At 55.4% G+C, this 57,671-nt stretch carries 48 protein-coding genes, 2 tRNA genes and 1 pseudogene (1 of these 51 cut by a window edge); 22 read left to right on the plus strand and 29 right to left on the minus strand.

Features of this window, described 5'->3' with window-relative positions:
- Positions 1 to 227: 227 nt before the first annotated feature.
- Positions 228 to 2,936: a glucosidase gene (locus GSQ82_RS07950; RefSeq protein ID WP_158791762.1), complete on the minus strand. Its 2,709-nt coding sequence runs from the start codon at positions 2,934 to 2,936 to the stop codon at positions 228 to 230.
- Positions 2,937 to 3,269: 333 nt separating this feature from the next.
- Here GSQ82_RS07950 and GSQ82_RS07955 point away from each other — a divergent pair, with 333 nt between their 5' ends.
- The 8 genes from GSQ82_RS07955 to GSQ82_RS25010 all read left to right on the plus strand — a co-directional run bounded on the left by GSQ82_RS07955 (position 3,270) and on the right by GSQ82_RS25010 (position 13,286).
- Positions 3,270 to 3,908, plus strand: a complete 639-nt coding sequence (locus GSQ82_RS07955) for a response regulator transcription factor (RefSeq protein WP_158791763.1) — start codon at positions 3,270 to 3,272, stop codon at positions 3,906 to 3,908.
- 223 nt (positions 3,909 to 4,131) lie between these two features.
- Positions 4,132 to 5,316, plus strand: a complete 1,185-nt coding sequence (locus GSQ82_RS07960) for a hypothetical protein (RefSeq protein WP_158791764.1) — start codon at positions 4,132 to 4,134, stop codon at positions 5,314 to 5,316.
- A gap of 134 nt (positions 5,317 to 5,450) precedes the next feature.
- Positions 5,451 to 6,761 carry a DUF2252 domain-containing protein gene (locus GSQ82_RS07965; protein WP_256370073.1) on the plus strand — a complete coding sequence of 437 codons (1,311 nt, stop codon included), beginning with the start codon at positions 5,451 to 5,453 and terminating at the stop codon, positions 6,759 to 6,761.
- Between the two features lie 115 nt (positions 6,762 to 6,876).
- Positions 6,877 to 8,577 carry a mechanosensitive ion channel family protein gene (locus tag GSQ82_RS07970; protein ID WP_254061500.1) on the plus strand — a complete coding sequence of 567 codons (1,701 nt, stop codon included), beginning with the start codon at positions 6,877 to 6,879 and terminating at the stop codon, positions 8,575 to 8,577.
- A gap of 254 nt (positions 8,578 to 8,831) precedes the next feature.
- On the plus strand, positions 8,832 to 10,250 hold the full coding sequence (locus GSQ82_RS07975; protein WP_158791766.1) for an FAD/NAD(P)-binding protein: 1,419 nt from the start codon (positions 8,832 to 8,834) through the stop codon (positions 10,248 to 10,250).
- A gap of 116 nt (positions 10,251 to 10,366) precedes the next feature.
- The gene (locus GSQ82_RS07980; protein WP_158791767.1) at positions 10,367 to 11,530 is read left to right on the plus strand and encodes a chloride channel protein; all 1,164 of its coding nucleotides are present in this window, start codon (positions 10,367 to 10,369) and stop codon (positions 11,528 to 11,530) included.
- A gap of 236 nt (positions 11,531 to 11,766) precedes the next feature.
- A complete protein-coding gene (locus tag GSQ82_RS07985; protein WP_158791768.1) occupies positions 11,767 to 12,720 on the plus strand; it encodes a LysR substrate-binding domain-containing protein in 954 nt (317 codons plus the stop codon).
- Positions 12,721 to 13,079: 359 nt separating this feature from the next.
- Positions 13,080 to 13,286: a methylated-DNA--[protein]-cysteine S-methyltransferase gene (locus tag GSQ82_RS25010; RefSeq protein WP_305794666.1), complete on the plus strand. Its 207-nt coding sequence runs from the start codon at positions 13,080 to 13,082 to the stop codon at positions 13,284 to 13,286.
- Positions 13,287 to 13,429: 143 nt separating this feature from the next.
- Here GSQ82_RS25010 and GSQ82_RS07995 read toward each other — a convergent pair whose 3' ends face one another.
- From GSQ82_RS07995 to GSQ82_RS25655, 14 genes and pseudogenes are all read right to left on the minus strand, one after another.
- Positions 13,430 to 13,807 carry an MGMT family protein gene (locus GSQ82_RS07995; protein WP_158791769.1) on the minus strand — a complete coding sequence of 126 codons (378 nt, stop codon included), beginning with the start codon at positions 13,805 to 13,807 and terminating at the stop codon, positions 13,430 to 13,432.
- Positions 13,808 to 14,025: 218 nt separating this feature from the next.
- Positions 14,026 to 14,682 carry a response regulator transcription factor gene (locus GSQ82_RS08000; protein WP_158791770.1) on the minus strand — a complete coding sequence of 219 codons (657 nt, stop codon included), beginning with the start codon at positions 14,680 to 14,682 and terminating at the stop codon, positions 14,026 to 14,028.
- A complete protein-coding gene (locus GSQ82_RS08005; RefSeq protein WP_158791771.1) occupies positions 14,675 to 15,772 on the minus strand; it encodes a PAS domain-containing sensor histidine kinase in 1,098 nt (365 codons plus the stop codon). The genes GSQ82_RS08000 and GSQ82_RS08005 overlap by 8 nt, the downstream gene beginning before the upstream one ends.
- 245 nt (positions 15,773 to 16,017) lie before the next feature.
- Positions 16,018 to 17,040 (minus strand): acetamidase/formamidase family protein, encoded by a 1,023-nt coding sequence (locus tag GSQ82_RS08010; RefSeq protein ID WP_158791772.1) that lies wholly within the window; start codon positions 17,038 to 17,040, stop codon positions 16,018 to 16,020.
- A 96-nt stretch (positions 17,041 to 17,136) separates the two neighbouring features.
- Entirely contained in the window at positions 17,137 to 20,706 is a 3,570-nt protein-coding gene (locus tag GSQ82_RS08015) for a carboxypeptidase-like regulatory domain-containing protein (RefSeq protein WP_158791773.1), read from the minus strand.
- Between the two features lie 350 nt (positions 20,707 to 21,056).
- A complete protein-coding gene (locus GSQ82_RS08020; RefSeq protein ID WP_158791774.1) occupies positions 21,057 to 22,523 on the minus strand; it encodes an amidohydrolase family protein in 1,467 nt (488 codons plus the stop codon).
- A gap of 226 nt (positions 22,524 to 22,749) precedes the next feature.
- Positions 22,750 to 23,631 (minus strand): DNA-binding domain-containing protein, encoded by an 882-nt coding sequence (locus GSQ82_RS08025; RefSeq protein WP_158791775.1) that lies wholly within the window; start codon positions 23,629 to 23,631, stop codon positions 22,750 to 22,752.
- On the minus strand, positions 23,628 to 24,521 hold the full coding sequence (locus GSQ82_RS08030; RefSeq protein WP_158791776.1) for a DUF692 domain-containing protein: 894 nt from the start codon (positions 24,519 to 24,521) through the stop codon (positions 23,628 to 23,630). The genes GSQ82_RS08025 and GSQ82_RS08030 overlap by 4 nt, the downstream gene beginning before the upstream one ends.
- 79 nt (positions 24,522 to 24,600) lie before the next feature.
- On the minus strand, positions 24,601 to 24,894 hold the full coding sequence (locus tag GSQ82_RS08035) for a hypothetical protein (protein WP_158791777.1): 294 nt from the start codon (positions 24,892 to 24,894) through the stop codon (positions 24,601 to 24,603).
- A 228-nt stretch (positions 24,895 to 25,122) separates the two neighbouring features.
- Positions 25,123 to 25,377: an anti-sigma factor gene (locus GSQ82_RS08040; RefSeq protein WP_158791778.1), complete on the minus strand. Its 255-nt coding sequence runs from the start codon at positions 25,375 to 25,377 to the stop codon at positions 25,123 to 25,125.
- Entirely contained in the window at positions 25,368 to 26,006 is a 639-nt protein-coding gene (locus GSQ82_RS08045; RefSeq protein ID WP_371417182.1) for a sigma-70 family RNA polymerase sigma factor, read from the minus strand. Before GSQ82_RS08045 ends, GSQ82_RS08040 begins: the two co-directional genes overlap by 10 nt.
- Entirely contained in the window at positions 25,988 to 26,461 is a 474-nt protein-coding gene (locus GSQ82_RS08050) for a DoxX family protein (protein WP_158791780.1), read from the minus strand. The genes GSQ82_RS08045 and GSQ82_RS08050 overlap by 19 nt, the downstream gene beginning before the upstream one ends.
- A gap of 212 nt (positions 26,462 to 26,673) precedes the next feature.
- On the minus strand, positions 26,674 to 27,117 hold the full coding sequence (locus tag GSQ82_RS08055) for a hypothetical protein (RefSeq protein WP_158791781.1): 444 nt from the start codon (positions 27,115 to 27,117) through the stop codon (positions 26,674 to 26,676).
- Between the two features lie 316 nt (positions 27,118 to 27,433).
- Positions 27,434 to 27,574: pseudogene (locus tag GSQ82_RS25655) on the minus strand (hypothetical protein); the annotation flags it as partial.
- A gap of 389 nt (positions 27,575 to 27,963) precedes the next feature.
- Between GSQ82_RS25655 and GSQ82_RS08065 the strand changes: the two are divergent.
- From GSQ82_RS08065 to GSQ82_RS08080, 4 genes are all read left to right on the plus strand, one after another.
- Positions 27,964 to 29,181 (plus strand): OmpA family protein, encoded by a 1,218-nt coding sequence (locus tag GSQ82_RS08065; RefSeq protein ID WP_216847042.1) that lies wholly within the window; start codon positions 27,964 to 27,966, stop codon positions 29,179 to 29,181.
- Between the two features lie 43 nt (positions 29,182 to 29,224).
- Positions 29,225 to 29,710, plus strand: a complete 486-nt coding sequence (locus GSQ82_RS08070; RefSeq protein ID WP_158791782.1) for a YsnF/AvaK domain-containing protein — start codon at positions 29,225 to 29,227, stop codon at positions 29,708 to 29,710.
- A complete protein-coding gene (locus GSQ82_RS08075; RefSeq protein ID WP_158791783.1) occupies positions 29,707 to 30,522 on the plus strand; it encodes a YsnF/AvaK domain-containing protein in 816 nt (271 codons plus the stop codon). The genes GSQ82_RS08070 and GSQ82_RS08075 overlap by 4 nt, the downstream gene beginning before the upstream one ends.
- A 141-nt stretch (positions 30,523 to 30,663) precedes the next feature.
- Complete coding sequence (locus tag GSQ82_RS08080; protein ID WP_158791784.1) at positions 30,664 to 31,440, plus strand: DUF4239 domain-containing protein; 777 nt, start codon at positions 30,664 to 30,666, stop codon at positions 31,438 to 31,440.
- A 29-nt stretch (positions 31,441 to 31,469) separates the two neighbouring features.
- Here GSQ82_RS08080 and GSQ82_RS08085 read toward each other — a convergent pair whose 3' ends face one another.
- The 3 genes from GSQ82_RS08085 to GSQ82_RS08095 form a co-directional block, all read right to left on the minus strand.
- Positions 31,470 to 31,808, minus strand: coding sequence for a hypothetical protein (locus GSQ82_RS08085; protein WP_158791785.1), 339 nt, complete (start codon positions 31,806 to 31,808; stop codon positions 31,470 to 31,472).
- Between the two features lie 241 nt (positions 31,809 to 32,049).
- Positions 32,050 to 35,079, minus strand: a complete 3,030-nt coding sequence (locus tag GSQ82_RS08090; RefSeq protein WP_158791786.1) for a glycosyl hydrolase family 28-related protein — start codon at positions 35,077 to 35,079, stop codon at positions 32,050 to 32,052.
- A 204-nt stretch (positions 35,080 to 35,283) separates the two neighbouring features.
- Positions 35,284 to 35,360 (minus strand) — tRNA-Arg (locus tag GSQ82_RS08095).
- A gap of 188 nt (positions 35,361 to 35,548) precedes the next feature.
- Between GSQ82_RS08095 and ispG the strand changes: the two genes are divergently transcribed.
- Entirely contained in the window at positions 35,549 to 36,781 is a 1,233-nt protein-coding gene (ispG, locus tag GSQ82_RS08100) for a flavodoxin-dependent (E)-4-hydroxy-3-methylbut-2-enyl-diphosphate synthase (RefSeq protein ID WP_158791787.1), read from the plus strand.
- A 30-nt stretch (positions 36,782 to 36,811) separates the two neighbouring features.
- Here ispG and GSQ82_RS08105 read toward each other — a convergent pair whose 3' ends face one another.
- Both GSQ82_RS08105 and GSQ82_RS08110 read right to left on the minus strand, forming a co-directional pair.
- A complete protein-coding gene (locus tag GSQ82_RS08105; RefSeq protein WP_158791788.1) occupies positions 36,812 to 37,393 on the minus strand; it encodes a TetR/AcrR family transcriptional regulator in 582 nt (193 codons plus the stop codon).
- Positions 37,394 to 37,506: 113 nt separating this feature from the next.
- Positions 37,507 to 37,998 (minus strand): Lrp/AsnC family transcriptional regulator, encoded by a 492-nt coding sequence (locus GSQ82_RS08110; RefSeq protein WP_158791789.1) that lies wholly within the window; start codon positions 37,996 to 37,998, stop codon positions 37,507 to 37,509.
- A 204-nt stretch (positions 37,999 to 38,202) separates the two neighbouring features.
- Here GSQ82_RS08110 and hutH point away from each other — a divergent pair, with 204 nt between their 5' ends.
- The 7 genes from hutH (at position 38,203) to GSQ82_RS08145 (ending at position 45,892) form a co-directional block, all read left to right on the plus strand.
- Complete coding sequence (gene hutH, locus GSQ82_RS08115; protein WP_254061501.1) at positions 38,203 to 39,726, plus strand: histidine ammonia-lyase; 1,524 nt, start codon at positions 38,203 to 38,205, stop codon at positions 39,724 to 39,726.
- Complete coding sequence (gene hutU / locus GSQ82_RS08120; RefSeq protein ID WP_158791790.1) at positions 39,723 to 41,402, plus strand: urocanate hydratase; 1,680 nt, start codon at positions 39,723 to 39,725, stop codon at positions 41,400 to 41,402. The genes hutH and hutU overlap by 4 nt, the downstream gene beginning before the upstream one ends.
- Complete coding sequence (gene hutI / locus GSQ82_RS08125) at positions 41,399 to 42,619, plus strand: imidazolonepropionase (RefSeq protein WP_158791791.1); 1,221 nt, start codon at positions 41,399 to 41,401, stop codon at positions 42,617 to 42,619. Before hutU ends, hutI begins: the two co-directional genes overlap by 4 nt.
- A complete protein-coding gene (locus GSQ82_RS08130) occupies positions 42,616 to 44,007 on the plus strand; it encodes a formimidoylglutamate deiminase (RefSeq protein ID WP_158791792.1) in 1,392 nt (463 codons plus the stop codon). The genes hutI and GSQ82_RS08130 overlap by 4 nt, the downstream gene beginning before the upstream one ends.
- Positions 44,004 to 45,164: an acetylornithine deacetylase gene (gene argE, locus GSQ82_RS08135; protein WP_158791793.1), complete on the plus strand. Its 1,161-nt coding sequence runs from the start codon at positions 44,004 to 44,006 to the stop codon at positions 45,162 to 45,164. Before GSQ82_RS08130 ends, argE begins: the two co-directional genes overlap by 4 nt.
- A 136-nt stretch (positions 45,165 to 45,300) precedes the next feature.
- A tRNA-Val gene (locus GSQ82_RS08140) sits at positions 45,301 to 45,377 on the plus strand.
- Between the two features lie 185 nt (positions 45,378 to 45,562).
- Positions 45,563 to 45,892 carry an energy transducer TonB gene (locus GSQ82_RS08145; protein ID WP_158791794.1) on the plus strand — a complete coding sequence of 110 codons (330 nt, stop codon included), beginning with the start codon at positions 45,563 to 45,565 and terminating at the stop codon, positions 45,890 to 45,892.
- A gap of 8 nt (positions 45,893 to 45,900) precedes the next feature.
- Here the strand turns inward: GSQ82_RS08145 and GSQ82_RS08150 are convergent, their stop codons facing one another.
- The gene (locus GSQ82_RS08150) at positions 45,901 to 46,383 is read right to left on the minus strand and encodes a hypothetical protein (RefSeq protein WP_158791795.1); all 483 of its coding nucleotides are present in this window, start codon (positions 46,381 to 46,383) and stop codon (positions 45,901 to 45,903) included.
- Between the two features lie 269 nt (positions 46,384 to 46,652).
- Here GSQ82_RS08150 and GSQ82_RS08155 point away from each other — a divergent pair, with 269 nt between their 5' ends.
- Positions 46,653 to 47,627, plus strand: coding sequence for a glycosyltransferase family 2 protein (locus tag GSQ82_RS08155; RefSeq protein WP_158791796.1), 975 nt, complete (start codon positions 46,653 to 46,655; stop codon positions 47,625 to 47,627).
- 38 nt (positions 47,628 to 47,665) lie between these two features.
- Here the strand turns inward: GSQ82_RS08155 and GSQ82_RS08160 are convergent, their stop codons facing one another.
- The 3 genes from GSQ82_RS08160 to GSQ82_RS08170 all read right to left on the minus strand — a co-directional run bounded on the left by GSQ82_RS08160 (position 47,666) and on the right by GSQ82_RS08170 (position 50,483).
- A complete protein-coding gene (locus GSQ82_RS08160; protein ID WP_158791797.1) occupies positions 47,666 to 48,247 on the minus strand; it encodes a hypothetical protein in 582 nt (193 codons plus the stop codon).
- 182 nt (positions 48,248 to 48,429) lie between these two features.
- Entirely contained in the window at positions 48,430 to 49,464 is a 1,035-nt protein-coding gene (locus tag GSQ82_RS08165) for an LLM class flavin-dependent oxidoreductase (protein ID WP_158791798.1), read from the minus strand.
- A complete protein-coding gene (locus GSQ82_RS08170) occupies positions 49,464 to 50,483 on the minus strand; it encodes a RimK family alpha-L-glutamate ligase (RefSeq protein WP_158791799.1) in 1,020 nt (339 codons plus the stop codon). Before GSQ82_RS08170 ends, GSQ82_RS08165 begins: the two co-directional genes overlap by 1 nt.
- A gap of 189 nt (positions 50,484 to 50,672) precedes the next feature.
- Between GSQ82_RS08170 and GSQ82_RS08175 the strand changes: the two genes are divergently transcribed.
- Positions 50,673 to 51,641, plus strand: a complete 969-nt coding sequence (locus GSQ82_RS08175) for a quinone oxidoreductase (RefSeq protein ID WP_158791800.1) — start codon at positions 50,673 to 50,675, stop codon at positions 51,639 to 51,641.
- Between the two features lie 434 nt (positions 51,642 to 52,075).
- On the opposite strand, the gene GSQ82_RS08180 is transcribed toward GSQ82_RS08175, so the two are convergent.
- The 5 genes in view from GSQ82_RS08180 to GSQ82_RS08200 are tightly spaced (each overlapping or abutting the next) and all read right to left on the minus strand, a layout consistent with a single transcriptional unit that may run on beyond the window.
- Positions 52,076 to 52,915, minus strand: coding sequence for a WecB/TagA/CpsF family glycosyltransferase (locus GSQ82_RS08180; protein WP_158791801.1), 840 nt, complete (start codon positions 52,913 to 52,915; stop codon positions 52,076 to 52,078).
- Positions 52,912 to 54,105 carry a glycosyltransferase family 1 protein gene (locus tag GSQ82_RS08185; protein WP_158791802.1) on the minus strand — a complete coding sequence of 398 codons (1,194 nt, stop codon included), beginning with the start codon at positions 54,103 to 54,105 and terminating at the stop codon, positions 52,912 to 52,914. The genes GSQ82_RS08180 and GSQ82_RS08185 overlap by 4 nt, the downstream gene beginning before the upstream one ends.
- Complete coding sequence (locus GSQ82_RS08190; protein WP_158791803.1) at positions 54,102 to 55,319, minus strand: O-antigen ligase; 1,218 nt, start codon at positions 55,317 to 55,319, stop codon at positions 54,102 to 54,104. The genes GSQ82_RS08185 and GSQ82_RS08190 overlap by 4 nt, the downstream gene beginning before the upstream one ends.
- Entirely contained in the window at positions 55,316 to 56,626 is a 1,311-nt protein-coding gene (locus tag GSQ82_RS08195) for an oligosaccharide flippase family protein (RefSeq protein WP_158791804.1), read from the minus strand. The genes GSQ82_RS08190 and GSQ82_RS08195 overlap by 4 nt, the downstream gene beginning before the upstream one ends.
- Positions 56,623 to 57,671: the 3' portion of a Wzz/FepE/Etk N-terminal domain-containing protein gene (locus GSQ82_RS08200; protein WP_158791805.1), read on the minus strand. 250 nt of this gene lie beyond the right edge of the window; 1,049 of the gene's 1,299 nt are visible here — the last part of the coding sequence; its start codon lies beyond the right edge, outside the window; its stop codon occupies positions 56,623 to 56,625. Before GSQ82_RS08200 ends, GSQ82_RS08195 begins: the two co-directional genes overlap by 4 nt.

The raw sequence follows: 57,671 nt of genomic DNA on the forward strand, positions 1-57,671 counted from the left end.
CGAGGCGTGCCACCCATTACCTCCCGTAGAACTGCCCACTAACCAATCACCCCGTGAGCACGAGCAAGACATGGCGGATCATATGTGGCGCGCCTACTCGATCAAGTTCTATCTCACTCGAAGATCGCGGCGCGCGGTACTGGCACTACTTACAGGTTCTCTATACTGTGGCGAATGCGGTGCCGAGCAACCTGTTTCGAATCCCACTTCGACTGCTTCGTAATTCCTCATTTGCCGGCGTATATAGATGGACCGCTGAAGACTGGCTTCGTTGCTTCATTCAGAATGATCTCTGAGTCCGCATCCGAGAAGAGTTGTAGCAATCGAGCGACCAGTCCGGTCCATCCTGTCTGGTGCGAGGCTCCTATTCCCGCACCGTTATCTCCGTGGAAGTATTCGTAGAAGAGCAGATGGTCGCGCCAATGAGGATCATCTTGAAACTTCGCAGTGTTGCCATATATCGGGCGTCGCTCAGATTCGCCGCGTAAGAAGATTGAACATATTCGTCGCGCGATCTCTTCAGTCACCTCGAAGAGGTTCATCATATTGTTGGAACCGGTTGGACAAGCGACCTTGAATTGATCTCCGTAGTAGAGATAGTGAGATCCAAGGGCTCTCAGCAAAAGAAAGTTCACCGGCATCCATATCGGCCCACGCCAGTTGGAGTTTCCGCCGAACATGCCGCTATCTGATTCCGCTGGACTATAGGCCACTTGCAACTGCTGGCCTTCCATATTGAAGGTATAGGGACGTTCTAGATAGATCCGCGACAAGGAGCGAATGCCGTAGGTGCTCAGAAACTCACTTTCATCGAGGAGATATGACAGTACCCGACGCAATTTTGTTTCGTTCAGGATGGAAAGCTGGAAGCGGTCTTTGTAGCCCGGCGCATCAAGAGGGGCAATCTTCGCTGTAAGTTCAGGGTGCCGGTGGATAAAGGCCTTCATCTCTGTTATGAACCGTGAGTTCGCTCGCTCTGTATCAGGATAAAACACTGTAGCGGCGCAGAGGGGGAGGATGCCCACCATCGTACGCACTTTCAACCGCTGCGCGGTCCCATCTGCCTGCCGAAGAAGATCGTAGAAGAAGCCGTCTTGTTCGTCCCACATGCGATCGTCACATTCTCCGATACGGTCCATTGCTGCCGCAATCCAGACGAAGTGTTGGCAAAATTTGATGGCGAGGTCCTGATAGTTATCGTCGGTCTTGCCGAGTTCCAATGATAGCTCCACCATGTTTTCGCAGAAGAACGCCATCCATGCTGTTCCGTCAGCTTGTTCGAGTGACCCGCCAGTGGGAAGTTTGGCGCTCCGATCGAAGACGCCGATGTTGTCCAGACCGAGGAATCCGCCTTCGAACACGTTGTTGCCCCCGGGGTCCTTCCTATTCACCCACCATGAGAAGTTGAAGATCAGCTTGTCAAAGCAACGTTTGAGAAAGCCGCGATCTTCCACGCCGGTTCGCTGCTTCTCCAGTTTGTAGAGTTGAGAGACTGCCCACGCGTGAACAGGAGGATTTACATCTCCGAAGTTCCATTCATATGCTGGGACCTGGCCGCTGGGGTTCAGGTATAGAGAGTCCAGCATGAGCTCAAGCTGATGTTTCGCGAAGTCGATATCGACTATTGAGAGAGAGAGGCAATGGAAGGCCAGATCCCAAGCAGCATACCATGGGTACTCCCACTTGTCCGGCATTGAGATCACATCGTCATTCACCATATGGGGCCACGCTTTGTTTCGCGTTGCAGTGGTTTTGGAAGAGTCAGAGATGTGTTCGCTTAGCCAGAACCCCAGATCGTAAAAGTAATGCTGTTTACTCCACAACATCCCAGCCAAGGCTTGTCGCATGACGTTCGCTTCGTCCGCACTCATCTTGGTTGGCGTTAGAGCGGCATAGAATTCATCCGCCTCCAATTTCCTGGTTTCCATAGTGAGATAGATTGCAGATGCTGTCATTGGAGCGACACTATCTAATGTTCGCGGACATAGACGAAGCAGAATAGTCGTGGTCTCACCCGCACCAATCGTCAACGAGTATTCTGCGGCGCTCTTCGTTCCTACCTCTAGCCGGTTTATTGCATCTTTCTCTCCTGAAACGAGGTAACGGTGAAATGCGTCTTTGACGAATGGGCTTGTATTGGTCCCTCCAAAGAGGCGAGCGTTATTCGTATCATTCTCTGTAAACAAGAGAGAACACTCGCCGTACGGTCGCAAGACAAACTCGCCGAGCTCGTCATGCTGAGCCAAGATGGCATGTCCGGAAAGTGACGTTACTTTGCTGAGCGAGGGCTTGGCCGGTGTCTCCCACCATTGCCAAGTATTACGAAACCAGAGTGTAGGGAGCACACGAAGAGGTGCCGGGTCGGGTCCTCGATTCGATATCGAGAGACGGATAAGTGTATCGTCTACTGTATTCTTCGCGTACTCTACGAAGACATCGAAGTATCGATCCTGATCAAAAATACCGGTATCCAGAAGTTCATACTCTTGTTCACTCTTCGATCGGAAACTATTGACTTTGAGAAGCTCTTCATACGGGTAAGCCGCATGAGGATATTTATACAGGTACTTCATGTAGGAATGCGTGGGGGTCGAGTCGAGATAGAAGTAATACTCCTTAACATCTTCTCCGTGATTTCCCTCACTGTTCGTCAATCCAAAGATACGTTCTTTGAGAATTGGATCGTGACCGTTCCATAAGGCTAGGCAGAAGCAAAGTCTTTGTTTGTCGTCGGAGTATCCAGCGATACCGTCCTCACCCCAGTGGTAGGCGCGCGATCTCGCCTGATCGTGTGTGAAGTAATTCCATGCGTCCCCATCTTTACTGTAGTCTTCACGGACGGTACCCCACTGGCGTTCACTCAGATAAGGTCCCCAGCGCTTCCACGCCTTGCCATTCTTACAGTCCTCTAGCCTACGCTGTTCTTCGGAACTCATGAACTATCTCCGGGATGGTGATTGCAGCCTCGACGACGGAGGAGTTAACCAGCCAGTAATGCCTTATCGTGTTGCCACTTGACTGCAGATGTAAGGTTTCGGGTGGAGCGACCGGCCATCACTAGTGCTACCGGTTGTGCGAAGATATCGTGCAAGAAACTTTCTGCACACTGTCAGATTTAGCAGATGAGAAAATTGAAGATCGGCCGCATTCTAGATGTAGCTTTGTCAATCTCATTTGAATTTATCTCTCGGTAGGCTAGCAATGGGCATCAGGCGAAGAGTTTGTATGGACCAGCTTCAGCAATGCAGATAAGACAGTTTGGGGGTCGAATGGACCGGCCACGAATATTGATTGCGGACGACCACACACTTGTTGCTGAGGCGTTCAGGACTTTGCTTGAGCCCGAGTATCAGGTCATTAAGTTGGTGGCAGATGGAAGAAGTTTACTCACGGCTGCTGCGGAGCTGAAACCCGATGCCGTTCTACTTGACCTGGGGATGCCTTTGCTCAATGGACTTGATGCTGGCCAGGAGCTCAAGAAACTGCTCCCTAAAACGAAGCTCATCATTCTCACGATGAATGAAGATCCGGATGTCGCCTCCAAAGCGCTTCGGCATTGGGCGTCAGGTTACCTGTTGAAGAAGTCCGCGGGCATCGAGTTGAAGAAGGCAATCTCCGAGGTGCTACGCGGACATTCCTATGTCACTCCAAGCATCGCGCAGAAGCTAATGGACGAGTTCATTCGTGATCCCCGTCCTGACCGAGGCAAAGAGCTTACACAACGCCAGAGACAGGTTCTTCAACTGCTCGCAGAGGGCCGATCAATGAAAGAGGCAGCTGCGGTTCTGGACATCGCCGTCCGCACTATTGCCTTTCATAAATATCGCATTATGGAGGATTTTGGACTGAAGACTAACGCGGACCTTGTGCGTTTTGCCCTGCGGGAGCATATTATTTCGGAAAACTGATCCATCGTTACTAGGAATTGAAGCACTAAGGAGACTTCGACCCGAAGTTCATGTGCGGTCCGCCGCGTCTGGGTAGCTCTGCATATCGCTCATCGTCGGTACCTGTCAATTTCTACAGTTCAGAAGGTATCAAGGCAGGGGTAGCTTCTCTGATAGAAGCTGAAAACGTGATGTTAGAGGTGTCCTATGTCTGGCTTCTCCAGTCGCATCGCGGGGAGTAGCGATGACTGATCTTGCTTCCATGAACCACCGCAGGTTTATGCTGACCGAGGGCGGTCCTACATACCGACTCGAGACACGTGTGGGGTTGATTCGTGCGAATTCAACACGCATTCTGAGAAGGGCACTCCTTTCGATCCTGCTCACCTGGATTCCTCTGTCGATTTTTTCAGCAGTACAAGGCTACGCAACAGGGCATATGGTTCCCGTACCTTTCCTTCACGACTTTGCGGTTCATGCAAGATTCCTCTTAGCTGTTCCTCTATTGTTGCTTGCTGAAACGCTCCTGGGACCGCGTCTGGCACATGCTGCGAGCCATTTCGTAGACTCCGGCCTGATTTTGGAAAAAGATTTTGCACGGTTTGATGTTGCGATCGAAAGTGGACTCCGATGGCGTGACTCAACCGCCGTCGAAGTCATCCTGATATGTATGGCATATGTCTTCACCACCATAAGTCTGGTATCGACGGCAATTCATGTTTCTACATGGTACGCGGTAAGGGGTGACTCGGGTGTTTCGCTTACCTTGTCTGGATGGTGGTTTGTATTGTTCTGCGTTCCTCTGTTTCAGTTCCTGACCTTACGTTGGCTCTGGCGCTTGTTTCTATGGGCTCAATTTTTGTGGCGCATGAGTCATCTGGATCTACAACTTGTGCCAACGCATCCTGATGAAGCCGGGGGATTGGCCTTCTTAGGTGAATCCCAGCGGTTCTTTGGGGTTGTTCTTCTCGCCTATTCGATCGCCGTGGCCGGCGTACTGGCGAACGGAGTTCTATACGACAGATATCCGCTACCGCACTTTGCACCCGCTATAGCCGCGTATGTTTTTGTCGCAGTCACGATCGTCCTTATCCCGCTGCTAGTGTTCTCGGGAACGTTATTGAAGACGAAAAGATTAGGTTTGTATCAGTATGGAACACTAGGTACGGAGTACACATCGTCTTTTCATAAAAAATGGATCACCGATCCTTGTCCTACTGGAGAAGTGCTACTAGGCACGGGAGATATCCAGTCGCTTGCCGACTTGGGAAACAGCTTTGCCTTCGTAGAGAAGATGAACGCTGTGCCCATGGGGCCTCGGACGCCGATTCATCTGGCTCTTGCATGTCTTATCCCGATGGCGCCTTTACTACTGACGATGATGCCTCTTGCAGAGCTTTTGAAAGTGTTATTCAAAGTGATTCTTTGAAGGCCTGATTTGTAGAGGGAGACAAGGGTATGCCACAGTCTAAAACTAAGAAAAATTCAGCAGCAGCCAGTGAGCGTGTCAACCTTCGCACAGTACTACCAACTCTCGAGACATTGCGCGAGTGGGGAAGTACGATGCGAGAGCGCGTACCGCGTGAAGCGCATGGACAGTGGAAGCCCGACGAAAATCGCGAAGATATTCTTTCGATCATCAAAAAAAGCAACGTGGGTCGTCAACAACATCTGGTTCCACTCAGAATGCAGCGTATGGCAGCTTCGCCATTCGCTTTTCTCCGAGGAGCGGCTGTCGTCATGGCATATGACCTATCTAAGACCCCGACGATGGGATGTAATGTGGTGCTCGCAGGAGATGCGCATGTAAGCAACTTCGGGTTGTATGGATCAGCGCAGAGGGAGCTTGTCTTCGATATTAACGATTTTGATGAGACGGTAGTTGGTCCTTGGGAGTGGGATCTCAAACGGCTGACGGCGAGCGTGAATGTGGCTGGTCGAGAAAATGGCTTGAGCGGCAGGGAGCGGCGAACCGCGGTGATGCAGGCCGTTGAAGGATACCAGGACAATATGAACCGTCTGCAATCCATGGGCACACTGGATATCTGGTACCTCCATGCCTATCCAGGACAAGCGAATGTCCTGCGCAAAGTGCCCGCAAAGGCGCTGGCAATCACGAAAAAGGTCATGGACAAAGCACTTCAGTCGGACAACCACATGCTCTTGAAAAAGATCGCAGACAAAGACACGAATGGAAGGTGGCAGTTCCGTGAGGACCCTCCTATCTTGACTCGTGTGAGTTCGATCATGAAAAACAAGTTGATTACAGCGTTGGAAGATTACTCGCTCACCCTGTCCCGTGAACGTCGCCACATGCTGTCTCGTTACCGTGTGGCGGATGTCGCTCACCGCGTCGTAGGGGTGGGGTCGGTTGGTACCAGAGCCTACCTCGCATTGTTGATGGGTAAAAATGACGATGATCCGCTCTTCCTTCAGATTAAGGAGGCCTCATCTCCAGCACATGCTCCCTATCTTCCGTCGAGACGGGCTGAGTTCAACCACGAAGGTCAGCGGGTCGTCATTGGCCAGCGTGCACTTCAGGCCTCCAGCGATGTCATGTTGGGATGGACAGATATGGATGGCCGCCCTTATTACGTCAGGCAGATGAAGAATCTGAAGGCTTCAGTCCCGATCGAATGGATGAGCGGAGATGCCTTTGACTTTTACTGTTGGGCCTGCGGAGCGCTGCTGGCACGGGCTCACGCGCGAACCAGTGAGGCGGCACAGATTGCAGGCTATTGCGGCAGATCAACTGTCTTGCGAGAATCGTTTGCCGAATGGGCTGAAGCCTATGGCGATCAAAATGAGATCGATCATGCCAGACTAGCGGCCGCCACCAAGCCAGGAGGTGGGAATAGTGTCGAGGCAGAGTAGAGCGAACTGCAAACAACTGTGAAATACGTCCAGGATCTACTGAGATTCACTCGGAGAAGAGTTGGACAATGGATGGGATCAACTTGTGCGGATCATTGATCCATCGGGGAGGCTCATGATGAGACGTTACCCGCATTGGAATTCGAATGACATCTATCGTTGCGTGCTCATCATCACACTTTTTTTTCAGTGGGGCGGCTCATCGGAATTGGGAGCACAGAACTTACCGACCACGGTGAAGTTGGCTACCGGACAGAACTCCACGACACAGTCGAACTCTTCTGACTCCACCAAGGCGCTTGTTGAACCATTCCTGCCTGTTGATCTCCTTGGACGCACCTCTCCGCATGGATGTGTATTGGGGTTTTTGCGATCTGCTGAGGCTAAAGACTATGAGAAAGCTGAGCAGTATCTCGATGGGAAACGATCTCCGCAGGAAGGTGAGGAGTTAGCAGGCCAGTTGAAATATCTTTTAGACCAAGGACTATCGACGAGCATCGATGATCTTTCCCGGTCGCCCAAGGGAGATATAGAAGATCAACTGCGACTCTCGCGGGAGAATATCGGAACCGTAAAGTTGCCGAACGGCGAGCTAAAAGTGATGCTCGATCTTGTGAGACATCCTGACGAACCACCGGTGTGGCTCTTCTCTCAGGAGACGCTCAATCTCGTTCCGGGCGCTTACGCAAATGTTCATCACATCGATTTAGAGCATTTCTTTCCAGCCTGGACGGCGAAGATTCGGATACTGTCGGTACCATTGTGGCGTTGGGGCATCATCTTATTCTCACTCTTGTCTATCTTTGGAGTCGCATCGCTTCTCACTAGAGTGACACTTTGGCTGCTGCACAGAGTCTTCAAAGAGAGGCTGGCGGTTGGCGTAGAGGCATCCGTCCTAGGTTTGAAGACACCCTTCTTTTGTTTGATCGTAGCGATTATGGACCGTTTGGCTGGCGGGTATGCCATCACGGCTCTCGGACGGCATTACTGGCGATCGGCAGGATTCGTTCTCGCCTGGATAAGTGCTGCTTGGCTACTAGTGCGGCTCACAGACATCATGATTGGGTTCGTGCGTCACAGGCTTTTACTGCGAATGCAAGCGGAACGAGTAACGTTCGTCACGCTGTTGGGACGGCTCTTCAAAGTCCTAGTCGGACTTGTTCTCGTTATTGCGCTGCTAACCCATGCCGGTGTGAATGTCTCCGCTCTAGTTGCTGGCTTAGGCATTGGTGGAATCGCACTCGCTCTCGCAGCTCAGAAGACTCTGGCCGATTTATTCGGTGGACTTTCGATCGTAATGCGTGGAGCTGTGCGGGTAGGTGACTTTTGCCAAATCGACGGAATCAATGGGACGGTTGAAGATATAGGAATTAGTGCGCTGAATCTGCGGACATTAGATCGCTCCGTCGTGTCCATTCCAAACGCGAAAGTAGCAGAAGCTGCGCTGGAGAACTTTTCACTGCGCGAACAGTTGTGGTTGCATCAGATATTCACACTAAGATTCGATACTCCTCATGACGTCGTGAAGGTAGTGTTGGATCAGATCGACCAGATTCTAGGATCTCATCCGGAGATAGATAAAGACTCGGCAAGAGTGAGGCTCATTAGCCTGACTGCGAATGGGCCACAGATCGAGGTCTTCGCTTACTTTCAAAGGCCAGGCGCAGAGTGGGCGGTATTTCTAGAGCAACAGGAGAAGCTAATCCTCAAGATGATGAGGGCGATGGAATCGGCTGGGACCAGCCTCGCTGCCCCAATCGGTGTCTTATGGATCGACGGAGATAAACAGCCAAGCTCTTCCTTGGAAAAAGCATGAGATTTACAGAGGTGGAGAAGGGGAGAAGATAGTGGATGCGGCATGTACGCACGTCGGACGAAGTTCAACTCATCTGATCTTATTGCTATTTACATTTTCTCTTATCGAATTTAATGCCGGCGAGCGTTGGCTTCAGTCCAGGCGGCGGATGTAACGCTGCCTAGCGGATCCGCGCTCATGGCTTATACCCCATAAGAATTTATGAATTCCCATGGCTATAGCTTCGGCCTAGTGTGAATAGCAGAGGGAAGGAAATGAATACAGGGGATACAGAGAGCAAGATAGGAAAAACAATAGCAATTATTGGCGGAGGCGTCAGTGGAAGCCTGACAGCATATCATCTGATTGAGCAGCATGCCCAGGCTCGCATCGTGGTGATTGATCCTCGCCCCGAGTTGGGACTCGGTCTTGCATATTCGACCCCGAGCTTTCGTCATTTGCTTAACGTTCCTGCCGGCAAGATTAGTGCGCTGCCAACGCAGCCGGAGCACTTCCTTAGTTGGCTTCGAGCTAATTACGATGCCGAAGCTACTACGGATACGTTTGCATCTCGCGCCGTCTTCGGTCGATACATCAGAGCACTTCTGGAGGAATCTTCGGAGATTGAGCAGATTCGGGCCACAGTCGTGGACTACCGTCCTGTTCCTGCCGGAGGTGTTCTGCTTCTGAGCGACGGGAGCGAGCTGCGCGCAGAACTTGTAGTCCTGGCAACTGGGAACTTTGTCCCTTCGACTCTTCATGGGGTCAGCAAGGAAGCGACTCTATCGGGCACTTACCGACACAACGCCTGGTTGCCCGACACCTTCGATGGACTGGAGAGCGATGCGCCGGTCACATTGATTGGTACCGGTCTGACCGGAGTGGACGTACTACTCAGGTTGCGTGAGCTAGGCCACCGTGGAATCATTACGGCTGTTTCAAGGCATGGTGTCTTCCCGAACCGCCACGCGCCGTATACATTGGTACGTCATTCGGCTATACCCATCGGGACGCCGGCTACATGCCTCGCGTATTTACGTGTTCTGCGTGCCGCCATTCGTGACGGAGCGGAGTGGCGTGCTGCCATCGATAGCCTGCGTTCTACGACTAATGAACTCTGGATCGCACTTCCTCACAGGGAGCAGGCACGCTTTCGCCGTCATCTCATGCGGCGTTGGGACATTGTGCGCCATCGCATGGCTCCGCCAATTGCCGATCTCATCGAGGCGGAACTCGCAGTCGGTTCACTCGTGGTTCGCAAGGGAAACCTTGTAAGTGTTGAAGCTTCGACGGGGGGAGCCACCGTGAAGATCCGCACTTCCAGGGGGTTGGAAGAGCTTGCAACTGGCCGGGTAATCAACTGCACCGGTCCCGGCATGGACTATCGTCGCGTCGATTCGCCGTTGCTCAGAAGCCTTTTCTCTCAACGTCTCGTGACGACTGGTCCCCTGGGCGGAGGCTTCGACTCCTCAGAGTGCGGGGCGATGATCGGTGTGAATGGTCTTGCCTCTCCTGTCTTGTTCAATCTCGGGCCAGGACGGCTCGGTACTCTACTCGAATCGATTGCTATTCCGGAGATACGACAGCAGGCAGTTCAATTAGCAATGATGTTAGTCCAACGCATTGGAAATCTCGAGCAGCCAAAATCTATTTCTAGGTCTCAGGCTTCGAATGGAATTCATACGCGATGGTGACTGCAGTCTTGAATCGAGAGCCTGCCTCACAGGTCAGGGCGTTCAATAAAATAAAAGCCGCTATCTGGGCGCTGATGTTGGGAGCAATTAGCGGGCTTGCCTGCGTAGTAGTTCGCATGACATTCCGTTTGCTCCAGTGGGTGTTTGTGCAGAATTCAGGGCTCCTCCCGGAAGCTGCAAGTCTCCTCGTTCCGGGTCGCCGCGCATTGACTCCAGTCATTGGTGCGCTCTGTGCGACGGGCGTAATTTGGGCAGTGCAGCGATGGTCCAGCGCAGGACCTTCAGTCGAGTATGTGGAAGCCGTTCGCTTTGATGACGGTCGGATTCCGTTCGCCTCTACCTTGTGGCGAACTATCTCTTCGGCGTTTTCCGTCGCTACAGGTGCAGCTATCGGACGAGAAGGATCGATGATTCAATTTGCGGCTGCAGTCACCTCCTGGATAGGTGCGCGTTCGCCTTTGAAATCTGTCCCGCTGTTACGACAGGTTGCTTACGGAACGGCGGCGGCGGTAGCTGCGGCCTATCAGGCCCCCGTGGCCGGGGTGTTTTTCGTATTGGAGATCGTTCTGGGTGAATGGATCTGGAGAGAACTGCCGCAACTCGCTCTCGCCTCTGTTGCAGGTTGGCTCGTAAGCCGACTGATCCTAAGCGCGGGACCTCTCTTCGTCGTACATAGCGCCTTTTCTCCTTCTACCAATGCACTTTGGACTTTGCCGCTGGCTATTCTGCTGGGTGTCTGTGGACCCATGTACCAGAAACTTCTCCGTAGTGCCCGCTTTGCCAGCCGCTGGCCGCTCGCGCTTGTATGGGGCGGCCTTGCGGTTGGGTTGTTGAGCCTATCCCGAACGACTGTCTGGGGTAATGGTGAGCTGGCGCTTATGAACATTCTGAAAGGGAACCAAGCATTGTCGAGCGTTGCCCTCGTACTTGGGCTGCGATTGATCGCAACGACTTTATGTGTTGGAACTGGAACGGTCGGAGGCGTGTTCACTCCGACCCTCTTTGTTGGCGCCGCTATCGGGCTCACATCAGCTCAGCTTCTCCATTCGACCGCTCCTTTGCTGCTTGCGGTGGTTGGCTTGAGCACGCTGCTTGCGGCAGTAACCCATGCTCCGTTTATGGCAGCGTCTATGGCTGTCGAGCTCACCGGACAATATCATCTTGCACCCTGGCTCCTGTTGTTGAACCTTCTCGCATCGCTGATCGCACGAAAGATTTCGCCTCACTCGCTCTATGCGATTGCCACACCAACGCCGATGGACACAGCATCTATTGCGTAGGACTGAATATCTTCATCCGCGAACACGAGCCGATGAATCTTAAGTGGCCGTTCGATCAGCCGAATCAGTTCCTCGCGATTAACCACTTGATTGGAGGTGCTTGAAGAGACGGGAACCTGTATCCTGAAGTCTAGGGTAAACGATGCGAAAGGAATCATTCAACCGGATCATCACGATAAACGCTTTGCTACATATGTCATCCATAACACCTTTGGCATTTGAAGAGACATTCGCTGATGATTGAGAACTTCCGTATTCGAGTCTTCAGGGCAGTAGCGGCTCACCTCAGCTTTAGCCGAGCTGCCGAGGAGCTTCTTCTCACGCAGCCAGCAGTGACTCAGCAAATCAAGGCTCTTGAAGACGAGCTCGGAGTATCGCTGTTCGATCGTGGCGGGGGGCGTATCGCACTCACTCCAGGTGGTGCGGCCTTACTACCCTTCGCAGACGAGATGAAGACATTAGGGGACGAAGCCGTTGCGGCGGTCGCCCGAGCATACGGCGAATATGCCGGAGAGCTCACCATCGGGGCCTCGCAGACAATTGGACAATATCTTCTTCCTACTTTCGTGGCAGCATTCCTTCGTACACATCCAAAGATCCGCATCACGGCTCGAAGTGGCAACACCGATCAGATGCTGGAAGCTCTCGTCGCCGGTGAAGTCCATATCGCATTGATCGAAGGGCCGGAGCAACGCAAGGATGTGCATATCGAAGCATTCATGGAAGACCATCTGGTTCTTGTAGTTCCCGCTTCTCATGGGTGGGCAGGCCAAGAGATCACACCGCAGGATCTCAAGTCTCAGCCTCTTCTGATACGCGAATATGGTTCAGGATCTCGCCGCATCGTTGAACAGGCGTTGACCAACGCCGGACTAAAGATGAAGGACTTGATCATCAGCATGGAGCTGGATTCAACCGAAGGGCTGCTCAATGCGGTTGAGGCTGGCCTGGGCGTTACCTTTGTCTCTCGCTGGGCGGTGCGTAATCAACTTGCACTGGGCACGCTTAAGCTCTCCAGAGTGGCAGGGCTGAGGCTCTCTCGCAGCTTTTCAATGGTCTACGCTGCAGGTCCTGTGCCGACAGGAGGTGTGGGTGCATTTCGAGGCTTTTTGCTTGCTCAGGCCTTTAATATGGCTCCAAAGCCGCGAAAGATCAAAAGTAATTACTCCAATGGCGGAGCCGAAACCTGATGATAAGTGGACTTATCAGTTTCTAAATTCTTGTGACAGCAAGTTCTGCTATCCCATTCGAAGGAGACTCAAGTGATCGAAAGACAACAATTGCTAATCGATCAAATTGACACCGCAATCGGCAAAATGATCTTAGTCGCAGACTTGGATGGGAACCTTCGCGCGCTCGATTGGGAGGACCACGAAACGCGCATGCAGCGGCTTTTGCAACGCCATTATGGGAAAAAAACGGATTCGTCCTCGAGCCCGCCGAGAACCCGAGCGGATTGTCGGATACGCTGCGTCGTTATTTTGCGGGTGATATCACGGCAATCGACAACGTCCCCGTCGCAACTGCAGGCACTGCATTTCAGCGCGAGGTGTGGCAAGCCTTGCGGGATATACCAGCCGGATCAACTTGGTCATATGCAGAGCTTGCCAGGAAAATCGGCCGTCCAAAAGCAGTTCGAGCAGTCGGCTTGGCTAACGGTTCAAACCCGGTTGGGATAGTTGTCCCGTGTCATCGCGTTATAGGATCCAATGGCTCTTTGACTGGCTACGGGGGAGGGATGAAGCGCAAGCGCTGACTGCTGGATCATGAGAGCGAACGCATCGAGAAATGCTGAAAGGCACCGACTTTATGCAAGTTGCGTGTTGCCTCTGCGATAGATTTGAAGAGTAAGCTGCTTTACGGCGAGCCTTAGAATGGTAACCGCCCAAAGATCATGATTTAGTCGAAAACTTCCCAACTTCGTAGTGCGTATTCGAAGCGCGTCATATCGACACTCTTACCTCGGAACTTGACGCCTTCCATCGCGAGCCGAAGACGCTGTTCAACTGCTCCGTCGCCGCGCAGTTTAATCTCTCCACCTGCACCCACAATCCTTTGCCACGGCAGACCGCCGAGAGGTTCTCTACGCAGGAGATTGGCTACAGCCCGGTGGTACAAGGGATAGCCTGCAGCTGCCGCAACCTTGCCGTATGTCGATACTTTGCCTTTAGGAACAGACCGAATGATCTGGCGAAAGGCATCATCACGCTGCTGGTTTTTGCGTAGCGAGTCTCTTAGAAGTCTTCGCCTGAAGTTCTGAGGCTCCTGTATCTTCATATTCCAGCGTACCGGTCATGGCCGGTCGTCGTCCAATGTACGAGAGAGATCAGCTTGCAGATACCTACTGCGAGAGCGTCAAGGAAGTTCTCGATAATGAAATCTTCGATTGTGAATAAACTTCGAGATTGCTAGAAGGGGGCTCGCCGACACACCACGCCATCGTGATTGTTGGAATAACTCGTTCAGACGTAACATTTTTACAGAGTTTCACGCAACTAGTTTCGGGCGATGATGCCGTTTCTAATTGCGTATCGTACCAAATCCGCAATTGAGCCGAGCCCAAGCTTCCGGCTGATATTGATCCGGTGGGACTCAACCGTTCGCATGCTGATCTGCAGCTGTATCGCCGCTGCTTTGCTTGTCATGCCATGCGCCAGGAGTCGCATAATCTCCCGCTCACGCTCGGTGAGGGATGTGCCTGTTCTCTTTATTTTTGGAGTGATGCAGCGTGTAAGGCACTCCATAGGAACTAGTTCTGATACCCAATCTGCAAAGAAGTGTCGATTTCTTGCCACTGCTTCGATCGCTGCTACCAAATCGCGGTCTGCGTCGCTCTTCAAGACAAAACCATGTGCTCCTGCCTGCAGAACTTCTCGAATGACTTGCTCTGAGTCATGCATCGTCAATACGATCACACGAATCTCCGGAGCCATTTCTGCAATCTGCGCAGCGGCTGCCGGGCCATTCAGCTGCGGCATCGAAAAATCCAGGATAGCGATGTCTGGTCTTAAACGAACTGCCATCTCTATGGCATCGATTCCATTGCTTACTTCGCCGACTACCTGCCACTCACTTTGAGTAGCCAGCAGGCCTCGCAACCCTCGGCGAATCAGGTCATGATCATCGGCGATCAAGATTTTTAGTTCAGCCATGAAAACTCATCTCAACTGGAATCGTTGCCATCACAGTCGTCCCTTCTCCGTTGCAATCGATTGTTAGACATCCCCTCAACTGCTCCACGCGCTCGCGCATCCCACTGATGCCTACTCCGCTCCTACTGTCGCGCGCCTGAATCAGCACTTCTCTTGAGTGATCCTTGCCTTCATCGCTTACTGACAACTTCAACCAATTTTGATTGCGATGCAGTGCTATACGGGCTATGGGACTGCCAGAGTGTCGCAGTACATTTGCAAGGCCCTCCTGCACAATTCGGAATATTGCTATCTCTACTTCATCAGGCAGCCTCCCCAGGTCGGAGCTTATTTCGAGTGTCACGCGAATACCGCTGCGCTGCTCGAAACCCTCTACCAGCCACGGCAGTGCCTGCGTGAGTCCTCCCTCTCCCAGCAAGGGTGGGTGAAGCAGGTAGGATGCGCTTCTTATCTTCGCCGAGCACTGCGATGCAATCTCCTTCGTCTCCTGGACCAGGGTCTTCAGCGCCTCGTCTCGATCTCCCACAAGATTTTTTAGCCGGGTCAGATTCCAGTTCAACACTGCCAGCTCCTGTGAGGTCGAATCATGAAAGTCTCGTGCAATCCGACGGCGCTCTTCTTGTTGCAGATTTTCCATCTGATCTGACATGACGCGAAAAACGGTCTGCGCATTGTTACGCTCTGTTATGTCCTGATAAAGGCCATATACGCCAGCCAGTTCGCCATTCACCATCAGAGGGATGCCATAGAGCTCGATGTCCACGACCATTCCATCGCGTCGTCGCCGCTGGGTCACCGTATGCACTTTGCGGCCTCGGAGCACCATTCCGCTCAGTTGCATTGCCTCTTCCACCATTTTAGGTGCGGCAATCAACTGGTCCAAATCTTGCGAAAAAAGCTCTTTCGATGTGTACTGAAACAGCTTTTCAAAGGCGGGATTGCACATCGTAAAGCGATGCTGCGCGTCGAGCGCGACGATGGCAATCGGACTATTTTCAATGAGAGCTCGCAGATAGGTCGCGGAGGCGCAAACATCCATCCGCGAAAATGGGAATGCGGTGTGAGTTCCGGAAAACTCATGCTCTTTCATGACGGCCTCGATCGTGACGATTTCTGGTTATCGTAAAAGCGGTCAGTATTGAATTCTGATATATGAAGTATAACCAGATTTTCTCATTCCATTGAGGACAATCGTCAAATTTTCCATTCAAACGTGTAAACGGCACCTAATCCTGACCGGTCGATATGAGATATCGATCGGGTCAGGATTAGATGCCGTCTGTTTCGAACTTAATTTAGGTCCCTGTACGGCGGGCTGGGTTTGCAGGAAGGGACTTACTTCGTCGTTGCGCTGACGAAGATATTCTTTGGGCACATCGCATGGACGCCTACATTACCATCCACGAGCTGAGTAATATCCATATCTACAGCCACGCTCGAAAGCATGTATGCATCGTCGCGTGTCATGTGCTTTTCTTCCACCAGAAAGTCAATCATGTCGCGCAGCGCGTGTTCGGTCGCCTCCTTTAGATCAGGGCTGAAACCCATTGTGATGTAGTGGGTTGGCGTCTCCGCCCGTGGCCAAATCAACGCCTTGTTCTTATGGAGCACGAATTTAAAGGTTCCAGTCAGGAACGTCTCCATTGCGGTGATGTCTACCTCGCCGTTGCCCTGTCCGGCATGGCCGTCACCGGCCACGAATAGGGCGCCCTTTGCGGCAACGGGGATATAAAGCGTGGTGCCGGCTACCAGCTCCTTGTTGTCCATATTGCCAGCATGAGCGAAGGGAGGTGCACTATCCACGCGACCGCCGCCAGGGGCCACGCCCATGCTGCCGAAGAATGGATGCAGCGGGATATCGATCCCCGGTGCGAAATGCCCAATCATCTTTTCCCGGTCAAGGGGGATTATGCGTTGCCGGCTGTACGGAAACTCCATCGGGAGAAACCCATGGTGTAAGCCGAATCCATTACACGCAAAGTTTGTATCGATATCGACCTTCAGGATCTGCACTTCCAGTACGTCGCCGGGCTCAGCGTCTTCAATCGCCACTGGACCGGTCAGGATGTGGCCTCCTGGACCCTTATCCTTCTCCGGATAATTTTTATAGATCTCATCGTTATAGGCTGGAATGTCTTCCGGCTTAACGCCTCGAGCAACCAGCCGGTCCGTTGGTCCGCATGTGGAGAGTGTCTGAATTTTGACCGTCTCGCCGCTTTTTGCCGTAACTGCTGGTTTTGCGTTGGCCGCATAGTGCCCCCATTCAACCGTAGATGATGTGGCGAGCACGGTATGATCCTGTGCCATCAATGTCAGAGAGCTCAGCATAATACCAGCAAGAAAAAACGTATGGCGCATGTAACCTCACTTGTTCGAAATGATTAAAACCTACCTGATTGCAGCAGTCACCCGATCCTTATTGGACCGGGTGACTGCCGGGCCGCTTAGTGATTTTTAGAATACGTACTTCAGTGCGAACTGGATCAACCGGGGAGAGCCGGCTGAGCTGGTGATCTGACCATAGGTCGCTGCATTCACCACCGTCGCCGGATTAGAATATTCCGGATGATTCCACACATTGAAGAACTCCGTGCGGAAGTCCAACGTCGCATTCTCACGAATGCCGCCAACCGTGGTCGTTTTCTGAATGGCAGCGTCCCAGTTATCGTTTCCAGGCCCGCGAGCCGCACCGATAGGGCTATTTCCAAAATCGGTAGCCGGAGCACCATTATTAAGAACGCCATTGGCAACAGCAGGCGCGGTCGTAAAGACTGCACTTGCACTACTGGTATTCCCGGGATTCAAATAAGTATTGTTCTTGACGCGGCTGAGCATGGTCCCGCCACCTTTATTCAGAATGTTCTTATTGCCCATCCCGGGTGCAAACTGCGCTCGCGCGTAGCTTTGAAGTCCATACGCCGTTCCATTGCCTGTATCGGTGAAGACCATTGGCTTACCCGACTGCAACGTCGTCGTGCCGCTGAGCTTCCATCCGCTCGTGACTTGACGCTCGATCCAATCACCGTTCTTCCAACTAGGTAGTGACCATACGTATGCAACCACCAAGCGGTTCGTACGGTCGTAGCCTGCAGGCCCCCAGCGGTCGTGGCGGTTGTTCGGATCATTGCTGTTACCGCTCCCGCCTTCAAAGACGCCATTCGTCCCATCGCCTCCAGTGACTGACGTCATTGCCTTGCTCCAGGTGTAAGCGCCCTGAACGTATACGCCATGGCTCAGTTGTCGCTTCACCGTCGTCTGCAGGCTGTTGTAGTTGGAGAAGCCGTAAGTCTCAATCAGTGTCACACCAGTCGGCGAAAATCCTTGATAAGGCACGCGGGCCTGTAGGTTAGCGGACGATGTCGAGTTTGTTGTCGCACCATTGATTGGATCTTCCGGACTGGCCAGAAACGCCCGGTTGATGTCACGTCCCTCAGACAGCCGGGTTCCACGAGTTCCCACGTAGCCAACTTCAAGCACTAGCTGAGCCGGCAGTTGTTGTTCCACCTCCAGGTTGTACTGTCCAACGCGCGGAACGTTTATATTTTCGGCGACTGCGGTTACTGTCTGCGGTGCGGCTGTCGGCGAAAGAAGCCGCCAAGCCCCAGGCGTAAGAGTCACGGTATAGGGAGTCTGGAAGGTCGAGGTCTGGTTATTTGCATTGGTCAGACTGGCCGAACTTACAAATGGCTGACCGCCGAGTGTCTGCAGCACGGAGTTGGCATTCGGCAAGGTATAGAAGATGCCGACGCCTCCACGCACAACCGTGGAACCGCTGGTTCCGGCAGGCTGCCATGCAAAGCCGAGACGTGGACCGAAGTTAGCCAACGGAATATCGTTGGCCGCAAGGCTTCGGCTTCCTATCTTGGTGACACCCGCAGGAACCGGCAACTGATAGTTGTTAGGGACGATGTATCCATTTAGAGTCCCTGCGCTGGGAAGCGGCTGAAACGGAGTCACGAGCGAAGGCCAGTAGCTGCTCTCTTCACCGTGTGCAAAGCTGATGTTGCTGTCCAGCTCCCACCGCAGGCCCGCGTTCACCGTCAGATTAGGACGCAGCTTGATATCATCCTGGATGAACATTGCGATATCGGTTCCGCGATAGCCCTTGTAATAGTTTCCCTGTTGGCTTCCGGCTGAGTTAACGTTGCTGTACCCCGAATGATTTTGTGCTGCACTCTCCCCAAGCAGAAAGTCTTGGAAGGTAGAGAAACCTAGGCTGCCGCGCGTTTGTTCCGGGTCATTGAAGTCGAACTGGTTCTTCTCGCCAAGGAAGCCGGCGCGGATGCTCTGCTTGCCGCTCGTCCAGCTAATCTGATCGTTGACTTCGAACGTGTTGACTACGGAGGATGACTCGTCGTTACCGCCTCCACCCAGCGAGAAGTAGCCTGTCACGGCCATCGTCGGCATCAACGGATAAGACGGGTCACTCGGCGCGGTCATGCCGATCTGGCTAGAGGTCAATATGGACTGCGTCTGGAGATGGCCGCTGCTCCGGATATAACCGATCAGTCCCTCGTTTAGGAAATGTGCGTTTAGCGCCGAAGTCAACTTCAGCAAAGCGACTTGGTCATTAAAGGTCGTTCCCACGCCGTTGCCCGGTGGGTTCGCAGCGGTAGCAAGGGGCTGATTCTCGGGGTAGTTCGCGTAGAAGTATCTCTCCGAAAGAGTATGCTTCGCGGAGAGGACGTAGTCTACGTTGATCATGAATTGATCTTCGTCGTAGGTCGAAGGAATGCTGAACGTCGATATTCCGATCGGATTTCCGTGCGAATCGAGCGTGTAACGCTGCGGCGTAGGAACTAAGTAGGTACCGTTTGCTAACTTCTGGTTCAATAGATTCAAGGCAACCGGATTAATGTTCGATCCGTTGCAGGACACTTCCGCCTGGGTATTACTTGGGGCATTGCTATACTGGCCGCCCTGGAATGGATGCCAGAATGGATTTCCTGGGCTGTAGGCCGGGCATCCGATCGCGCCTATCGCTGCAGCGCTTCGGTCGTTTGTAAGAGGAAACAAGGAGACGGTTTGGAGCGAACTGGCGCTGAGTCCGTTGACCTGGCGCGTTCCCTGATAGGTTCCAAAGAAGAAGAGCTTGTCTTTGATGATCGGCCCACCAATGGTTCCCCCGAACTGATTTTGCTTCATAGCGGGACGAGGCTGTCCGGCGATCTTCAAGAACGTATCATTTGCGTTCAGGACATCGTTACGGAAAAACTCCCACAGGGCACCGTGAAATTGATTCGTGCCTGTTTTGGTTACAACATCCACGTTCGCGCCAGCATCGCGCCCGAAGCCAGCGTCGTAGTTGGTTGTCTGAATCTTGAACTCCTGCAGCGCGTCCGGGCTCGGAATTGGTATACCTGCCTGCTGCACGAAATCGCCCGCACGGCCTGATCCGAAGTTGTTGATATCCGCGCCGTCCATATGAAAGTTATTACTGATGCTGCTGGCGCCATTTACGTATACGTCCGGCGTGCCCTTGCCCAGCGTAGCCGCGTTGTTCAGATCACCGGAGATGCCGGCGGATAGCGTCAGAACCTGCGTGTAGTTGCGGTTCGTCAGAGGAAGGTCCCGAATTGTCGAGCCGTCTACCACCGTCCCCAAGGTTGCATTTTCGACCTGTAGCGCCGGACTCTGTGAACTTACATCCACCGTTTCGCTCTGACTTCCTAGAATCAATTGTGCATCTGCACGTGCCGTCTCCGTAACCGTTACGGTGATTAGGCCAGGGTTCTCCGTTTTAAATCCAGGAGCACCGATGATCACCGAGTAGCTGCCCGGTGGAAGGAGGCCTACCGTGTATTGACCGGCTTTGTCTGTCGGGACCGTGCGCACCGCGCCTGTTCCTTCGGACTTCACCGTCACGGTTGCGGAGGAGATGACGGCACCTTGCGGATCAGTGACGGTACCGCGGATCGCGCCGGTAGTAGAGGTCTGGGCGACGGCCATTTGCACGGTCGTAAGCAGGATCAGGAGATGGAATACAATTCTGCGCTGGCCTGGAAGGAAGAAAGTCCAATTCATGTAGGAACCTCTTGGTTAGGGGTTCCTTTACTATGACGGAGGTCTCCGATTTGTGAAATCCGTATAAATACGGACTTCCCGATATTTGTTGAGTTTATCTGCCTAATCTTATTCAGGCTTTTGCCCGCAAATCGATGCAGAAGAACATCCTTACGCAACAAGATGCTCCTCTGCATTTTTTTTGAAACTATTTACTGCTTGGCTGAGGAGGTTACGCTTGATCCACGTGGCCAGCTGGGCTGTTGACAGCTTCAGCGCTTTCTACAGGGAACCTGAAAAAGTGGATGAGCGTGATTTATGCCGCCCTCTCTGTCGCCCAAACCGGAGGCGGGTAGTTTGGATGAAGGCTATCAGTACTGGCCGTAGTGACCTTTCACCGATTCGAGGAGTTTGATGGAGTCGTAAGCGATTCCGCCTTCAATCACAAACTCAACATTTTCAATGTCTGTGATGTGGGCGAGGGGATTACCTTTTACGACCATCAGATCGGCATCTTTGCCTACTTGTACGGAGCCGATATGATCCTGCTCGCCGAGGTAAATTGCTCCATTAAGGGTTGCGATTTTGATGGCTTCGGCTGGAGTGAATCCAGCATCCGTGACCAGAAGCTCGACCTCGTGTTGATCGCCGAATCCCGGCAACGTCGCACCGTTACCCGTAGGATCAAGACCGGCTATTAGAAGACCGCCGGCTTCCACAAACTTGTGTTCGAGCAGCGCGCCATTTTTGTAGTTGGTGGTGCTGCGTTGGAGAGCGGGCGAGTCGGGTGCTGTGTTGCGGCGGTTGCGGTTGTAAAGGTAGGCCTCAAGGGCTTGAGGTGTGAGCGTTGCAAGGGCCTTGGCGCGAAGAACAGGCTTGCCGGCGAGGTTGGCCTCGAAGACCGGCAGCGTGCTGGTGATGGCGACATGATGATCGACAAGCAGTTTGATGAGACTGGCTGCTTCGGGACTATCGGGTGTCATTTTTGCAAGGGTGGCGGAGCCGGTCTCGCGCGAGCATTGATCCGGCTGTTTGTCGGGATCAAGTTGGGTATTTACAAAGAACCCATGCTCGAGATTGTCGATGCCGAGTTCTGCCGCCTCGGGATACGTGACCGAACAGAGATGTCCCGTGACCTTCAAATGAAGGGCATGCGCGGCCTGGATGGCAGCCCCCAGCTCGGCGCGAGTGATATGCATGTAAGCTTTGAAGTTAGTGGAACCGGATGCGGCCCAAAACTTTACGAACGCGGTGGCGTCATCCGGTCCTGTGAGTGTGTGCATCTGCATAAAGATCTCGCTAGGACCCTGCAGATACGGGGCCGTCGGCTCGATATGCGGGCCAATGAGACTACCAGAGTCGATTAGGCGACGAAGATTTATATCCGCGTAGGGTTCGACGGAACCGGCAGTGCGAATCGTGGTGACGCCATTAGCCAGATACATCCGCGGTGCGGAGAAGGTCATCTGCGGCAGCAGCGTAGGAGGCTCGGATCCCTCGGAGTCAGTGTTTGGCCGTTGAAGGTAGTAGAGGTGATCGTGCATACCGACAAGGCCGGGAAGAACCGTGTAGCCTGTAAGGTCGAAGATCTCAGCATTGGACGGTACGGTGACGTCAGGGCCAATACTGGAGATTTTATTGCCTTCGATGAGAATGGTCTGGTCTTCGAGCGCCGCGACACCGGTGCCGTCGACGATTCGGACGTGCTGCAACACCTTTGCCGGAGAGTTTTTTCCATACAGATATTTGACGGCGACGGAGGATGGTGTGGGCCGCTGAGCTGACGCGACTAACGCGACAAGCAAGAAGGGAAGTAACAGAACGATAGTTTTGCGCATATGTGGGCGTACTCGAATGACAGAAGGATTGGGATTTAACAAAGTGTTGGTATTTTGTTATACCGGAACAAGTCGTTTTCGCGAATTGCTACCCTGACGTTTCATGTCCTTTGTTTCGCAATCGTTTGTGCTGGATGGTCTGATTAAATCTCTACAAGGGAGTTCTTGCTCCCAGATGTGCTGATTCAATCGCCTGTTAGCTTGGCAAGGACGGAGCGCAGCATACTTACTCGTCTCGTTGCTTGCAGAACCAGCCTAGCTCGGAGGCATGAGCGAAGCATTGCTGAATGGTTGCTGCCTGATCTTCTGCAGAGAGAACGCTCTCGAGAAACGCCTCTTCGAGCGCCAGGCCAAGAGGAGTGCCTCTCTGAAGCGCTGCGAATAAACGGAATGCTTCGCGGTCGATTCGCCTGTAATAGACCGAGTTTTCGTAACGATGAACCGCCAGATAGACAGAAGATCGGCGCATTTTGGGCAAACGCATCTTATGAAGTTGCTTGCGTTCGGATACCGCGTTGCTCATCATGTCGCTGGGGCTTGTCTCCCGATGTACGGCGAGGACAAGTTCATCTACCGGATATTTGAGGCTTAATAGTTGTAAGTGGGGCTGCAAAAATAGAAGTGATTCAGCGCCGAGAGAACTGAAGTCGGAGCCGAGTAACGCTGGAACAGAACCTCCATCGAAAGCTTCGACATAAGCCCATTCTAGCCGAGCGACATCGAGTATAAGGTCGTGGCGATTGGGAGCAAACTCGGGGTGCCCTTCGAGCCATTGCGGCAACTTAGATCCAAGGTTGCGAAGGGTGAACGATGTGGACGGATTTTCCTTCAGATACTCGAGGACCAGGCGATCAAATGGCTTATCCCCCAGGACAGCCTGCAGTCCTGGATAATCTTCCGCTACAGCTCCGATCACACGAAACCAGTACTGCCGGTTGTAGATCTCGAGCCGCTCAAATGATTCGAGGCGATCATTTGGCTTGATATAGCTTTGAGCAAGTTCATGAGTTGAACTTCCGTCCGCGGTCGTAGTCTGCATCAGGAAGTCGGAGGTCAGAGGCCTCATAACATCCTCAGCCATGCGTCGTTGTAGATCGAGAAGATTCACGACTGGACAACCTCAAGAGTAGGTGCGCCTACAGAATCACCCGGGATGTTGGAAGTAAATGAGGGATCAAGATACTGCATCGCCTTCAGCGCTTCAGTGTGAACCTCTTGGAACGAAGGAATGTTATCGTCCCACTCAAGCAACGTTGCAGTGGGACCTGTCCGCTCTATTGCTCGTGCGTAGAGACGCCACACTGGATCGAGAACGGGATGATCATGGGTATCCAGGATGTACTTCTCGAACTTCGAATGACCCGCAATATGTATCTGTGCAACCCGCTCAGCGGGAATGTTATTGACGTAGTCGAAGGGGTCGAAGCCGTGATTCTGAGAGGATACATAGATGTTGTTGACATCCAGCAGTATGCCGCAGTCGGCCGCCTCGACGACCTCATTCAGAAACTCCCATTCCGTCATTTCGGACTGATGAAACTCCGCATAACTGCTTACATTCTCGGCCGCGATGGGAATCTCAAGGAAGTCTTGGACTTCGCGAATGCGCGACGCCGTAGCTCGTACAGCTTCAAAGGTGTAGGGCATCGGCAGTAGGTCATGTGTGTACCGGCCGTCGACGCTACCCCAGCAGAGATGATCGGAGAGCCAAGGGGTTTTTGTTCGCCGCGTAAGTGCCTTAAGGCGCTTGAGGTGCTCCCGATCGGCAGGTTGCGCCGAACCAAAGTACATGGATACACCATGCTGAACCACACGATAGCGATCGAGGATTTGGTCGAGCGTGTATAGGGCACGGCCTCCATCAATCATGTAGTTTTCGGAGATGATCTCGAACCAGTCGACAACGGGTTTTTCGGCGAAGATATGGTCATAATGAGGAACACGCAGTCCGATTCCCACGCCGTAGTCGCAAAATCCATTGAAACGATTTGGTGGCATCACTTACTCCGTTAGACCGACGATTGAACGCTCGCTGGAGGCTTGAGAAGGAATTCAAGCCTCCAGCCGAAAGAAGTAGTTAGCTCTTTGCAGGCTTGGAGCCGTCAGTCGCGCATCCGCCCTTGCCCTTGCAGTCATTCTTGCCGGCATTCTTGCCGCCGCCCTGTCCCTTGCAGTCGTTCTTTCCCTTACAGGAGTGCTTGGGAAGATCGGGCTGTGTGCTCTGAGCGAGGAGGACACCTGCCTGAGAGGACTGGCTCGCGGTCGGCGTACCATTCGGCTGAACGGGCTGTGCGTTGACGCGGACTGCGGTACCACCGAGGAGGCCGGCGAAAGCGGCGGCCAGAGCGAGAGACTGTGTAGAATTCTTCATTGGAGATGCCTTTCTCTTAGTGGGCCAGCCGCTATGCGTACTGGGCGTTGATTTGGACTACGCTGAAACACAGCAGGTTGATAAAGGGTTGCACCTTCTCTTGTGGATCACCCATTGAGACTAACAAGGGGAGTAAAAGGTCACAGGAAAGTTTGAACAGGCAGTGAATTTTATGACGCCGTTAGTATCTCTTCCTCTATGAGGATGAGGTTGAGGTTGGTCGCTTTATCAGGTAACCTCCGGCGAGATGCGTTTTATTTCATCGTCCAGACGAGCATGCAGGCGCTCGCTGAAGCCAAGCGGTAACTCAAATACCCGGTCGTCCGCCGTGAGGATCAAGATGTTTCGCGTCGAGTCTAGAATTGCTGAACAGATCTCGCAGTGCTCAAGATGTTTCTGCACCTGTTCCAGTTGCTCTGGGGCGAGAGTCCCATCCAGGTAGCCGGAGATGTGCTCCCAGACATGCTTGCAGTCTATAACCATGGCAGCCACCTCCGCTTCGGACTCGTCTGTTTCAGCTGTGGAGCGAGCTTCTTTTGCAGCATCATGCGGGCACGATGCAGGCGCACCTTTACGGATGCAACGCTGATGCCAAGCGTCTCCGCCGACTCATTCACGGACAGCTCTTCAACATCTCGCAACAGAAAGATCTCGCGATAGATCAACGGTAGGTCGGTAATTGCCTGCTGCAATATCAACTTGACCTCCTGCCGCTCCAAAGCCTCAGACGGGATCTCCCGCCAGTCCCGCAAGAGCGCCGGAGACGCATGATTATGCTCCTCCTGCTGCTCCTCGATAGACTGAACCTTCATCGTCTTCTTCTTGCGAAGCCGGCTTCTTGCTTCGTTCAGGGTGATGCTGATGAGCCAGGTGCTGAACTTCGACTCAGCGCGAAATGCCTTGAGATTGCGAAAAGCCTTGAGGAACGCGTCCTGTGCCGCGTCTTCCGCGTCTGCCTCGTTTTGAAGCAACGAAAGTGCCATGCTGAAGACGCTGCGTTCGTAAGGTCGGATCAGGCTATGGAACTCTTGCGTATTACCTGAAAGGATTGACGCGATCATTTGCGCTTCATCCCTGCTACTGGAGATCTCTGTCATTGTTTCTCGACCCATGTCCGGAAACGCCTCGTCAGGATGGCGTCTATCGAAAACAGCCCCGCACCGAATACCAACACCATAGCGGATGCGAAGAAAAATGTGTAGGGATCGGCAATATAGAATTTGCCGGGATCTGAAAAGATCGAAGAGAGCGCTTCGCGGTCAGCAGTCCAATAAGCAACCAACATATTACCGGCAAGGAGAAATCCCGTCAGCCTTGATCCTAATCCCAGGATCAATAGAATTCCGCCGACAAACTCCAGGCCTGAGACGAAGTGCGCACTCACAGCAGGAAACGGAATCTGCAGACTGGTGAAAAAATCGGTAATCTTGTCCAGATGATGGAGCTTCCCCCAACCCGATTGAGCAAATTGCCATCCCCAGTACAGTCGGACTGCGAGAAGAAATGGAGATTGGAGATAGGAAGCCAAACGGCTGAAACGGTGGTACCACTGAATCAATGTTTTCATTCGCGACTCTTTTCTTTGGTCGGCCAACTCACTCGTGGCCGACACATGTTTAACGGTCTTCGAGATGTCTAATGTTAGAGACGTGGTCGACAGATTGGTTACAACACCCGGAAAGATTCGTGTACTCCTCCCGGTTGTCGCGCGTGACTCTGGGGTGCCTCCACAGCAAGTCTGACCATGACCATCATTGCGATCTCCTGTATGACCATTCTCTAATGGTGGCGATGGAGGAACTCGTGCGCTACCCACTCGGCTATCACAAGGGCTACCGTCAATAGAGAGATGGAGAACTGGAACAGCTCTGCTCGCCTCTGTTTCGAGGAAGAAACGCGAATCCTCCACTGCGATGCGGGTCGGGTACGCAGACTACGAACTCGCCATAGAACGTAGAGATTGATCAGGGAACCGATAAGGGCGACGGCCATCATTGGAATGCGAATAACATCGTTGTGGAAGCTGCCGCCCAGACGATTCAGGCCAAGCGCAGCAGCAAACGAACCCAATCCAATCGCGGCGCTGATACCGCTGAGCGCAATGACGGCAGTACAGGCGCTTTGCAACAGAATGAAGAGCAGACTGGTTAGATTGACCATCCACATCCGAGGATTTGCCACGGCGTCTGGATACGACTCTTGCTTCTCAAGTGTTTCCTTCATAACAATTGTTATATTCCTTGCAATGATTCCGGCCGCGACTCAGTCCGCAGTTCACGCTCGGGGTTGGAGTCGAGAACATGAATTTGGCTACAGTAATCTGAATTTTTTCTTTGTGACGGAGTGAGCCGTATTCTCGCAGGATCGTTTTTGCAAACTAGCTCATGCTTCCGATCTGAAATCGATGGAGCCGTATCAGCACTAAAAACGACGCGCCGCAGTCTTCGCATTAGATTCATATCAAGATCGTTCGATTAGACGGGACGCTGAAGCGATGTCTAAACTGCAGAGAAGTGAAGCGGGTCTAGCAGCGGATTGATTAAACCGCATCGACGACTCTAGCGAGAACACCAAGCGTGAGGCCTTCTGTCTCGGCAAGGACGATTCGTATCATCGGGGCACGGTTATGTTTATAGGTATCCAGTAGCTTCGGGCTGGCTTTGCCTTGGATGACGAACGCAAGATTCCAGCAACAGCTTGGGTATGTCCTGAATGCCGGTGTTCATTCTCTGCGCACCTGCAGGGCTGTGGATGTGAGGTCAGAGGCTGGACATCGAGATACCGAAGGTAGAGTCGAATTCGTGGTGTATCTAACTAAAGTCGCAGGCTACCGGAGCTTCGAGGGCGGACTGTTTGTGTAACCACTCATTTCTGGTGGGGGGCGATTGATTACCAGAACATCTTCCTTCTGATGTCGTTTAGCTGAAGTCATCAAATAAGTAATTCATGCAACTAAAAAGTTATTGTAAAAATTGAACGAACATGCTTGCGCCGTTTGCCTCCAAGAGCTTAGGCTAACCTCGAAACAGGATCGACGGGCCACGCTTTTCCGCTCAGGAGGCAATAACCGTGCAGAATTCCTCGCTCGCAACCATCTCAGCTGCCCTCCCGACTCATTCAATTCAGAGCATCGCCAGTCACTTTGGGGCATCGGAAACAACTATCCTCGATGGCCTCCAGTCATCCGTAGCCTCCGTTGCCAACGGCCTTGCTCAAAAGTCGGGCGATCAGGGTTTTGTCAGCCAAGTCTTGAAGTTAGCCTCGGCGACCCCGGAGAACGCTATCAGTTCTGCGCTGTCCAACGGCTCACTGACTACCCCTGCCTCTACCTTCCTCACAGGAGGCTCTCAGTTCCTTTCGACTATCTTCGGCGGACGACTGAGCGCTATCACGGAAGCACTTGGGAGCAAGACTGGCCTGCGTACCTCGGCAGCTTCCACCCTGCTGGCAATCGGCGCCCAGACAGTGCTTGGCTTCATCGGCAGTAAGGTTCGTGATGGCAGCGTTAGCCTAACGAATCTCCCAAGCTTCCTCACTCGTGAAAGCGACGCGTTGAAGGGGCTACTTCCGGAAGGCTTCCACCGCCAACCTGTCCCTGTTTCCACGCATAAAGTAGACGTCAACCCGGTTATAGCTCAGTCCGTGCGCGACGAAGAGCGTCGCTCTATCCTGCCCTGGCTCCTCGGCCTGTTAGTGCTCGCGCTCTTGCTGGGCTTCTGGTGGAATCGCTCGCATCAACCCATAGTTGCAACCCAGCCGGAGACAACCGTTCCCGCCGTGTCTGCTCCAGTACCAGCCACAATCACATCTTCCACTGGCGCCGACCTTGGCACCTTGGTTGACGCCACTCTGCCCGACTCCACCACTCTTCACATCCCCGAGCGCGGCGTAGAAGGCAAACTCCTGGCCTTCATCAAAGATCCAGCTCGTTCTCCTGACAAAACTTCATGGTTTGACTTCGACCGTCTCCTCTTCGATACCGGCTCAGATACCTTACAACCCCAGTCCGCCGACCAACTCAACAACATCGCCGCCATCCTCAAAGCCTACCCTGCAGTCCACCTCACCATCGGCGGCTACACCGACAACACCGGCGACGCCGCGCAGAACCTGAAGCTCTCTCAGGACCGCGCTAACAGCGTCGTCAATCAGTTGGAGACCATGGGCATTGACCGGACCAGGCTGGTCGCCAAAGGATACGGCGAGGACCATCCCGTAGCGGACAACTCCACTGCGGATGGTCGAGCACTCAACCGGCGCATCTCGATGCTGGTCACAGCCAAGTAGCGACTAGCCCCTCATATCCCGCTTTGCTTCGAGGTTCTTCATCATGAATCCGTCCCTTAATCATTCGGACGCGGTTGATACCGCAGTCACGAGAGTCGACCGCGAAACCGTCATCCCGGTCTTTGAAGAAGAACTCTCCGTTACCAAGCGCGTTGTCGAAACTGCACGGGTGCGTGTCTCCCGAGTCACTCATACTCACCAGCAACTGGTGGATGAGCTCCTGCAGTTGGAAAAAGTCGAGGTCGAACACGTCCCCATCGACCGACAAGTTGAGGTCATGCCCTCCATACGCCAGGAGGGCGATGTCACCATCATTCCCGTCGTTGAAGAAGTCCTTAAAGTGGAACGGCACTTAGTACTTAAAGAAGAAGTGTACATTCGACGGATTAAACAAACAGAACGGTATCAGGAATCAGTCACCTTGCGGAGGCAGGAAGCCGAGATAACTCGCCTCCCCATAGAACAGCCTGCGGTCCCTGAAGCGGGGGCTCAATCCAATGCAACCGAACCCAGAAAGGAATACAAATGAGCGCCTACGAGAAGATCGTTACACTATTCGATACCGCGGAGCATGCACAGTCCGCCGAGACCAACCTCCAGCACGCAGGTTTTCACGACGATGAGATCAGCATCGTCAGCGGGAAGGATCTCCCCAAGAGCGATACCGCTTTGCGCGAGCCAGGCCTTTGGCATCGTCTCTTTGGCGGAGACATCGAACAGCATGAAGCAACCGTCTACGCGAAGGCCGTCGAGTCCGGCGGAGTCGTTCTCACCCTCCGCGCTGCACAAGAAGACGTGCCCAAAGCGATAGCGATCCTCAACCAGCACAACCTGGTTGACGTAAAAGATCGCGCTGTCGATACCGGCGTCATCTCAAAGGAGTCCGCGGCAACCATTGCTGCTCCGGCAGCAGCAGCAGCCGCCGTCGCTGCTGCTGCTTTGCCAGCAAGACCCGTTACCTCCGACCTCGGAAAAGAGCAGGTCCTTCGTCTCGCTGAAGAGCATCTTGAAGTAGGCAAGCGGCTGGTCGAACAGGGCACCACGCGCATTCGCCGCTTTGTCACAGAGAAGCCGGTTGAGGAGAACGTGACCTTGCACGAAGAGCATGCCGAAGTTGTGCGCCGCGCCATCTCAGATCCTAATTACGTTAAGGATATCGACTGGTCCGATTCGACGATCGAAGTGCTCGAAACCGCAGAAGAGGCCGTTGTTTCGAAGTCCTCTCGTATCGCCGAAGAAGTAGTCATCGGCAAGACCGGCTCCGATCACGTCGAAACGGTACACGACACGGTTCGTCGTCAGCAGGTCGAAGTCGAGCGCGTTCCAGCCAACAAGAAATAGCAGCAATGTAAGGATGCGTCCGACACAACCGGAGGAGGAGATATTTCCCTTCGGTTGTGCCGGACAAGCTCGCACTGTTTGCACCTAAATCTCAAACTTTGTCCGGGAGGGACATCCGTGGATCTTCATTGGATTTACGATTTGTCTAACTGGCTTCTCGGAACGTTAATCGTCGGCATCTTCATCATTGTTGGTTTAGCCGGACTCTATCTCACCCGGCCTCTGGTCCGTCGCCTTCACCTGATCGACCACTCCCACAACGACATCGTTGGCTTTTACCTCGCCGCAGTCACCGTCTTTTACGGAATCACCCTCGGACTGGTCGCCGTTGGAACTTGGGAGACCTACTCCGAAGTTGAGAACAAGGTAGATCACGAAGCCATTGCTGTCGGCGCACTCTACCGCGACATCAGCGCCTACCCTGATCCTGTTCGCTCTGCTTTGCAGAATGATCTGCGTACCTATATCCGTCAGGTCATCGACGTCGGCTGGCCCATGCAGCAGCGAGGCATTGTGCCCAACAACGCCAGTGGCGCCCTATCAGATTTTCAGAGAGACTTTATGTCCTTCGAGCCCAACACTGAAAGACAGAAGATTATTGCGGCGGAGGCCTATCGCGCCTTTAACGACCTCACCGAAAGCCGCCGCGCACGTTTGAACAGTGTCACCGACGAACTACCCGGACCCCTCTGGCTCGTCGTTGTAGCGGGCGCACTACTCAGTATCGCGAGCACATGGTTCTTTCACACTGCAAGTTTTAAGATGCACTTCTGGATGACAATTATATTTTCAGCTCTCATCGGGTTGCTCATCTATCTCGTCGCTTCACTCGACAATCCTTATCGCGGACGTGTCAGCGTCAGCCCAGAGGCGCTCGAGCGTGTCTACGAGCAGATCATGTTCCCACAGCCGAAGTGATTCCCGCTGCGCAGACAGCAACGTCAGACCTAAGCGGCTTCGGTGAGCTCCTCAACCAGCCTGATCGTCACCGAGTCTCCGTTATCGATGGCCACCAGGTACCCCATCTTCGGAACGATCGCCACATGCGAGCTAGCTTGGCAGTGACCATCTTCACGTAGTTTGTGTCCAACAATTGCAGCCAGTCTTGCTCTGGTAAATCTGGTTCTCAGCTCGTCAGCCATTCGCGTTCCTCTTTCGTTTTGAAGGATTTCGCCACTCGCAAACATAAGGAGCGGGTGTCCAATATCAAAATAGGAAGAATAATTTTGCCTATCATACACGAGCTGCACAAAAAATAGTGCAACTAATCTCTTCAGCCAAATCATGCAGGTCTTTAATCTGATTGGTTCTAAACCGGATCGAGTGAAGTAGAACCGTCTCTTCCAAGAAGCGCTTGTTGGTAACTGATCTCTTGAAGAAAATCAGACGCCAGCTAATCTATGTTGCTTGCATTCGCTCTCATACTTCCGTAGCGCGCTCAACACTCAAGGATCGTCTCACTCTCATGCTGAACTCAGATGGGTTCTGAGCACTCCTTGAAGGCATTTCGTGTCTTTGCTCTTACCATTAGCGAACGTGTGCGGCGAAGAGTGCATGATGCGCCAGGATGAACAGCGTCTTCTGATCCTTGTCTCCGAAGACAAGATCCAGTGGGCGCTCCGGCACATCGATCTCCGCGATCTGCTTGCCCTGTGGGCTGTAGACGAAGATCTCGCCGTTCGCCACGTAGACATTCCCCTTGGCATCCACCGCAACACTCTCGCCTCCGCGGTCAGTGAATCGTTTCAGATCCGTCAGTGTTCCGTCGGAGTTAACCAACGCGCTGTATGTGATGTCCTCCGATGCACTGCTGACATAGACGCGGCTGCCGGGCGTGGCATGGATGAAGCCATACGTATCCAGATTGTCGGAGAAGCGCCAGCCCGAGGTATCCGTCGCAGGACCCTGCTGAAAGACACGCCCCGCGAGTAGAAATACGCTGCCGTCAGGCGAAACATACTCACGCGCCTTCGGGGTGGAGACGTCCTGCGCAAACATCTCTGCAAGCGTGGTGTAAGTCATGGCCTGGGGATGAAGCTGGTCCTTGAACTCACCATTGTTCCAGTAGTTCATCGGCAACAGCGCCGTTGCGCCGGCGTGTTGCGTGGTGGGCTGCGGCTGCAGCACCGTGATCTCGCTCTCCGGCGAACCAGGGCGGAACGTGTACACCGTACTCTCTGGGCCGCTGGATGATAGCACCAGCAGATCGCCAGCTTTATCGAAGGCCAGGTTAACCGGGTCGAGCGGCGCATCTCGTTCAATGCTCAGTCCCTCCGCGCGCGACCAGCCATAGATCCGCTGCTCATGCCTGTCTACAAAGTAGAGCTTGCCTGCAGCATCCACGGCCGCGCCTGCGATAGAGAAGAAGCCATCCTCCAGCTTCTCCACACCGTTATCGCTGAGCACCGCAGACGTACTCTGAACCGCAGACCGCACCGGTTGCGCCAGAATATCGAGCACCGCAAACTCGCGCTCGCGCACCTCGAGGTGATGCGTTACGTCCATGATGGCGTTCTCATACGGATACTTGCTCACCCGCAGAAACGTGCCGCAACCGTTCGCATCGCACGTCGCATAGCCACTCTCAGCATTCACATGTACGTTACGGAAGTGAATATCCTGCGAGTGGAAGACGCGCACTGCCGTGGGGAACGGAGCGCGGCTGCGCGTGACGCGGTATGCATGATAGTTGGCAATGGTGATATTCCGTGAAAAACTGATCTCCAACGACAGCGCCTCCGGGCTCTCACCTGCTTCTTCCTCTGTCTGCGGCGCGTCGATGTTCCAGTTCTCTACGTGATCCAGCTTGATCTCCACGCGGACGTGGTGCTCGTTCGAGAGTTCGTAGACGTGGCCAGGCGTCTTCGTGTCGGAGACGTAAAAGCCGGCCTGCGCAAAGGTATTCGGAGTCCAGATGTTGGCGAAAGTACCACCGCCTCCATGCGTGATCCACAGACTCGGATACTGACTATCCCAACGCTTTTTCAGGTCCGGATCGGCAGTGTGATTGTTGTTATATGGGTTCGTGCCGCTGCCGTGTCCGCCGAGATAGCGCACATCATCAATCAGCGACTGCTCTCCCGCCATCCACAGCGTGCCCACCGCGCGCGGGTTCACGCCGTTGGTGAGGATGCCGATGCCGGAGAGGATGTTCGTGCCGCCCGATTGAGCGAGCACCACCGGCTTCGGCGTACCCACGCCTCGAAAGCCAGGTGTATCGTCCGGCAGATCGAGCTGCGTTAGCGTAGGATGCAGGCCGACAAGTACCGTATCCGGCTTCAGCGTCAGCGTGTCGGTCACGATGTAGTGGCCGCTGGGAAAGTACAGCACGCGATGCGATGCAATGGCGCGCTGGATAGCCTCAGTGTCATCCGTTGTGCCATCGCCCTTCACGCCCAGGGTCTTTACGTTTGTCCAATCACTTGTCTGCGGCAACGCTGGGAAGGCCGGTGGCAACGGCGCAGGCATGGATGCAAGCGGCGACGCGTCATAACGCAGGCCGATGCTTCCCATCACACCCTCGGTCGGCACGATCAACCCATAGTTAAAACTGCTTACACGGTACGCGTCGCCTTTTCCTGCGATCTTCCTGCCGCTCTCGCGGAACAGCGCGAAGGTTGGCGCATGGCTCAGCGTTGCGTTCTCGAATCCAATCTCGTTTAGCGGACTCTTCTCGCTGCTGATCGTGACGACCGGGCCAGTGATGTCTTCGAAGCGACTGTCCTTCACCCAAAGCTGGTCGTAGTACTGCGGGTCAATATCAATGGCCGCTGGCACATTGCGAAAGGTATCGCGAATCAGCGTAAGACCAGTCTCATGCTCGCGAATCGCCGACTCGCGCTGGCCTTCAAAGGTGGAGTCGATCAACGTGAACTGCCACGCCGGCGAAGTCTTTTCGGTGAGGATGCCATAGCGGCCACCGTAGATGTGCAGGTCTTCTGCCTCGTTGCCTACCTGCGTCAGTGCGGCCAACCCGGAGCCGACGTGGAAGTCCATATGGCTGAGAAATGCATGCTGGGCTGCATGGAATCGGATGCCAATGGCAGCAGGATTCCCACTGCCGATTTCAAAGTCGATATTACTCATCGCAGAGTAGAAGGTGCCGGGGGTTGCATCGGCAATCTTCGGATCAGGAGGCACGCTACCCGGCGGCGGAAACGGCACCTCCGTATCGTCAGAGCGCGAGGCGTTGGGCCGAGGACCGGTAAATATAACCATATCGGCCACGCCCTTCTGAAAGCCGGGCGTATTGTCCGCAAGCACAAAAATGGGGCGCTTCTCGCCGAAGCCGATGACCCGCACGCCCGGCCACACGTACAGCGTGCGCGTCAGGCAATAGCGTCCTGAGGGAACGAAGACCAGGCCTTCGGAGCCTGTTCCTGCTGCCTTATCGATGGCGCGCTGCAGCGCGGCAGAGTCGTCCGCCACGCCATCCGCACGCACCCCGGTGACGATCACGGCCTTAGGATCATCCGGCTGCGTGCGAAAGACGGACACAGCAAAGACCGGAGTACAAAACAAAAAAAGAAGCAGGGCAGACAGCAGACGACGTCGCATGAGGAGTTCCTTCCCGACCATTATTGTCATCCGCAGCCCAAAGCGCTACATCTGCATCAACGTCAACACCTGCTGCTCCGAAACAATCAGCCCATGAGTCATAAATGACGAGTGACGAATAGAGGCGCGGATACAGCCTTAAAGGCCGCCTCGCATCGGTAGACAGATCTCAATCCACACGTTGACCAGACTTATTAGGATTTGTGGTGGCCCGGGCAGGAGTCCAACCTGCGACCTTCGCGTTAGGAGTGCGCTGCTCTATGCAACTGAGCTACCGGGCCATGTTTTCGAGGGGCAGATCGCAACCTAGCTGTGATGCCAAGTATGCGAGGAACCACAGCTAGTGTATCCGATGTCGCAAGTAGAGGTTATACTCCACTGCTCTACGCAACTGGGCTTAGGGCCAGCAACGCTGGTGTATCAGGTGGCTTGAGTGCGGTGCAGTGATAAACTTGACAGTGGAGACTTTATGCCAGACATACAGCGTCGACGTGCGGTAACGGTAAATATTGGTGGTGTCCGGGTCGGTTCCGATGCACCCGTAGTAGTGCAGTCGATGACCAACACCGACACGGCCGACATAGAAGGCACCATTCAGCAGGTTGCCGCGCTCGCCCGCGCCGGCTCCGAGATGGTTCGCATCACCGTCAACAACGACGACGCCGCCAAAGCCGTGCCCTACATCGTCGAGGGTCTCGCAAAAAAAGGCTGGAACACCCCCATCATCGGCGACTTCCACTACAACGGCCACCAGCTCCTTACCAAGTATCCCGACACCGCCGAGACTTTGGCCAAGTACAGAATCAACCCCGGCAACTGCTCCATCGGCCGCAAGGACGACGACAACTTCCGCACCATGGTCGAGGTCGCCGTCAAGCACCAGAAGCCCGTCCGCATCGGCGTCAACTGGGGATCGCTCGACCAGGCTCTCCTCACCAAGATGATGGACGAAAACTCCAAGTCCGCAAATCCGCTGCCCGCGCGCGACGTCATGATGGAAGCGATGGTCGTCTCCGCTCTCGACAACGCAGCTGCCGCCGAGCGCTACGGACTCCGCCGCGATCAGATCCTGCTCTCCGCCAAGGTCTCCGGAGTACGCGACCTCATCGACGTCTACACCGAACTGGCGAAGCGTTGCGACTACGCGCTCCACCTCGGCCTCACCGAAGCCGGAATGGGCATGAAGGGAATCGTCGCCTCTGCCGCCGGTCTCGCCCCGCTCCTCCTGGCCGGCATCGGAGACACCATCCGCGTCAGCCTCACCCCCACCCCCGGTGGCGATCGTAGCGAAGAGGTTCGCTGCGGCCAGCAGATCCTGCAGTCGCTCAGTATCCGCAGCTTCATGCCTCAGGTCACCAGCTGCCCCGGCTGTGGCCGCACCACCTCCACCTACTTCCAGGAACTCGCCGAACGTATCCAAAGCTACCTTGTCGCCTCCATGCCCGAGTGGAAGAAGCAGTACCCCGGCGTCGAAGAGCTCAAGCTCGCCGTCATGGGCTGCATCGTCAACGGCCCCGGCGAATCCAAACACGCCAACATTGGCATCTCGCTCCCCGGAACCTTCGAAGAGCCCAAGGCCCCTGTCTACGTTGATGGAAAGCTATTCACCACTCTCAAGGGCGACCAGATCGTGGAGGAGTTTCAGGTTATCCTCAACGAGTACGTCGAGAAGCGCTACGGACGAGTACTGGTAGAGGTCTAAAACTCAAGCCTGCACCTACGCACCTGAGTTTCAAACACTCGCAACACTATGCGACAACGACTCAGCGACCGTATCGAGGATCTCCTCCGCCAGCGCGCTATCCGCCGTGCTTCGAGCCAGCACCAATCCTCCAACGAGGCTCGCGTATGCCGCAATCGCCCTCTTCCTGCGTACCACCTCTCCGCGCCCTGGAATAAAACCTTCAAGCGTCTGGATGAACCGCTGTAGCCCCTCCGTAACCACACGCCGAACCGTTACAGGTTGCCGCGCCAGCTCACCTCCAAGCGACGGAAAAAGGCAGCCCGCACCCGGATCTTTGCAGTGCCTCAGTGTCAGGTAGTTTTCCGTCAACGCCTGCAGCGGATCGCCCTTCGCCTCTGTCATCACCCGCTCCCACCTTGCCGCCGAATCACTCATCGCCCGCTCTGTAGCGCACGCAATCAGATCCTCTTTGGAAGCAAAGTGTCCATAGAATCCCCCATGCGTCAGCCCGGCCTCCTTCATCACCTCCGCAACGCCGATACCTTCAAAGCCTCGCTCCCGAAAACGCTTCGCTGCCGAAGAAAGGATCTTCTCACGATGCTCTACCATCCTCTCCCTGCTCACCCTCATCCCGAACCTCCTGAGCCCTCGGAACTTAGATGACGCAAACGCAGTTTGGCACCACGGGATAAGACAATCTTCGTGAGTTTGCTCCAGATAAGGGCCACCGTACGACTGCCGGATTATCTCTCCGAAGATCGTCCGGAGAGTCCGGCGTTCTTCAGCAGCCACGCCTCCTGTTGGCGAGAGACCGGCGTCGAAAGAACCATGCTCGTCGTTGGCATCCCATAGGGAAGCAGACGCTCAATCAACGGCTCCAGCTGGTCGATAGACGTAAGCATCACCTTGATCAGGAAAGCGTCGCCGCCCGTAATATGGTGGCACTCCTGTATCGCATCGATAGTGGGCAAAAACTTCAAAAATGGCCTATAGTGCGTGTTGTCACACGTCAGTCGAATGAACGCGATGACCGAGTACCCGAAAGCTCTCTCGTCCAGCAAAGCCCGGTATCCGAGGATGACCTTATCAGCCTCCAACTGGTGCACCCGTTCCGCAACTGCCGAAGGAGAGAGCCCCACCTTACGGCCAAGCTCCGCATAAGAAAGCCTGGCATCCGCGGCCAGCGCACACACAATGTTGTAATCAATCGAGTCGAGATCGTGAGCTGCTGCCATCAGGTGGATTCCCCTTACGTTGACATTCTTTTGAAGATTAGACACCAAACTAGATCGTTTTGTTGAACTTAGTACGTTCAATCCGCTGAAAATTGCACTTGATTTGCTCGATTGATTGGGCTACGTCTAAATTATCCGTTATTTCATCGGATATCGAGCCGTTTTTGCGGCGGAATCACATGGCCCATCACAGGCCCCTGAACTATGCTCCTCCATATGGTTCAATTGCAGGGAAATACACTTACTCTCCATGAGGTCATTCGCGTCGCGCGCACAGGCGAACAGGTCTCGATCTCAGCTCCGGCGCTCGCCCGGATGAAGACATCTCGCGCCAAGGTCGATCAAGCGCTGCGCAGCGATACCGCGGTTTACGCCCTTAACACCGGAGTCGGCCTGCTTGCAAACGTCCGTCTCGAATCCGCTGACATCGAACAGATGCAGGTAAATCTCGTGCGCTCCCATTGCTGCGGCGTCGGCGATCCGTTGCCCACCGACGTCGTTCGAGCGATGATGCTCATCCGTGCAAACATCCTTGCCATGGGTCTCTCCGGCATTCGCGCCGTAGTCGCTGAGCGTCTCTGCGATCTTCTGAATCACGGCATCACCCCGGTCGTCCCCATGCGCGGAAGCGTAGGCGCAAGCGGCGACCTCGCACCTCTTGCACACATGGCGCTGGCGTTGATCGGCGAGGGCGAAGCCTTTCTGGGCGGTCAGCGACTCTCCGCGGCGGAGTGCCTGCAACGCGTCGGCCTCGAACCTCTGAAGCTCCAGGGCAAAGAAGGCATCTCGCTGCTCAACGGAACCCAGGCGATGCTGGCTATCGGCTGCCTCCAGCTCCACGACCTCGACACCCTCTTCCAGTCGGCCCAGATCGCCTCCGCACTCACCCTGCAGGCTCTGCGCGGAACATCGGCTGCGTACGACGAACGCCTCCACGCCGCACGCCCACACCCCGGACAGGTCCATAGCGCAGCATCTCTCCGCGACCTGCTCGCAGGAGCCACACGCCACACCTCCAGCACCAAGGTCCAGGACGCCTACTGCCTGCGCTGCGTTCCCCAGGTACACGGCGCCGTATGGGATTGTCTCCGTCAGGCAGAGCGTGTCTTCGCCATCGAACTCAACAGCGCCACCGACAACCCCCTCCTCTTCGATGAAGACTTCATCTCCGGCGGCAACTTCCACGGCGCACCGTTGGCCCTCGTGCTCGACCAACTCGCCATCGCGCTCTGCCAGCTCGCCGGAATCTCCGAGCGGCGCACCGAACGCCTGATGAACCCCAGCCTCAACGAGGGTCTTCCCGCATTTCTCGCCGCTCACCCCGGAATCGAGTCCGGCCTCATGATGGCCCAGGTCACCTCCGCCGCGTTGGTCGCGGAGATGCGTGTTCTGGCCACTCCAGCCTCTGCATGCTCCATCCCCACCAGCGGCAATCAGGAAGACTTCGTCAGCATGGGCATGACCTCTGCCCTCAAGCTCATGCAGTCCGCCGCCCACTGCCGCATGGTGCTCGCGATCGAATGGCTCACAGCAACCCGAGCTCTCGACCTTCGCGGCGACCGCTTCGTCTCTCCTCTGCTCGATGCTGCCCGCAACGCCTTCCGCGTCGACTGCCCAGCGTGGGAACACGATCGCGTCATGTCCGGCATCATGGCAGATGCGGACCACTTTCTACTGACCGCAGACTGGTCCTCAATCCTCACCCCGCAGGAGGCACTTCAGGCATGAGCAGCTACACTCCCGTCCGCGCACCTCGAGGCAACACACGCACCGCACCCGGCTGGATTCAGGAAGCCGCCAAACGCATGCTGATGAACAACCTCGATCCCGAGGTCGCGGAGAGGCCGGAAGACCTCATCGTCTACGGCGGGCGCGGCAAGGCAGCGCGCAACTGGGAGGCCTACCACACCATCATCCGAACCCTCGACCGCCTGCAGAATCACGAGACCCTCCTCGTTCAGTCTGGAAAAGCAGTCGCTGTCCTCGAGACGCATCCCCTCGCTCCCAGGGTACTCATTGCCAACTCCAACCTCGTTCCTCACTGGGCTAACTGGGACGAGTTCGACAAGCTGGACCGCGCCGGTCTCATGATGTACGGCCAGATGACTGCAGGCTCCTGGATCTACATCGGAACCCAGGGAATCCTGCAGGGCACTTACGAAACCTTCCTCGGCGCCGCGCAAAAGTACTTCAACGGCTCTCTCAAGGGAACCATCACGCTCACCGCTGGCCTAGGCGGCATGGGCGGCGCACAGCCTCTCGCTGTAAAGCTTGCCGGTGGCGTCAGCATCTGCATCGAAGCGGACGAGACCCGCATCAAGCGCCGCATCGACACCCGCTATCTCGACGAGGTCGCCACCTCTCTCGATGACGCCATCACCCGCGCCAAAGCAGCTCGCGCCGAAGGCCGCGCCGTCTCCATCGGCCTCCTCGGAAATGCCGCAGCCATCCTTCCCAAGGTCGTGCAGAGCGGATTTGTTCCCGATATCGTTACAGATCAGACCAGCTCCCACGATCCACTCTACGGCTATCTTCCAATCAGCAAAGCCGATGAAGATCTTCAGGCCCAGCGAACCCGCGACCCCGAACAGTATCTCCAACGCGTGCGCGCCGACATCGCCCAGCACGTTCAGGCGATCCTCGAACTCCAGCGCCGCGGCTCCATCTGCTTCGACTACGGCAACAACCTCCGCGCCCAGGCCAAGATCGCCGGTGTCAACGATGCCTTCGACTATCCAGGCTTCGTCCCCGCCTTCATCCGCGACTCCTTCTGCGAGGGTCGCGGCCCCTTCCGCTGGGTCGCTCTCTCCGGCGATCCAGCCGACATTGCAGCCACCGACGCCGCCCTCATGGAGCTCTTCCCCGACGACGCCCGCCTCAATCAGTGGCTCCCGTGGGCGGGAAAACACGTAGCCTTCCAGGGTCTTCCCGCACGCATCTGCTGGCTCGGATATCGCGAGCGCGACCGTGCCGGCCTCCTCTTCAACCAGATGGTGCGCGATGGACGTCTCAAAGCCCCCATCGTCATCGGCCGCGATCATCTCGATGCAGGTTCGGTGGCCAGTCCCTACCGCGAGACCGAAGCCATGCTCGACGGCTCCGACGCAGTCTCCGACTGGGCTCTCCTCAACTTCGCAACCGGCATCGCCAGCGGAGCCGGATGGATGAGCTTTCACCACGGCGGCGGCGTCGGAATGGGCTACAGTCAACATGCAGGCCTGGTCGCAGTCGCCGACGGCAGTGACGAAGCAGAACAGCGACTCCGCCTCTGCCTCACCAACGACCCCGCGATGGGCATCATCCGCCACGCCGACGCCGGCTACGATAAAGCCAAGACCATGGCAGCCCAACGCGGCCTCGATCTTCCCAGCGTCGACCTCATAGGCATCGAAACAAAGAGATGACCAAGCTCCTCCGCAACATCTCGCAGCTCGTAACCCCGGAAGGCCCTGGCCCAAAACGCGGTGCAGCCATGGGCCATCTGCGCATCGTCAAGAACGCCGCAGTCGCCATCGACGCAGGCAAGATCTCGTGGATCGGCCCCGAGCACGAGTGGACCGGCAACGCCGAAGAGACAATCGACATCGGCAACCGCGCTCTCATCCCCGGCCTCGTCGATCCCCACACTCACGCCATCTGGGCAGGTGATCGGCTCGCCGACTTCGAAGCCCGCAGCGCCGGCGCAACCTACGAGCAGATCCTCGCAGCAGGCGGAGGCATCTGGCACACCATCCGCGAGACCGCCGGCGCAACCAGCGAGCAGATGGCCGCCCTCGCCCTGCCACGCATTTACGCACTCCTCCGCTCCGGTGCCACCACCATCGAAGTCAAATCCGGCTACGGATACACCCCAGCCTCCGAGCTTCGCATGCTCGAAGCCATCCAGCTTTTGCAGACGCAAACCCACGCACATCTCATCCCAACCCTCCTCATCCACATCTGCCCCAAAGACGCTGTTGAGCGCCACGAATACCGCGAAACAGTCTGCCGCGACCTCATCCCCGAAACATCTCGTCGCGGTCTCGCCACCGCCGTCGACATCTTCGTCGAACACCACTCCTGGAGCGCAAAGGATGCCCGTATCATCCTCACCTGCGCTCAGTCACACGGCTTCAAGATCAAACTCCACACCGAGCAGTTCCAGCGCATCGGCGGCGTCGAACTCGGCATAGAGCTCAAGGCCCTCAGCATCGACCATCTAGAAGCCTGCACACCCGATCAGTATCAAAGCATCGCCGCCTCCAACACCATCGCGACCATCCTCCCCGGCGTCAGCCTGCATCTCGGCCTGCCCACCGCACCCGGCCGCGCCCTCATCGACGCCGGAGCAGCCGTAGCCATCGGCACCGACCTCAACCCCGGCTCCAGCCCTCTCTTCTCCACCGCCGCCGCACTTGGCCTCGCCGTCCGCCTTACCGGCCTCACCGCCGCAGAGGCCCTCACCGCCTCCACAGTCAACGCCGCCGCTGCCCTCGGCCTCGCAAACTCCGGACGACTCGAAGTCGGCCAACCCGCCGACATGCTCGTCCTCGAAACCCCGGACTGGCGCGACCTCCCATACACCCTCGGACAAAACATGGTCAGCGAAGTTTGGATCGCCGGACAGAGGCAGCCAGCATGAACATCTCCTACCAGCCCGAACTCCTCTTCGTCGATGGCCGCTTTCACCAGCACTACGCCCTCGAAGTATCCAGCGACGGCACCATCGTTTCCGTCGGTCCAATCGCACAGAGTCGTACCGAAGCCTCCATCCATAAGCTCCCGGGTCGCGCCCTTCTTCCCGGCATGATCGACATCCACTCGCACTCCTTCCAACGCGCCCTGCGAGGCAAAGCCGAGTCCCGGCGCAGAAGCGGCCCTGACTTCTGGTCATGGCGCAACATCATGTATCGCTGCGCCCTCGCCCTTACGCCGGAGGAGATCTACGATGTAGCCCGCATGGCATTTCTCGAGATGGCACTGGCTGGCATCACCACCGTCGGCGAGTTCCACTATCTCCACCGCACCCCCACAGGCTCTCCCTACGACGACCCCAACCTGCTCGCCAAACAAGTCATCCGCGCCGCCGACAGCGTAGGAATCCGCATCGTCCTACTGCGTTGCGCCTACGTTCGCTCTGGCTTCGAGCTTTCGCCCGATCCCGGCCAGATCCGCTTCCTCGAGCTCGACGCCGAAAAATTCCTCCGCGACGCCGACACCCTCAGGAACGAGATCGCCGCGATGCCCGCCACCGTCACCTTCGGCCTCGCCCCACACAGCGTCCGCGCCGTCCCACGCGAGTACCTGCGCACCATCTCCTCCTGGGCGCACTCCCACGCGCTCCCTCTCCACATGCACGTGGCCGAGCAGCCCGCCGAGATCGACGCCTGCATCGCCGAGTACACCCTCACCCCATTCCACCTTCTCGATCAACTCGGACTTCTCACTCCAGACTTCACCGCCATCCACGCCATCCATCTCCAACCCGGCGAGATCGAACGCATGGCCCTCGGAAAGATCACCGTCGGCGCCTGCCCCACCACCGAGCGCAATCTAGGCGACGGCATCCTCTGCGCCGACGAACTGATCGACGCCGGAGTCTCTATCGCCCTCGGCACCGACAGCCACACCCAGACCGACGCACTCGAAAACGCCCGCGAGCTCGAGTCCAACCTGCGCCTCCGCCACCTCCAGCGCGCAGTCCTCGACGGCAGGCAAGGCGAACCCCTCCCCGCGCTCCTCTTCGACTTCGCCACCCGCAGCGGCGCGCGCTCCCTGCACGTAGACACCGGCACGCTCGAACCCGGCAAACCGGCGGACTTCTTCACCATCGATCTATCCGACTGCGCCATAGCGGGCAGCCTGCCCGAAGAGCTTCTCACCAACATCGTCTTCAGCATGTCCCCCGGCGCAATCCGCGACGTCGCCGTTGCCGGCAAACTCATCGTCAACCACAGTCAGCACCCCCAGCAGGTCGAGATCATCGAAGCCTTTCGCTGCGTCCAGCAGCGCCTCGGAGCCGAACTATGATCTCCGCCCGAGCAATCCTCGAGCAGCTAGTCGCCATCCCCAGCGTCTCGAATCAAACCAACCGTCCTCTCATCGAAGCCATACAGAAGATCCTCGAACCACTCGGCTGGCATCACCGTCTCTTCCCCTACAACGACGCCGCAGGAATCGAAAAACTCAACCTCATCGTCTCATCGCAACCACCGCAGCAGGGAAGCGAAGACCAGACGATCGAAGCCGAACTCGCCATCGTCTGCCACACCGACACCGTCCCCTTCAACACCGCATCCTGGCCCCACGCCACCCAGCTCCGCGAGCAGGACGGAATGCTCCACGGCTGCGGCTCCTGCGATGTAAAGGGTTTCCTCGCCTGCATCCTCGCCGCCGTCTCAGAGCTGGACGCAACCCACCTCCACCATCCCCTCTGCCTCGTCTTCACTGCGGACGAGGAGATCGGTTGCCGCGGAGCCCGCTTCCTAGTCGAGCAGAAAGCCCTCCACACCCGCTATGCCATCGTCGGCGAGCCCACCTCACTCACCCCCGCACACGCAGGCAAAGGCTACTGCCTCGCCTCAATCCATGTAAAGGGAAGCGCCGCCCACAGCGCCTATCCCGACGCCGGCCGCTCCGCCATCTTCGCCGCCGCCCGTCTCCTGCGCGAGATCGAACTCATCTCTCAGGAGCTCATACAGGATCGCAACGACGCCTTCTCGCCACCATGGACGACCATAAACGTCGGCGAGATCCACGGCGGCACCGCAAAAAACATCGTGCCCGCAGATTGCTCCTTCCTGCTTGAGTGGCGCCCCATCCCCGGCCAGCCAACCGACCTCGTTCTCAACCGTCTGCGCAGCATCATCGAAAGACTTTCCTCCGAAGAAGGCCCCAACAAGCTCGAAGCTGAGATCGAAGTCCTAAGACTCGAACAGGGCTTCGACACCAACCCTACCAGCCCGGTCGTTCGCGCCGTCCAGTTACCATCAAGCGCCCGCGCCCGCGCCCACACCATCGCCTTCGGCACCGAGGCTCCCTGGCTCGCACGCATGGGCGCAGAGGCCGTCGTCATCGGCCCCGGCTCGATGCTTACCGCACACAGCCCCCGCGAGTGCATTCCTCTCACAGAACTCGAAGAATGCGTCCAACTGTTGCGTACCGCCATCCATCAACTCTGCAACTGAAAAGGGCAGTATGAAGTCACTCCGCAACTAGATCTTCCATCGCCCGTCAGCAGATTTCGCAACCGTTTCCAGCCGAATGGATTGCATCCAGCTCCCCACTCCCATACACTAACTTAGTTGCTTCGGAATTGAGAACGGGCGGTTAGCTCAGCTGGTTAGAGCATCTCGCTTACACCGAGAGGGTCGGGGGTTCGAATCCCTCACCGCCCACCATCACACCATTCTTCTCATTCAAAGTAACCACTCCCCCCGGCATAAGTAACCCTAAAGATTAAGTACATAGCGCCGCGATGCAATACTTTGCATGCTGGAGCCTTTCGCTTGTGTTCCCTAGATTTAATTCGATTGCACTCATGATTTTTTAACTACGTGCGGATGCTCTTATGAGACGATGAGCCATGCGTCAGACATCCGGACTTCTCATGCTGGCCGTGTTCCTGCCGCTCCTGCCTGCGATGGCCCAGGGGATGCCGCCTGTCCTGCCTCCGCGCCTTATCAATATTCCAACGCCAAGTTGCAAAGCAGGGAACTGCCACGGCGCCCACGGTCTCGTCAGACTCATCGTGGATGTCATGCCTGATGGCAAAGTTGGCGACGTTCGGGCTGAGTTGGGCGATGACAGGCTAATCGAAGCCGCAACCGCCATTGCCTACCAGGCAGAGTTTCTCCCCGGCCGCTTCCAGGGCGAGCCCAAAAATATGAACTACGTCCTGAATCTCCACTTCTAACGGGGAGCCTATCGTCTGCCACACCCGGCACGATACACCTTTGGCTTCTTCCACTCCTCGTCAGTCGCAAAGATAATGCAGCTTTGGCCGGTCTCCGTATTCACCCGCCAGGTAAGGTTGCCCTGCCGATAAAGCTGATACTTGCCCGTGCCTGAAAACACCACCCCGTTCGGCGGATTCGGGCTGATCGTATCGCCTCCGGAAGCGCTGGTCTGCGCGTCTCCACTTCCACTCATCTGCGCCTGCGCGACCGCGGCCGAGGCCACCTGCGTCACCGGAGCAGACTGTTCCGTCACGGTCTCGGGCACCACAGGCCTCTCGCCGGACGGTACCGCTACCGGCTTCTCAGTCTTCTGGATCTCCATCGCGGAGTCCTTGGAAAACACATCGCCGCTCGCTCCCTCCCGTCGCACATCATAGGATGTGTAGCCGAGGTAGGCGAACAGCGCCACCACCAGCACCAGCACGATTACCAGAATGCGTCTTCCCATGTTTGCCTTCCTGCTCGTTCCTGGTGAACCAGCCGCGGTGCATCCGCCTCGGAACTACATCATAAACAAGAAGGTTATACGATGTCGCTCCACCTCATTCATCATCTCTCCCATCGCCGCGAAAAGCTGTAAAAAAGAGTTCCAACCACCGTTACCATCTCGTTACCGAATGTCATCGCGCCATTCAGTCGAAAAAAACTACATCTGCATGACCCCATAACGTCATTTCCATCATCTAAAAGATGTCACTTCGGGAGTATCATCTAACTGTGCCGAAATACTCGATCGTCGTTCCTTTTCATAACGAAGAAGAAAACGTGACCACACTCTACGACCGCCTCAAGGCCGTCATGGAGCATGTCAACGAGACCTTCGAACTCGTCTTCATCGACGATGGCTCCCGCGATTGCACCTATCGCCTCCTCGAAGAGATCGCTGCCGTTGACAGCCGCGTGCTCGTCATCAAGCTTCGCCGCAACTTCGGCCAGACCTCCGCCCTCGCCGCCGGCTTCGATCACGCCCAGGGCGATTTCATCCTCGCCATGGACGGCGATCTCCAGCACGACCCCGAAGAGATTCCCAACTTTCTCGCCAAGCTCGAAGAAGGCTACGACGTCGTCAGCGGATGGCGCTCTCAGCGCGGCGACAACTTCCTCCTCCGCCGCATCCCCTCCCGCGCAGCCAACTGGCTCATGGCCTTCCTCAGCGGCGTCAATATCCACGACTTCGGCACCACCTTCAAAGCCTACCGCCGCGAAGTCATCCAGAACATCCCTCTCTACGGCGAGATGCACCGCTTCATCCCCGCCCTGGCCTCCTGGTACGGAGCCAGCATCTGCGAGATCCCAATCTCCAACCCCGCACGCGAGTTCGGCAAGAGCCACTACGGCATCTCCCGCACCTTCCGCGTCTTCTTCGACCTTCTGACCATCCGCTTTCTGCTGCGTTATATGACGCGGCCGTTGCACTTCTTCGGCACCATAGGCGCCCTCGGCGTAGTCGGCGGCTCTGCCCTCGCCGCCTGGCTCCTGATTCTAAAGTTGATCACCGGTCAGCACATCATGGACGTCCACGGTCCCATCTTCGTCATCGCGGGAGTACTCATGCTCGCCGGAATTCAGATGATGGGTATCGGTCTCCTCGGAGAGCTTCAGGTGCGTCACTTCCACACTGCATCCCAGCGCGCACCCTACGCCGTCGATCGAATCCTGCGTCTGCGCTCAGAAGAGAGCCTCCTCCAGTAGCACACCTGTAACAAGCATCAGTTCAGGCTACTCTTCACCTACTGCGACACCTTCGCAGGAGTCTCATCTATCGCGGTTGATTTCTTCTCCAGCTGTTCCTCCGCCTGCCGGTTCGAGTCATTGAATGCCGACACGTCGAGATCTTTCTGGATACTGTCTCCCTCCAGCAGCGGATCCGTCAGCGTCTGCAGGTGCGCAGCAAAACTCTCCACACATCCTGCCGAAGCCGCCGAACTCCCCGGCGCCCTTGCCTCCGCGCGCAACGATCCCTCCAACCTCAACGTCTCATCCATCCCATAAGCAATCGCCGCAAATGAGTCAGGGTCTCTCAGCTCAAAGACATCCTCATGCAGCCTCGTCTCCCCCACAATCAACCCCGTCCGCGCATTCGCAAACGACTCCTTCCCGCATTCATTCACAATCGCCGCGGTCCCTGCCGCCGCCATCTCATCCGGTGTCCGCCGCGCCTTCCCCGAGTGCCGCACCCGCGCCAGCATATCGTGCATCTGCCGCCGTCCCGCACTCCCATCTCGACAACCAGTCGCCAGCAGCAACACCATCGCTCCCGCCGCTAGCGGCCAGCGTCTCCCCAGTCCTGATCTCCCGGACCCCAGCCACATACTCAAGCGCATCTCCTCGGACATCGGGCGCCGCCAGCGCCACCACAGCAGCAAGCACCCATGCTATGTCGCAAAGACTAACCTGTCCGCACCAGATCTCTCAAGCAAATTCAGCGACAGCCACCGCCATCCGTAATCAAATCGGCCACCACATTCCGGCGACGCACAAACGCGGGCAAATCCTAAACCTTAGCCGCAGCCCCCCGAATCACCTGAGCCCCAAACCGCTCCATCTCCTCCGCCTGCGGACTCGACTGCAACAGCACCAGATCCACCCCGACCACCGCAAACTCTTCCATCCGCTCCGACACCTGCTCCGGAGTCCCCACAAACCCGCAACGCAGCCCGCGATTCGATACCGAATAATCCTTCAATGAGATCTCTGTCTGCAGATTTGATCCCGTCACCCACTGCTCATAGTTCGCATACCCGCGCGCCGACTGCTTCACATCCGTAATCCGTTCCACCTCGCGCAGCGCCTCCGCCTCCGAGTCCCGCACAATCGCATATCCCGCCACGCCAAACGTCATCGGCCCCAACCCCAGCCTCTCGCGTCTCTCGCGCATGTCAGCAATCTTCGCCCCCACAGCCGCCGGAGCGTCCCCATGCATCAGGTAAGCGTCGCACTTCGACGCGATCAAATTCTTCGCCGTCTCCGACTCCCCGCCCGCATACAGCGTAGGTCTCGGCTTGCTCACCGGCTTCGGCGAAAGCACATTCTCCCGCACATCGTAGTAGCTTCCCATGTAAGAAAATCCCTGCGTCTTCCAGCATCCATCCACGACATCCAGCCACTCCGACGTCCGCGCATAGCGGTCGTCATGCTCGTCGAAGTGAACGCCATACTTCGTCGCCTCATCCTTCCACCAGCTTGAAACCACGTTCAACGTCAACCGCCCATGAGACATCTGGTCGATGCTCGCAGCCTGCTTCGCCAGCAGCGCCGGATTATGAAACGTAGGCCGCACCGCGACCATCAGCTCCAGCCTCTCCGTCACCGCAGCCAGCGCCGCCGTCGTCGACCACGCATCGAGCGAAGGAGCTTCTACGCCCTTAATATCATTCAGATTCAGCTCGGCGATCAGCGTCAGATCGTACCCAATCTTCTCTGCACGCACCGCCAGGTCGCGAACATACTCCCAGCTGGCCTCCATCCGTTCGTCGTCCACATTGCGCAGCCATCCACCAAACACCGGCAGCCAGAATCCATATCGCATTAGCGCCCAACCCCCGCCAACTCCTGCACCGCACCGCGACGCTCATTCACCATCTTGGCTTCAGCCTCCAGCCAATCCGCCAGCTTCACAAACGGGTCGAACCCGACCACCTTCTGCCCATCCGCTACGAAGTTCGACAGAGCATTGATGTCGTAATAAACCCTCACGCCATCACGGTCATCCACCATAAACTCCACGCCGCCTAGCTCAATTCCAGCCGCAGCCATCAGTCGCTCCACCTCTTCAATCACCTCCGGCGGAGTATCGAACGCCTCCACCGTCAGCCCATTCTTCGGCGCATCAATCGGGCAAGCCGCGCGATCCAGCTCCACGCCCAACGGCGTCTTGCAGATATCGGCAGGGCAAAGATCAAACGTCTCCCCGGTAATATGTATCCTGATCGCGTACAAATACTTCCCGTTCAACACCTCGACCCGAACAATGAACGACCCGCGCGCCGGCACAAACTCCTGCACCAGCCCAGTCGAATCCATCCCCAGCGTCAATCCGTTCTCGGTCGCCGAAGCCTCCGCTAGATGCTCCTTCGTGTGGAACTTCACCACACCGCTTCCACTTCCGCCAATATTCGGCTTCACCACAACAGGGAAGCGAAGCCCCTCTGCCGCAGCGCTCGCCTGCGTGGCTCGATGAATCACCCGCGCCTTCGGATACCCCAACCCCAGCGCATTCAGCATCGAAAGCTGCGCCGCCTTCGACAACTCACTCCGATAGGCCTTCACGCCATTCACTACCCGCACCCCGCGCCTCTCGAGATGCTCCAGGTACCCCAGCGTATAAAAGATCTGGTCGCCATGCCCGCGGTTCCACGCCGAAGGGCTCATCTTGTTCAGCACCAACGCGTACTTCTCTTCGGACTTGTCCTCAGGCCCATAGCTATGCTCCACCGCATCCAGCTTCACATAGTTGGTTCCGCGACGGTCAAGCTCCGCGAACAACGGCTTGAACCAGTTAGGCTGCTCATAATAGATCGCGATCGGCAACGACGGATGGCTAGGCATAGTCTCTTAATGTCCTTAAATGGGTCGAGTCGAATCGCCCAGGCTGTAACCGACAGACTACGCAACACCGCGCACGTCCGCCGAGATATCTCATATTCTAGATGAAGCAGGCCCACAAAAGCTTCAGGCTAAATTCCCACACCGGTCTCTCCTCTAAATCGTGTTGCTGTACCCTGATATCCAACAGCTATGCAAGCCATCCAGATCCTCACCACCGGTTCGGCCGACGTCCTCACTCTCCGCGACATCCCCACCCCCACCCCCGGCCCCGGCGAAGCCCTCATCCGCATCGAGGCCTCCGGCGTCAACTTCATCGACACCTACTTCCGCGAGGGCCGCTACCCCGCGCAACTCCCCTACACTCTCGGGCAGGAGGCAGCCGGCATCATCGTAGCCGTAGCCTCCGACGTCAGCACCTTCAAAGCTGGCGACCGCGTAGCCTGGTGCGGCATCCCCGGCACCTACGCCCAACTCGCCATCGCTTCCGCCGCCCGCCTCGTCTCCATCCCCGAAGGCATCAGCTTCCAGCAGGCCGCAGGCGTCCTCACCCAGGGCATCACCGCCCATTATCTCAGCCACTCCACCTACCCTATCCAACCCGGAGACGAGGTCCTCATTCACGCCGGAGCAGGCGGCACCGGCCTCCTCTTAATCCAAATGGCCAAGGCACGCGGAGCCCGGGTCTTCACCACCGTCTCCACCGAAGCGAAAGCCGAACTAGCCCGCGCCGCCGGAGCCGACGAGATTATCCTCTACACCCGCGAAGACTTCGCCGAAAAGGTCAAAAAGCTAGCCTCCGGCCCCGGACTCCCAGTCGTATACGACTCCGTAGGGAAAACCACCTTCGAAAAGTCCCTCACCGTCCTCCGCCCCCGCGGCCTCATGGTCCTCTTCGGAGGAGCCAGCGGAGCCGTCCCTCCCTTCGATCTCATCCGCCTCTCCACCATGGGTTCGCTCTTCGTCACCCGTCCAACCATGAAGGACTACATCGCCACCCGTGCCGACCTCGAATCCCGCGCCAAATACATCTTCGACGGCATATCCAGCGACACCCTCAAGCTCCGCCTCGAATACATCTACCCTCTGGCTGACGCCGCGCACGCCCACCGCGACCTCGAATCCCGCAAAACCACCGGCAAACTTCTCCTAATCCCCTAACCGCAACGCGTAAAAGAAACCGCTCCAACTCTTTCGCATCAAGCCCCAAAACAGAAAGTCTGACACGAGCTTATTCGCGTAAGCGCAATAAAATAAGCAACTTGATTTCTCGAGATGAGCCTTCTAAACCGTGGCGTATTAGTTTCTCCTAACGAGCTAGAATAGAAGTAGATAGAAAAAAGAGATAGGCCCGGCAACCGTCGGGGCCTATCTCTTTTGGAATGAAAATTTTGCTTGTAACGTCTTTGGTTAGAGTATTTTGCGAGATAGCATTTCGTTATCTTGATGAAAATAATGGACTTGAGCAAACTACCCGGGGGAGGGGATACCTTAGCAATCGTATTTGCAACCCGCTATATCTATATATAGAGAGAGTTGCAAACACGATTGCCTGTCGCATAAACAAGGCTCGCGGCAGGGAAGAGAGCCTCGCCTCACGGCAGAGACCCAGGTTTATCCCACACCGCTCTCGAAACAGGATGTCCGTCCGTTCGCTTCTGCGGCGGATAAGATCTCAGCCCGGTGAGCTGAAGAAAGATGTGCGCCACAAAAGAAGGATTATTACGCAGATATCGCCTCCACAGGTGCTTCGGATCCTGAAGAAGACGGTGCAGCCACTGCAGCCCTGAGCGTTTGATCCACTCCGCGCAGTCGGAGATGCGGCCTGTATGGAAGTCGAACGCAGCTCCCACGGCAAACATCAGCGTGGTGTCGAGCAGCGGAAGATACCGCTGCATGAACAGCTCCTGCTTCGGCGTACTAATCCCAACCCAGACAATGTCGGGTTGGAGCTGCTGAACGGTGTCGATCAACTCCTGCTCCTGGGCCGCCGACAGAGGACCGAACGGAGGCGTGTACGTACCTACGATCTCAAGAAACGGATAGCGTGCAAGAAGACTCTCGCGAAGCTCCTGTGCGATACCCTCCTTGCCGCCGCAAAAGAAATGAGTAACGCCGCGGAACTCCTCACGGCGAAGCACCTCCAGCATCAGGTCAGGCCCCGCAACACGAGACATCTGCTTATGGTTCTGATGACGCCCGACCCAAACCGTCGGCATCCCGTCCGGCACCACAAGTGCCGCCTCGGCAAATACACCTGCGAGTCGCGGATCGCGTTGCGCCTCCATCACCCCATGCACCCCCGTAAGGCACACAAATCCCTTACGACGGATACGCAAGTGATGCAAAATGCGCGCAAGCGCTGAGTCCATGTTCACAGGGTCGATACCAACGCCCAGTACGTTTGCTCTTGGATGCTGGGGCAATTTGTTCATAACTGTCTTCTTCCTAGCGTCGGCGTCAGATCGTTGTGGCTGCAGTTGCCGAAAACGGAACAGCCATTGTGCAGATGCGTGTAGAGCTGGAGATAGGCCTCAGCAATACGAGGACTCGAAAAACGGCCAACAGCAGCGGGACGTAATCTAAGGTTTTTGAGCGCGGAGCGAGCGGCCAGAACGAAGTCATCTTCCGCCGAAGGCTTCAACGGTGCGTAGTAACAGTAGGAACCGCCAACCTCGCGGAACGCCGGGATGTCGGAACACACAACCCGGCAGTGATGCATCATCGCCTCAACCACCGGAAGGCCAAAGCCTTCGATGATGGAGGGTGCCAGCAGCAGTTCGCAGTTTCGATAGCACCATTCAAGCGCAGAGTCATCGATTCCGCGCAGGAGAACGACATGATCCGACAGCTTCGCCTCGCGGATAAAGCGATGGATGTTCGCAGTCTCCGGCCCTTCTATCCCGATCACAACAAGTCGCGACCTGGGGCTGATCTCTCCGCAAAGCAGCAGACGGCGAAACACCTGCATTGCGAGCACGATGTTTTTATTGCGACGGTGCTGTGCGACGCAGAGAAGAAAAGGCTCGCCGTTCCATCCTGGCAGAGAACTCTCAGAAGTCGTCGCTGTACTGGATGAGGCAGGATCAACGCAGTTATAGATCGTGACCGCCTTCTGAAGGGCAAGTCGTGGAGCGTAGATATCGAGTCGGCGCAGCGTACTCTCTGACACACAGGCAATTGCATCGGCAGCATGGAGGCACTGTTGCAGAATCAGCCGGTTGACTAGCATCTTCGGGAACCCGAAGTTAGCCGGAATATCGTAGGGATACATATCATGCAGCGTAACCACAGTAGGGCACTGAAACACGCTCTGCTTCAACGGAGAAGGATAGGCAAGATGAACGATATCTGCGCCCAGGCGCTCGGCGACCACAGGCAGCTGATTGTAGTACCAGAGATTGCGATGTATCGTTCCGGTCCCAACCGAAACCTGCTCGATGTGAAGCTTGGCTTCATTCTGTGGTGCAGCCGCGCTCACCGATCCGTACTGCCACGGCGCAACCAGCAAATGCACTGCGGACACATCCGCGCGCATCAAGAGGCATCGAGCCATATTCGATGCATGGCGCGTTACACCGGAGAGATGCTCTGAGGATGCTACTGCAGCAATGACGATCTTCATAGTCGACCCTCCCTCGCTCTCAACTGCGGCGCTGCCAGGGAGAGACTAATGAGAGCGAGAAACCAGAGCGGCAGTGAAAGGTCGAACACCTCCGTATCGGCCAATCCTCGAACGATCACGAAGATCAACATGCCGAGAAAAAGCGTCCGCGTGGGGCTGGAGGGAAGTTTGCGAATCTGCCGGTAAAAGCTGGTATAAAGCATTACCAGCATAAGTACGCCTGCTACGCCGTAGGTGTAAAACTGCTGCAGCAACTCGTTGTGTGCATGCCGTGGTTCGAAATCGCCGAACGATGGAACGACCTTCCATACAGAGTGAAACCCGTGCCCTATCCACGGATGCTCAAATGCCAGGTCAAGGATGACCGCCCAGATCCCGATCCTGCCGGTCAGAGTCTCAGATTGGTTTCCAGCATTGGTGTAAACTTCGTAATAATCTCCAAGCAGATTCCAGAACGCTGCGACCACGAGACCTGCCCCAACCCAGAGCATGACCTTGGTTCTTTTGCTTATGGTTGCGTCCTTCGCAAGAATAAAAGCCTCTGCGACGACAAACGCAATAATCGTAGTTTTACTTAGGCTGCGAAGGAGCGTAATCGCCAGGAAAGCGGCCGGAAGCTTCCATATCTTTCTTCCGTTGTTGATGAGATACTGCGCCAAAAATAAAGCAAAGGCGCAAGCAAAACCAATCTGGTTTGGACCTAGAAGCTCTTCGTCGCCGAGACGGAGGTCATATTCAGCAGGTAAAATCCAAGCGATCAGTGCGACACCGCAAGCGCCCGCCACATATCCTGCCATCAAGCTGGAGGTAACACTCTCTTCTGAGTCAGTGCGGAGCAGCAGGACAACGCAGAAAACGTCAGCTGCCATCGCAGACCAATAAGCTGCTGCAGCCGGAACCGATACCGCTGCCGTCCAAATCAAACTGCACAAAGAGAATCCGACAAAGACTAAAACCCAACGAAAGCACGTTATTTGGGTTAGTGTTCGGAAAGTCAATGCGGCTGGCCCCATCGAATGAAATATAACGACGGCGAGGAACAGAAGGTTAGATGCAATGCTTATCTCGACTCCTAGTTGTGGATCCGCGAGAAAAGCTCGAACCGATAGAAGAATGAGAATGAGGCGGAAGGAGAAGAAAAAGCCGAGCAAACCCGGAAGAACATTCGCCGATGAGCGATCAATCACAACAGAACCCATGGTAGCTACACTCATGCTCCCTCACATACTGTAGAAACAGCCAGATTGCCGGGCTTGCGCAGTAAACGAATGAGTGGGTAATACATGGTCAAGGTAACCAGGGCGTAGCAAAGCCGGGCAAATGCTATCCCGTGAACACCGGTACGCGGCAGAAGCCATGACATCAGAAGAAGCATCGCCAAACCACCGGTAAGATTGATCCAGGTAACAACATGTACGCGACCTAGAGCAAGCAGTGAGTAGTAGCCAGTTACGCTAAGGCCAAGCAGCGCAAAGCTCCATACAATTGGTACCAATATCACAGCAGAGCCTTGCGCGATTGCTCCCCCCACCCAGGCATTGAGAAGAGGTCTACCAAAAAATAAAACGACCACGGTCCCAAGAGAAACAAGAAATAGATTGACAGAGAAGGCTCTAACTATTGTCTTACCAAGTGCCACATTATCTGCTGAATTTTTACGTCCTGACAAATAAGGGAACAGGAAGTGCAAACCTGATGCGGAAATCCCATAAATGGGTTGAGCCAGTTGAACGCACAACGCATAAGTAGTAACAGTTGCCGCACCAAGCGAGATTCCGAGGATTAGCCGATCTGCCTGACTAAAGATAACGCTAGCCACAGCAAGCAGCCAGCTGTACGTTCCAAAGCTAAATAGCGCTGACGTAGCCTTGCGATCGAACGTCGGCCACAATGAATCTGCACCTAGATGTTGCTGCAGACGCAGAAGTTGTGCTGTAGTTCCCAAAATCATGATGACTGCTGCTGCTATCATGATGCTAATGACACCGCGCCTACAAAGAACGAGCAGCGCAGAGATTCCGAGCGTGAGTAGTCGTCCACAAATACTAATGCGTACCGCGGCGCCGTAACGCTGAAAAGCTCTTTGCGTGCTAATGCAGACACTTTCAATTGCTCGCGCCAGTATCAGGAAACTTGCGATACGTAGGGACCAAAGGCAGATTTTTTGTAGTTTGTCGTCGGATGGTGCAAGATGAATAACCGCAAAAGGTACCAAGATCCAACAGGCTATCGCAAGCAAACCGCCAAGTAGAAGATTGATCCCCAACATACTCCGGACAGCACGTAATAGTATGTTCGAGTCACCTAGACTAGCCATGCTAGCGACATATTGGATGTTGGCGTCGCCAAAACCTGAAGCAATGATACTTCCAGTACTTACAGCTGCGGAGATTACTACCCAGATGCCATATTGTGCGACGCCAAGATGGTTTATCAATATCGGCGCAGTGAGTAGCATCGCAATAGGATAAGCAGCATACTCAAGCACACCATATACGGCATTGGAGACATGAGCTTTCATTGGGCATCCCGTCGTAGCGGCAGGTAGCGACCTATGTAAGCGCGAAAAGTGGAGGAGATCTCATTTGCGAGAAGCTTGCGCGGATCGTTTCGACTAACCTGCTCCCAGCGATGACGATTGAGGATATAAACGAAAGCGACTCCCATAAAAAACATGATAAGAATTAGAGTCATCAATGTGCGTGGAGGAAAAGATTTCTTTTCTGCAATGAGCGGTAGATCGATAACACTGACAACAGGTGTATCCTTTGCTTCTTCAATACGCGCCATCTCATACTGCTGTGATAAAAGCTCGAAGACGGTCTCCTGGATTCGGACATTACGGTAAAGATTCGCATAGGGAACTGCGAGACGCGGGATTTGTCGAAGAGAAGGGTACATCTCTTCATTCTTCGCTCCTCCATCCTTAGATTCGTTTTCCGCTGGCTGAGTACTGCTGCCGCTCATCTTAGTGAGTTCATGCTTTAGACTTGCGATACGAGCCTGGGTAGCACGAACGCGTATATTTTCGTTACCATAAATTTGCTCTAACGAATCAAGCTCGGATTCACTCACAATTAGCTCTGCCTGGAGCTTGGAGGCCGCATCGACCATTGCTCGAGTCTGTTCCTTGATATCAAGTGTTGTATTTACACTAGAAAATTCACTAAGATCCTTTTCCGCTTGCAGTAGTTCCGCCTGCACACTGACAAGGCGTTTCTCAATAAATTCGCGTTCACGCCGAGCGGACGAAGTACTAGCATGAGTAAGAAGCTTATTTAGCTCGTCGAGATAGCTTTGGGTGATTGCCTGAGCGCGTTTTGGGTCAGTATCGGTGAAGGTGATACTAATCACTCCACTCTTCTTATCTTCTACAATTGCCGTGTGATGTCCAAGATACTTTTCTGTTTCGATTCGATAGCGCTTGTGGTACACGTGCTGTAGGTCGTAATGATCGATAATGCGGTCACTGAGGGTACGGCTCCTCATCAGATCAATATAAAGTGCACTTGATGTCTTGCCTCCTAGCAGAGTACTTGCGAGGCCACCGACGCTGCCCAATCCAC

This window comes from Granulicella sp. L60, assembly GCF_009765825.1.
In the GTDB taxonomy this organism is placed as follows: Bacteria; Acidobacteriota; Terriglobia; order Terriglobales; family Acidobacteriaceae; genus Edaphobacter.

Bases quoted from the DNA above. Each gene is read 5' to 3' on its own strand.
- argE (WP_158791793.1), top strand. From the start codon at position 44,004: ATGATCTCCGCCCGAGCAATCCTCGAGCAGCTAGTCGCCATCCCCAGC.
- GSQ82_RS07950 (WP_158791762.1), bottom strand. From the start codon at position 2,936: ATGAGTTCCGAAGAACAGCGTAGGCTAGAGGACTGTAAGAATGGCAAG.
- GSQ82_RS07985 (WP_158791768.1), top strand. From the start codon at position 11,767: ATGATTGAGAACTTCCGTATTCGAGTCTTCAGGGCAGTAGCGGCTCAC.
- GSQ82_RS07965 (WP_256370073.1), top strand. From the start codon at position 5,451: ATGCGAGAGCGCGTACCGCGTGAAGCGCATGGACAGTGGAAGCCCGAC.
- GSQ82_RS08170 (WP_158791799.1), bottom strand. From the start codon at position 50,483: ATGCCTAGCCATCCGTCGTTGCCGATCGCGATCTATTATGAGCAGCCT.
- GSQ82_RS08005 (WP_158791771.1), bottom strand. From the start codon at position 15,772: ATGAAAGAGCATGAGTTTTCCGGAACTCACACCGCATTCCCATTTTCG.
- GSQ82_RS08185 (WP_158791802.1), bottom strand. From the start codon at position 54,105: ATGAAGATCGTCATTGCTGCAGTAGCATCCTCAGAGCATCTCTCCGGT.
- GSQ82_RS08175 (WP_158791800.1), top strand. From the start codon at position 50,673: ATGCAAGCCATCCAGATCCTCACCACCGGTTCGGCCGACGTCCTCACT.
- GSQ82_RS08030 (WP_158791776.1), bottom strand. From the start codon at position 24,521: ATGCCACCAAATCGTTTCAATGGATTTTGCGACTACGGCGTGGGAATC.
- GSQ82_RS08145 (WP_158791794.1), top strand. From the start codon at position 45,563: ATGCGTCAGACATCCGGACTTCTCATGCTGGCCGTGTTCCTGCCGCTC.
- GSQ82_RS08090 (WP_158791786.1), bottom strand. From the start codon at position 35,079: ATGCGACGTCGTCTGCTGTCTGCCCTGCTTCTTTTTTTGTTTTGTACT.
- GSQ82_RS08085 (WP_158791785.1), bottom strand. From the start codon at position 31,808: ATGATTTGGCTGAAGAGATTAGTTGCACTATTTTTTGTGCAGCTCGTG.
- GSQ82_RS08150 (WP_158791795.1), bottom strand. From the start codon at position 46,383: ATGGGAAGACGCATTCTGGTAATCGTGCTGGTGCTGGTGGTGGCGCTG.
- GSQ82_RS08000 (WP_158791770.1), bottom strand. From the start codon at position 14,682: ATGGCTGAACTAAAAATCTTGATCGCCGATGATCATGACCTGATTCGC.
- GSQ82_RS08045 (WP_371417182.1), bottom strand. From the start codon at position 26,006: ATGGGTCGAGAAACAATGACAGAGATCTCCAGTAGCAGGGATGAAGCG.
- GSQ82_RS08035 (WP_158791777.1), bottom strand. From the start codon at position 24,894: ATGAAGAATTCTACACAGTCTCTCGCTCTGGCCGCCGCTTTCGCCGGC.
- GSQ82_RS07955 (WP_158791763.1), top strand. From the start codon at position 3,270: ATGGACCGGCCACGAATATTGATTGCGGACGACCACACACTTGTTGCT.
- GSQ82_RS08020 (WP_158791774.1), bottom strand. From the start codon at position 22,523: ATGCGCAAAACTATCGTTCTGTTACTTCCCTTCTTGCTTGTCGCGTTA.
- hutH (WP_254061501.1), top strand. From the start codon at position 38,203: ATGCTCCTCCATATGGTTCAATTGCAGGGAAATACACTTACTCTCCAT.
- GSQ82_RS08050 (WP_158791780.1), bottom strand. From the start codon at position 26,461: ATGAAAACATTGATTCAGTGGTACCACCGTTTCAGCCGTTTGGCTTCC.
- GSQ82_RS07970 (WP_254061500.1), top strand. From the start codon at position 6,877: ATGATGAGACGTTACCCGCATTGGAATTCGAATGACATCTATCGTTGC.
- GSQ82_RS08010 (WP_158791772.1), bottom strand. From the start codon at position 17,040: ATGCGCCATACGTTTTTTCTTGCTGGTATTATGCTGAGCTCTCTGACA.
- GSQ82_RS08075 (WP_158791783.1), top strand. From the start codon at position 29,707: ATGAGCGCCTACGAGAAGATCGTTACACTATTCGATACCGCGGAGCAT.
- GSQ82_RS08180 (WP_158791801.1), bottom strand. From the start codon at position 52,915: ATGAACAAATTGCCCCAGCATCCAAGAGCAAACGTACTGGGCGTTGGT.
- GSQ82_RS08195 (WP_158791804.1), bottom strand. From the start codon at position 56,626: ATGAAAGCTCATGTCTCCAATGCCGTATATGGTGTGCTTGAGTATGCT.
- GSQ82_RS08055 (WP_158791781.1), bottom strand. From the start codon at position 27,117: ATGAAGGAAACACTTGAGAAGCAAGAGTCGTATCCAGACGCCGTGGCA.
- hutI (WP_158791791.1), top strand. From the start codon at position 41,399: ATGACCAAGCTCCTCCGCAACATCTCGCAGCTCGTAACCCCGGAAGGC.
- GSQ82_RS08070 (WP_158791782.1), top strand. From the start codon at position 29,225: ATGAATCCGTCCCTTAATCATTCGGACGCGGTTGATACCGCAGTCACG.
- ispG (WP_158791787.1), top strand. From the start codon at position 35,549: ATGCCAGACATACAGCGTCGACGTGCGGTAACGGTAAATATTGGTGGT.
- GSQ82_RS07960 (WP_158791764.1), top strand. From the start codon at position 4,132: ATGACTGATCTTGCTTCCATGAACCACCGCAGGTTTATGCTGACCGAG.
- GSQ82_RS07995 (WP_158791769.1), bottom strand. From the start codon at position 13,807: ATGAAGATACAGGAGCCTCAGAACTTCAGGCGAAGACTTCTAAGAGAC.
- GSQ82_RS07975 (WP_158791766.1), top strand. From the start codon at position 8,832: ATGAATACAGGGGATACAGAGAGCAAGATAGGAAAAACAATAGCAATT.
- GSQ82_RS08040 (WP_158791778.1), bottom strand. From the start codon at position 25,377: ATGGTTATAGACTGCAAGCATGTCTGGGAGCACATCTCCGGCTACCTG.
- GSQ82_RS07980 (WP_158791767.1), top strand. From the start codon at position 10,367: ATGACATTCCGTTTGCTCCAGTGGGTGTTTGTGCAGAATTCAGGGCTC.
- GSQ82_RS08165 (WP_158791798.1), bottom strand. From the start codon at position 49,464: ATGCGATATGGATTCTGGCTGCCGGTGTTTGGTGGATGGCTGCGCAAT.
- GSQ82_RS08110 (WP_158791789.1), bottom strand. From the start codon at position 37,998: ATGGCAGCAGCTCACGATCTCGACTCGATTGATTACAACATTGTGTGT.
- GSQ82_RS08015 (WP_158791773.1), bottom strand. From the start codon at position 20,706: ATGAATTGGACTTTCTTCCTTCCAGGCCAGCGCAGAATTGTATTCCAT.
- hutU (WP_158791790.1), top strand. From the start codon at position 39,723: ATGAGCAGCTACACTCCCGTCCGCGCACCTCGAGGCAACACACGCACC.
- GSQ82_RS08105 (WP_158791788.1), bottom strand. From the start codon at position 37,393: ATGAGGGTGAGCAGGGAGAGGATGGTAGAGCATCGTGAGAAGATCCTT.
- GSQ82_RS08160 (WP_158791797.1), bottom strand. From the start codon at position 48,247: ATGTGGCTGGGGTCCGGGAGATCAGGACTGGGGAGACGCTGGCCGCTA.
- GSQ82_RS08130 (WP_158791792.1), top strand. From the start codon at position 42,616: ATGAACATCTCCTACCAGCCCGAACTCCTCTTCGTCGATGGCCGCTTT.
- GSQ82_RS08190 (WP_158791803.1), bottom strand. From the start codon at position 55,319: ATGAGTGTAGCTACCATGGGTTCTGTTGTGATTGATCGCTCATCGGCG.